The organism is Hamadaea sp. NPDC051192 (assembly GCF_040682475.1).
Classification (GTDB): domain Bacteria; phylum Actinomycetota; class Actinomycetes; order Mycobacteriales; family Micromonosporaceae; genus Hamadaea; species Hamadaea flava.
Genome location: NZ_JBFBAZ010000062.1, coordinates 1 through 46,067, shown reverse-complemented (window position 1 = coordinate 46,067; position 46,067 = coordinate 1). Strand labels below are relative to the sequence as shown.

The following is a 46,067-nucleotide window of genomic DNA, read 5'->3' as shown; positions in this document are numbered from 1 at the left end:
GGCTGTGCCCACGACGATCTCCACTGGCGCGCGTACGCCGGAGGTGGCCGCGACGGAGAGCCGGTTCAGGTACTCGGGATCCTCCAGACGGGACAGTCCTGGCTGGGCGCCGACCGCTTCGTAGAGCCGGTCCCGGGCGACGATCCCGGCGCGCCGATCCAGCTCCAGCACCAGGTACGCACGTACGGGGGTGGCGGCCCAGGCGACGACTCCGGCGAGTGCGACTCCGGCGATCGGCCCCAGCGCCGCACGCCCGGCGGCGATCGCGTCGAGCGTGTCGCGCAGCAGGACGGCCGACACGACCGGCAGCCCGGCCGAACCGATCAGGACCAGCACGATTCCGGCCAGCTGCGCCGGTCCGGCCGACCACACCAGGGCGGCCGCCGAGCGCAGGTTCACGCGACCCGGGCCGGGCGGGGCACCCCGGCCAGATCGTGACCGGACATCACGACCGTGCCGTCCGCCGCGATCAGGAACACCGCCGGATACGCGTCCACCCCGAACGTGCCCGTCAGCTCGTCACCCGTACGCGCGACGACGACATGCGCCAGACCGTCGAAGGCGGCGACCTCCTCGGCCACCTTCGCCGGATCCTCGTTGTCGTCGACCACCACGGCCAGCACCCGGCGTGGACCCGCCTCCCGGGCGTACGCGAGCACCTCCGGCAGCAGCTCCTGGCAGGGCGGACAGCTGGGGGACAGGAACGCGACCAGCCCGGTGTCGTCGAAGCGGCCGCTGAACGACGCGACGCGGTCGCCGGGTCGGCGTTGCTGCCGGTCGACCGGCCCCGTCGCCGCTCGCACTGTGGTGAGGACGCCTGGCGTACGCAGCCGCCGTGCCATGGCCAGGATCAGCAGCAGGTTGAGCAGGCTGAGCAGCCCGACCAGAACAAGTCCCGCGATCAGAAAGCCCACCCGCGGCACGCTAGGCGGCGGCGGTACAGGGGCGGATACATATGGCGTACATGCTCCGTGTGCGTGCTTGAATGGGACGATGGCAGAGCCAGAGCACCGGTCTCCAGCAGACAACGAGCGGTCGCTCGCGGACCGTGTGCCGCCGTCGCTCGTGTTCCGGTGGGCGGTCGCCGCCACCGCTGGCGCGTTCGCCGTCGCTGCCGTGGTGCTGGGGCTCTACACCGTCCGCAAGATCCTCGTGCTGGTGCTGATCGCGTTGTTCGTCGCGGTCAGCCTCGACCCGGCCGTGCGCTGGATGGTACGCAAGGGGCTGCGCCGCAGCTGGGCGGTCAGCATCGTGATCCTGGTCCTGATCGCGCTGTTCGGCCTGTTCGTCTGGTCGATCGTGCCGCCGGTCGTCGACCAGAGCGGAACCTTGCTGAAGAATCTGCCCAACTACGTGCAGACCTGGTCGGACAAGTCGAAGGCGATCAAGGAGGTCACCGATCGATACAACTTGACCGACCGGTTGACCTCGCTCGCGGGCGAGCTGCCCGGAAAGGTGGCCAACGGCGCGCTCGGCTTCGTCCAGGCGCTGTTCGGCACGGTGGCCGCCGGGCTGACCGTGCTCGTGCTGTCGATCTACTTCATGGCCGACATGCCCCGCCTCCAGCGCGGGATCGTGCGTCTGTTCCCAGTCGCGCATCGCAGGCACGGCGCGCACATCGTCACCGTCGTCGTGGACAAGGTCGGCGGCTACATGATCGGCAACATCGTCATCTCGCTGATCGCCGGCGTGGCCGCCTTCATCTGCCTGCAAGCCGTCGGCGTCCCGTACGCCGTCCCGCTGGCCGTCACGGTCGCCATCACCGACCTCATCCCGATGATCGGCGCGACCCTCGGCGCGGTGATCGGCGTCGGGGTGTCGCTGCTGACCGTCGGGATCTGGCCGCGCTCGATCATCGTGCTGATCTTCTTCATCGCGTACCAGCAGTTCGAGAACTATGTGATCCAGCCCCGGGTGATGCGCAACGCCGTCGACCTGTCGGCGGTGGCCGTGCTGGTCGTGGCGCTCATCGGCGGAGCCGTGCTCGGCCTGGTCGGCGCGCTCATGGCGATCCCGATCGCGGCCGCCGTCAAAGTCGTCCTGACCCCGATGGTCCCCGCCGACGACGTGGAAGATACCGGGGGCGGCGACGCCGACGACCCCGGGGACGCCGACGGGGAGCAGCCCGCGGCCGCCTAGCCGTTCCGCGTCACTGACCGATGCGGCCGTCGATGCGTTCGCGGAGCAGGTCGACGTGGCCCATGTGGCGGGCGTACTCCTCGACCATGCCGACCACGACGTCGCGCAGCGACAGCGAACCGCCGCCGCTGCCGTGCTTGTTATCAGGATCGTCGGCGACGATGTCGAGGCTCGGCGCCTCGGCGAGGAATCGGGTGGAGAACTCGACCTCCGCTCGCCAGGCCGCCCACGCCTCGGCGACGACCTGCGGGTCGGCGACCGCGCCGTCGAAGTCCCCGTCCCGGTTCGTTTCCGAGCAATACAGCTTGGGCACGTCCTGGCGGGCCATCAGCACGCGGAAGGTCGCGCGCTCGACCTCGGCCAGATGGCGTACGAGGCCCAGCAGCGACATCGTCGACGGTTCGACCGAGCGCCGGGCCATCTGCTCCGCGTCCAGGCCTTCGCACTTCATCTCCAGTGTGAGACGTTGGCAGCGCAGCGCTTCCGCGAGGGTGGCGCGTTCGTCGCCCATCGTGGGGCTGTGCTCGCGGGGATCGTCGTCGGAGGGGCGGCCGTCCTCGGTGAACATGTCGGCTCGCCGGGTTGTGGTGGTCATGTCGCCATCCTGGTCACGGCTTTGTGCGTATAACAAGGGAATTAACCGAGACGCAGCGCGGCATTGACCAGGCCGACGTGACTGAAGGCCTGGGGCGTGTTGCCGAGGTGGCGGCCCACGACGGGGTCGTACTCCTCGGCGAGGATGCCCAGGTCGTTGCGGAGCGTGAGCAGCCGTTCGAACAGGTCCACCGCCTCGCGGCCGCGGCCGATCCCGGACAGCGCCTCGGCGAGCCAGAACGTGCAGGCGATGAACGCGCCTTCGGAGCCGGGCAGGCCGTCCACGCCGCCGTCGGCGCGTGGGTCGTAGCGCAGCAGGAAGCCGTCGTGGCTCAGCTCGCGCTGCAGCGCCTCGACGGTGCCCGCGATCCGGGGGTCGTCCCAGGGCAGGAAGCCGACGCGGGGCAGGAGCAGCAGCGCGGCGTCCAGCCCGCGCGAGCCGTAGAACTGGGTGAACGTGTTGCGGTCGGCGTCGAAGCCGCGCTCGCAGACCTCGGCGTGCACGTCCTCGCGCGCGGCCCGCCAGCGGTCGGCGTCGCCGGGCAGCCCGAATTTCTCCACGGCCTGCACCGCGCGGTCGAAGCCGGTCCAGGCCATCACCTTCGAGTGCACGAAGTGCCGCCGGTCGCCCCGGACCTCCCAGAGCCCGTTGTCGGGCTCGTCCCAGTGGCTCTCGAGGTAGTCCAGCAACGCCCGCTGCAGGTCCCAGGCCTCGTCGGTCGCGCCCATGCCGACCGCGCGCGACTGGTGCAGCCCGTCGAGGACCTCGCCCCACACGTCGAGCTGGAACTGGCCGGAGGCCGCGTTGCCGACCCGGACGGGGGACGACTGCTCGTAGCCGGGCAGCCAGTCCAAGGTGTACTCGGTGAGCCGCCGCGTGCCGTCGATGCCGTACATGATCTGCAGATCGGCCGGGTCGCCGGCGGCCGCCCGCAGCAGCCACTCGCGCCAGGCCTTGGCCTCGGCCACGAAACCCGTGCCGAGCAACGCCTGCAGGGTGAACGTGGCGTCCCGCAGCCAGCAGTAGCGGTAGTCCCAGTTGCGGGGACCGCCGGGCTGCTCGGGCAGCGACGTCGTGGCCGCCGCCAGAATGCCGCCCGTGGGCGCGTAGGTGAGCGCCTTGAGCAGGATCAGCGACCGGCGTACCGGCTCCGGCCAGCGGCCCTCGTAGCGGAACCTGGTCATCCAGTCCGCCCAGAACTGCTCGGTGTCGGCCAGCGCCTGATCCGGGTCGACGTGCTTGGGCTTCGGCTCGTGCGACGGCCGATAGGTCAGCACGAACGGCACCCGCTGACCGGCCGACACCGTGAACTCGGCGTAGCTGGTGAACTCCTCGCCGTAGACCTCGATGGGGGTGCTCAGCCAGGCCGCGTCCGGTCCGGCGACCGCCGCCAGCTGGCCGCCGATGTGGCGTACCCAGGGCACGATGCGGCCGTAGTCGAACCGCAGCCGCAGCGCCATCCGCATCGGGACGCTGCCGCTGAGGCCTTCGACGACGCGCACGATGTCGGCGGCCTCACCCCGGGGCGGCATGAAGTCGACGACCCGGACGGTGCCCTGGGCGGACTCCCACTCCGACTCCAGGATCAACGAGTCGCCGCGGTAGCGCCGTCGCGTCGCCGGACCGCCATCGGCGGGCGCCAGCTGCCAGAACCCGGCCTCCGGACCGCCGAGCAGCGCGGCGAAGCACGCGGGAGCGTCGAACCGGGGCAGGCACAGCCAGTCGACCGAACCGTCGCGCCCGACGAGCGCGCCGGTGTGCAGGTCCCCGATGAGCCCGTAATCCTCGATACGCTGCGGCATGCTCCCCTGATCCCGGTTCTCCGGCCGGATGCCGCGGCATCCGGCATGTCCTAGTGTCACGGCCTATCATGCCGGACGCCTCGTGTCTGCATGTTTCGGGCATAAAGGGCAACGCAGGTTAGCGCGGCGGCGTGGCAGGGTAGCAGTCGACCGGACAGCCCCCCGGCGACTGGAAGGACCGCATGCCCGACTCGCCCGACCGCCCCCTCGTGGACCGGCGTCGCCTGCTGATCGACGGCCCGTTCGGCTCGGCGGACCTGGAGCCGATCCGGCGGCAGCTCGACGACGAATGCGCCCGTTGGGGCGTACCGCCGCGCACCCGGTCGGTGCTCGCCCTCGTCGCGACCGAACTCGTCGCGAACATCGTCGTGCACTGCGACGGCGACGGCCGCCTGCAGGTCGCGATGTACCGCGGGCGGCTGGTCTGTCAGGCGTTCGACCGGGGACCGGGCATTCCGCGCAGCCACCGGGCCGGCTGGCGGCCGCCCTCGCCGTCGGCTCCGAGCGGCCGCGGGCTGTGGCTCGCCCGCGTCTTCTCCGACCGGTTCGCGGTCGACTCCAGCCCGCTCGGCACGACCGTCACCGCCATGATCGAGGTACGCCCGCCCGGCCCGCCCGACGACCCGCTCGACGAGACCCTGGACGCGTACGACGACCGGTGAAACATTGATCAGACCACGTTAGGGTGAAGCGATGTTGAGCGTCGAGATCTCCGGCGATGCCGCCATCACCAGGGTCGCCCTGGCCGGCGAGCTCGACCTGGAATCGAAGGCGCTGCTCGCGCAGGCCGTGCGCGAAGCGCCCGCCGAGGTCGTGGAACTCGACCTGGCCGCACTGACCTACTGCGACTCAGCCGGCATCGGCGCGCTGGTCTCGGCGCAACGCCAAGCGGGCGAGGACGGCCGGGCCCTCTACGTCGTCAACGTACGCGGCATGGTCCAGACGATCCTGCAGGTGTCCGGCGTGCTCACCGAGCTGACCCGGCGCGCCTGAGTCAGACCTGCTCGACCGGGCACCACCAGGTCGTCCGTGTGCCCACCACGCCGACCTGCAACGCCGCTCCGCAGCGCGGACAGACGCCCCCGGCCCGCCGAGCGGGAAAGAACGACAGCGTATGCACACCGCCGTCGGCCAGGCTGTCGGCGACCGATTCGCGTACGCCGTCGTAGAGCCGGTCGACGTCGTCGTCGGTCAACTCGTCGACCGGCCGGGACGGGCGGATCCGGGCAGCCCACAGCGCCTGATCGGCCAGCAGATTGCCGACTCCGGCCAGCGCCTCCTGATCCAGCAGGCGGGCCTTGACCGCGATCGTCCCCCGGCTCATCGCCGACTGGAACTCCGGGCGGGTGACGACGGCGGCGTCCGGGCCGAGTTTCTCGACCGGCGGATCGAGGCGTACGCGGCCCAGCCGGCGCGGGTCGATCAGCGCCAGGTAACCGCCGTCGGCGAAGGTCAGCCGAAACCGGGCGAACCGCAGATCACCAGGTTTGCGACCGCGTTCCCAGTAGTCGCCGCCGTCCACCTCGGACCCCCGCCGGTCGGCGACCACGATCTTGCCCGACATCCCCAGATGGAAGCCCAGCAGTGGACCCGGCTTACGCGTACGCCCGACGCCCGTGGTCTCGCACCACATGCTCTTGCCGCGCCGATGGACCGCCGACAGCCGCCGGCCCAGCAACGCCGACCGGATCTCCCCCGGCGTATGCGGCCGGCACACGTAGGTGTCGGAGTCGTCGACCTCGGCGATCACCCGGCCGAGCGCGTACCGGTCGATGACCTGGCGGGCGGACTCGACCTCCGGCAATTCCGGCATGCCGACCAAACTAGTGGATGCCGCGCTGGTTCCGTGCTGGATCAGGGATCCAAGTCGAATCTTGACCCAAGATTCGACCCGGATCCCTGATCCAGCGCCAACGCCTAACCGGCGGACAACGTCAGTTGCGGCCGGGTTCGAACCGTCGTAGCGCGAACCGCGCCGCCACCAGCAACACCGCGATCTGCAGGACCAGCACCAGCACCGCGCGCCACCAGTTGAACGCGGTCGGGGCCCAGATCGCCTCCGGGAACGGGAACCCGACCAGGTTGGTCGTGGCGGCCCCGGCGGCGAACCCCCACCGGGACGGGTCGATCGTCGAGATGATCTCCAGCGCCTTCTGGCCGGTGATCTCGAACAGACCACCCGACAGAACCAGCTGGAACATGACGCTGACGACCAGGATCGGCGTCGTCTGCTCCGTCGTGCGTACCAACGCGCTGGCCAGCAGGCCGATCGAGGTCGACGCGACCGCGACCAGCGTGGCCGCCAGGGTGATCTCGATCATCGGATCGCCGAACACCAACGCCGCAGGAGGCTTGGGCCGGCCGAACATCGCCAGGTAGACGAAGATCGCGCACTGGATCGCGTCGATGACCAGGAAGACGACGACCTTCGACAGCAGGTAGGCGGTGGGGGACAGGCCGATCGCCCGTTCGCGGCGGTAGATCGACTGTTCGTTGACGATCTCCCGGATCGCGACCGCCACGCCCATGAACGCCGCGCCGATCACGAACACGACGATGAGCCGCTGCCCCTCCAGCGCGAACCCCTCCGGGTCCGCGCTCAGCCCCTTGTCACCCGGCACCGCCCGGCTCAGCACCGCCAGCGCCAACGGCAATCCCAGCAAGAACGCGGCGTACCCCCGGTCCGAGGCGATCACCGCCAGCATCCGCCAGCACAGCGTCACGAAAGCCCGCAGCGGCGCGCGCGGATGCCGCGCACGATCCTTCATGGACAGATCTTGTACGCCGGTAGGACTGGCCTGCGCCGGTTTGCTGGCATCGGCGAACCGGGTCGTCTCGGCCTCCGGCGCGCCCGCCTGCCGGGGCACCGGCGGATCGGCCACGACGGCGACGGGTTCCACTTCGGCGGGCTCGGCCTCGACGGGCTCCTCCACCGCGGCAGCGGCCACTGTCACCAGTTCCTTGCGCGCGTCGCCGACGCGGGCCAGTTCCTCCGCCACCTCACCGATGTAGCGGCGGTAGATCTCGGAGTTGCGGAACTCCTGCGCCCAGCGCCGCGGCTCGTTGGTGACCTTGTGGAAGACGTCGGCGTAGTCCTCGGCGCCGAAGAACGGCAGCACCTCGTCCGGCGGGCCGAAGAAGCCCATGTGGCCGCCCATGCACATGACCATGACGCGGTCGCAGATGTCCAGATGCAGCACGCTGTGCGTGACCACGACGACGGTACGCCCACGGTCGGCCAGCAGCCGCAGCTCCCGCATGACCTCCTTGTCCAGGGCCGGGTCCAGGCCCGAGGTCGGCTCGTCGAGGGCCAGCAGCGACGGCTCGGTCAGCAGCTCCAGCGCGACCGAGGTGCGCTTGCGCTGGCCGCCGGACAGCGTGTCGATGCGCTGCTTGGCCCGCTCGCTCAGGCCCAGCAGCTCCAGCACCTCGCCGACGCGCTCCTTGCGCTGCTTGCGCGGCACGTCGTCGGCGAACCGCAGGGAGGCGGAGAAGCGCAGCGCCCGCTGCACGGACAGCTGCCGGTGCAGCACGTCGTCCTGCGGCACCATGCCGATGCGGTGGCGCAGCTCGGAATAGTGCTCGTACAGGTCACGCCCGTCGTAGAGCAGCCCGCCGCGCGACGGCTTCTGGAAGCCGGTCATCGCCTTGACCAGAGTGGACTTGCCGCAGCCGCTCGGCCCGATGATGCCGAGCAGAGTGCCCTGCTGCAACGCGAAGCTGACATCGTCCAGCAATGTCGCCTTGCCGACATCCACCGTGATGTCGTCCGCCACGAAGGAGGTCGGTCCCTGGTCGTCGTGCTGGTACAGCCGGGACCCGTCGTACAGGAACTCGTGCCGGCCGACGGTGAACCGGTCGCCCGGCTTGAGATCGCCCTTCTGCACGCGCCGTCCATTGTGGTGGACACCGTTGGTGCTCCCCAGGTCCACCAGCTGATGACCAGCGCCGACGCGTCTGATCTCCGCGTGCGAGCCGGAGACCCACAGGTCCGGCAGCACGATGTCGTTACCCGGATCGCGACCGATCCGGATTCTGCCCTTGTCGTCTAGCACTGCCACCGGTGTGAGGGCGTCGGTGCCGTCCTGGCCGCTCGAAGTCACCGGCCTATCATGCCGAAGCCGTCAAGTCGGCGTGCTGCCCGGTCGGTCCGGCTCGACGCGGCGTCAGCCGCAAGGACCGGGCTCGACCGGAACAATAGGCACAGTCGGTCGGCTCGAAGCGGCGTCGGGGCTCGACCGGAACGGTGTGCGCGACCGGCCCGGCTCCCCGCGGCGTGGCACGCCGTGAGAACCGGGCTCGATCGGAGATGGACGACTCCGTCAGGCGTCGCGCCGCGTCCGCGTACGCAGGAAGAAGCCGATCAGGACCGCCGCGATCAGGCACAAGGCGGCGTTGACCGCGATGGCGGTCGTGACCGCGCCCAGCATCGCGCCGGAACCGGTGCGACTGCCCAGCGAACCGGCGACGACCGCGGACATGACCGGGATGCCGAGCGTGATGCCGACCTGCTGGCTCATCGTCGTCAGACCGGTGGCCAGACCCTGCTCGGCGTTCGGCAGTCCGGACGTGGCGGTGACCATGAAGCCGACGATGGCGACCAGGTTGGCGACGCCGCCGAGGAAGGTCGCCGGCAGCAGCAGGCCGATCCAGCTGGGCTCCGAACCCAGGAACACCAGCGGGATCGTGGCGGCGGCCTGCACCAGCAACGCGGCCACGATGCCGGTCTTGGCGCCGACCCGGCCGATGATCCGCGGGCCGAGCAGTCCGCCGGTGACGGTGCCCGCGCCGAGCACCGAGAACGCCAGCCCGGCGGCCAGCGGCGAGTAGCCGAGCACATCCTGCAGGTACAGGGTCAGCAGGAAGACCAGCGACGTCTCGGTGGCGAAGGCCAGCAGCCCGGCGACGTTGCCCCAGGCCACTGTCGGCCGCCGCAGCACCGCGACCGGCACGAGCGGCTGGCGGTGCCGGCGTTCGATCGCCCAGAACGCGGCCAGCAAGGCGACCGCGGCCGCGAGCGAGCCGACCACCTGCGGATCACCCCAGGACGTCTGCCCGGCGGTGGTCAACCCGTACACCAAGGCCAGCAGTCCGAGCGTGACCGTCACCGCGCCGGACAAGTCGAGCGACGGCCGCACCGCCGGGCGGCTCTCCGGCAGGACGCGCAGGGCGATCGGCAGCACCACGACGGCCACGACCACGTTGATGAAGAACGCCCACCGCCAGCTGAGCAGGTCGGTCACGACCCCGCCGAGGATCGCGCCGGTGGTGAACCCGGCGGCGGTGAGCGCGCCGTTGAGACCCAGCGCCTTGTCCCGGCGCGGCCCTTCGCCGAACGACGTCGTCAGCAGCGACAACGCGGCCGGGGTGACGGCGGCGGTCGCCAGGCCCTGCAACGCCCGCGCTGTCAGCAGTACGCCCGGCGTGGTGGCCAGCCCCCCGGCCAGCGACGAGAGGCCCAGCAGCGCCATCCCGCCCAGGAACAGCCGACGCCGCCCGAACAGGTCGGCGATGCGCCCGAACAGCAGCGTGAACCCGGCGGCGCACAGTGCGAAGGCGGTCGCGATCCACTGCAAGGCGTGCAGCGGCAGGCCGACGTCCGCGCCGATCACCGGCAGCGCGACGTTGAGGATCGAGAAGTCGACGGCGAGGGTGAATCCGGCCGTCAGCAGGACGAGCAGGGTGAGCCGGTCTCGCCGGCCCAGCGCCGCCGTGCCGGTCTGCGCGGCCGGGGCCGCCGTGTCCGCTTGCGCGGCTGGGGCCGCGGTGTCCGCTGGCACGGCCGGGGCCGTCGTGTGGATCTGGTCGATGACCGCCATGGCGATCGTGTCCTTCCGCAGTGATGATCGGGATGCGCTTCACTCTGCGGCGGACCAAAGAGCCCGTGCCAGACCGCGGTCTGGCTGGTCAGCGGCTGCCTATCACTGACAGGGACAGGCAGCGCCCGCCATCGCGAGGCACACTGTGATCATGAGCAGCGAAACGACCGGCACCGACCTCGGCGAGTTCCTCCGCAGCCGCCGCGCCCGGCTGTCCCCGCAGGACGTCGGCCTGGCCTCGTACGGCGCTCGCCGGGTGCCGGGCCTGCGCCGCGAGGAACTCGCCCAGCTCGCCGGGGTCAGCCTCACCTACTACACGCGGCTGGAGCAGGGGCAGAGCGCCAACGCCTCGGAGTCGGTGATCGACGCGATCGGCCGGGCGCTCAACCTGTCCGACGACGAACGCGCTCACCTGCACAATCTGGCCCGCCCGCGGCCCGGCCGGCGTCCCCGGCCGCCGCGCCCGCAGACCGCCCGGTCTGGCGTACGCCAGTTGGTGGCCGCGATGACCGGCGTCCCGGCCGTCGTCATGGACCGGCGCAGCGACGTGCTCGCCTGGAACCGGCTCGGCCATCTGCTGCTGGCCGGGCACTACGACTTCGACGCGCCCGACCGGATCGCCGATCGGCCCAACCTGACCCGCATGCTGTTCTGCGACCCGCACACCGCCGACCTCTATCCACGATGGAAGGAGGAGGCCGCCCGCGCGGTCGCCTCGCTGCGGCTGGTCACCGGCACCTATCCCGACGACCGGGAGCTGGCCGAACTGGTCGGCGAGCTGTCGGTGAAGAGCCGGGAATTCGCCGGGCTGTGGTCCCGGCAGTCGGTGCAGAACTGCATGACCGGCACCAAGCAGTTCCGGCATCCCGAGGTCGGCCCGCTCGAGCTGGACTTCGAACTGCTGCACCTGCCCGACGGCAACGGCAGCCGCATCATCACCTACACCGCCGCCCCCGGTACGCCGTCGGACGCCGCACTGCGCCTGCTGGCGGCCACGGCGCCCGCTCAGCCCGCCCCGGGTTCCCAGAGCCCGTCGGTGTCCCCGGCGTCGACCCGGTCCCGGTAGACGTCGATCTTGTGATCGATGGCGGCGAGGTTCTGCCGCAGCTCGTCCAGCTGAGCGGCGACCTCGGCGCGGTGCGACTCCAGCAGCGCCAGCCGTTCCTTCTCGTTGCCCCGCCCGGCGGCCACGAGCTCGGCGTACCGGCGGATGGTGCGGATGGGCATGCCGGTGGCGCGCAACCGGGTGCAGATCGTGATCCAGTCCAGGTCGATCTGCTGGTAGCGCCGCCGCCCGGTGGCGGTTCGCCCGACCGTGACGACCAGCCCGGCGCGTTCGTAGTACCGCAGCGTGTGCACGCTGACCCCGGTACGCCGCGCCGCCTCGGCGATGGTCAGGCCCTTGACTTCGAGCACGCTCGCAATTCTAGCCTCGTGATCATGACAACCACCCTGATCACGGGCGGGACCAAGGGCCTCGGCCACGAGACCGCCCGCCGCCTGAAGGACGCCGGCCACACCGTCTACATCGGAAGCCGCGACGCCGCGCGCGGTGACCTGACGGCTCGGCGGCTCGGCGTACGCGCCGTCCAGCTCGACGTCACCGACGACGCCTCCGTCGCGGCCGCCGCCCAGCGCATCGCCGCCGACGGGGGACTGGACGTGCTGGTCAACAACGCCGGAACCCAGGTCGAGATGCACGACGGCGGCATCGTCGGCGCGGACGGCCTCACCGCCGAGATGATGCGCCAGACGTTCGAGACCAACGTCTTCGGCCCGGTACGCGTCCTGCACGCGTTCCTGCCGCTGCTGCTGCGTTCGGCCGCCCCCGTCGTCGTCAACGTCAGCAGCGGCCTGGCCTCGTTGACCCGCGTCACCGCGCCCGGCACTCCGGCGTACGCCTATCCCGGGGTGGCGTATCCGGCGTCGAAGACCGCCCTGAACATGGTCACCGTGCAGTACGCCAAGGCGTACCCGGGGATCCGGATCAACGCCGTCGAACCGGGCTTCACCAAGACCGACCTCAACGGCAACACCGGCCATCAGACGGTGGCGCAGGGCGCCGAGATCATCGTGCGGATGGCCTGCCTGGGACCGGACGGCCCCACCGGCGGCTACGTCGACGTCAACGGCACCCTGCCCTGGTGAACCGGCACGGTGACGGAACGGGCCGCGATCGCCTTCGCCACGCGCTCGGCGTCGCGGCCCGCGCCCTGGACCATGCCGGAGGAGAACGCGTACTGGAAGTGCAGGCCGGTGAAATAGAGCCCGGGGACCTCCGGCACGACGCCACGCTCGTGCCGGGGTTCGTCGCCGTCGAGCACCGGCAGGTTCACCCACGAGAAGCCCGGCTCGTAGCCGGTGCACCACACGACGTTGTCGGCGGCGATCACCTGTCCGTCGGCGAGCACGGGCAGGCCGTCCTGCACGCCGGTCATCTTCGGCGCCCGGATCACCTCGGCCGCCGCCAGCTCGGACGGCCGGGTCCTGATCAGCGGCCCGCCGCCGGCGCGGGCGGCGGCCCGAGCCTTGCGGCCGATCGGCGTCGCCACCGTCAGCAGCCGGTGGAAGACCAGCCGGAGCACGATCCGGCTCAGCAGCAGCCGGCTCGGCAGCCCGGCGATCCGGAACGGCAGGTGCCCGGTGTCGCGGCCGGCGAGCACGACCTCGTGCGTACGCGCGAGTTCGATCCCGATCTCGGCGCCGGAGTTGCCCGCCCCGACGACCAGGACGGTGCCGGGCTGGAGCTGCCCCGGGTTGCGGTACGCGATCGAGTGCAGCTGGGTGATGCCCGGATGCAGCTCGGCGGCGTACGCGGGCAGCTTCGGCCGCTGCTGGTTGCCCATGGCGACGACGACGTTGTCGGCGGCGAACTGGCGTGCGCCCGCGTCGACGAGGAAGCCGTCGCCGTTACGCGACAAAGCGTCGACCCGTACGCCGGTCTGCACGTCCAGCTGGAATCGTTCGGCGTACGCCTGAAGGTAGTCGGCCATCTGATCCTTGGTCGGGAAGGCGAATCCGGGGCCAGGGAAGGCCATGCCCGGCAGCCCGTCGTAGCGGGCCGGGGTGAACAGCCGCAGTGAGTCCCAGCGCCGCCGCCAGACTTCGCCGACCTCGTCGTGCTCGTCCAGGATGAGGCACGATCGGCCCAGTTTCCGCAGGTGGTAACCGGTAGCCAGACCCGCCTGGCCGGCTCCGATGATCAGCGTCTCGACATGGTTCGTACTCATGCCTCGACGCTATGAGCGACCCCGGTACGCGCGCTTCGGCAGAATCCCGCACTCACTGCGGGAATCGTATGGGGGATTTCCCGCACCCTATGGGTCGATCAACCGCTGCTGGAAGGCGTACGCCGTGGCAGCCGCCCGCGACGACACGCCGATCTTGGTGAAGACGTTGCTGAGGTGCCGTTCGACCGTCTTCTCGGACAACGACAGCTCCCGGGCGATGGCGCTGTTGGTCCGCCCGGTCGCCACCAGCCGCAGCACCTGCAGCTCACGGGCGGTCAAGCCGTGCGACGGCGGGACGGGGACCCGCCCGAGGCCGGCCACCCGCGCCCGGTCCGGGCGTGCGCCGAGCTGGGCGAAGACCGCGTCCGCCGCCGCCAGTTCCAGGGCGGCCGTGTCCTCGTCGCCCAACGCCCGGCAGGCCAGCGCGATCAGGACCCGCGCGCGGGCCCCCTCGTAGGGCACGTCGAGGTCGCGCCAGAGCCGGGCGGCCGAGCGCAGCTCGGAGAGCGCGGCCGCCGGGTTCTCCTCGGCGAGCAGCACCGCTCCGCGCGCGTGATGGGCCTGGGCGCGCAGCGCCGGAGCCGCGAACTGATCAGCGATCGCCGCCAGCTCGGTCGCCGCCGCCACGGCGCTCGCCACGTCGTCGGCGGCCAGTTCGACCTCGACCTGGGCCGGCAGCAGGCGTATGCGGCGCAGGCGGTCCGTGGTCTCGCCGAGGGCCCGCCGCAGCGCCGACCGTGCGGCGGCCGGGTCGCCCTGGGCGAGCCGCAGCAACGCCAGCCCCGGGCACAGCTCGTGGCCCCATTCACCGGCCGCCCGGTACGCCTGCTCGGCCGCCGCGTAGTTGCCCCACCGGCGCAGCACCTCCGCCTGCTGATAGCGCGCGCCGCCGCTGGAGGCCACCTCGGGCGACCGGGACAGGCGATCACAGGCGCGCTCGGCCTCCTCGACCGCCCCTGGCCAGTCGCCGTGCAGCTGGCGCAGCTCCGCGCGGTGCACCAGGCATCGTCCGGAGAACACGATCAGGTTGTGCTGCTGGTCCAGCCAGCCGGTCAGCGCGTCGGTCCACTCCTGCGCCCGGCGGATCTCGGCCATCTCGCTGAAGATCGAGATGACGACGCAGTAGACGGTCCCGGCGGCGATCGGCGAGATCTCGCGGCTCACGACGGCGAGCATCGCCTCGTCGAGGACCGGCACCGCCTCCGCCGCCTGGCCGAGTTTGACCAGGGCGCCGCCGCACTGGGTCAGCGCCAGACCGTGCACGTCCGGATCACCCGTGCGGCGGCCGATCTCCATCGCCTGCCGGGCGAAGGCAGCCCCCTGCTCGAAGTCACCCGCCGTGTTGCTGCGGAAGGCGTACGCCGCCAGCACCAGCCCACGTTCGGCACAGTCGGCCGGCTCGGCGGCCAGTAGCGACTCGGCTCGCGCCAGCCAGCCGCTCGCCTGGCCGATCTCACGCTGGTTGCCCAGCGCGAACGACGCCCAGAACGCGGCGCGGGCCGCCTGGCGCGGGTGCTGCTCCCGGACTTCCCACTCGTACGCCTGCCGCAGCGCGTCCACGCAGACGGGCAGCTCACCCCGCAGGTACGCGGCCGTGGCGAGCAGGGACAGGTCGTCGGGGCGCAGCGGACCCGCTTCGGCGGCCCGGGACAGCAGCGCGTAGCAGTCGGCCCAGGCATGCTCCTGTGCGGCAGTCCGGCCCGCGGCGAGGTCGGGGCTCGGATCGGCCTGCTCGATCGCCGCCACGCAGCCTCCACACCCGACGCCGGAAAAGAGTCCTCGCAGCTGAAGGATACGTCCGGCGGCCGCCGTGCGGAGGCTGCGACGGCCGCCGGAGGTGCTATTCGGCGACCGGCGGCACCGTGATCTCGCGCTTGAGGATCTTGCCCGTCGCCGTCTTCGGCAGCTCGTCGACGATCCAGACATGCCGCGGATACTTGTACGCAGCCAGCTGCCCCTTGACGTGTTCGCGCAGCTCGTCCGGGGTGGCCGTGGCGCCTGGCCGCAGCACGACGACCGCCACGACCTCTTCGCCGTGCGTACGGTGCGGCATGCCCAGCACCGCCGCCTCGGCGACGGCCGGATGCTCGTAGAGGACTTCCTCGACCTCCCGGGGGTAGACGTTGAAGCCACCCCGGATGACCATGTCCTTGGCCCGGTCGACGATCGAGTAGTAGCCGTCGGCGTCGCGGCGGCCCAGGTCGCCGGAGAGGAACCAGCCGTCCACGATGGCCTCGGCGGTCTCCTCCGGACGCTGCCAGTAGCCCTTCATGATGTTGTGGCCGCGGATGGCGATCTCGCCGACCTCCCCGTCGCCGAGGTCATGGCGTACGCCGTCCTCCCCGGGCGGGCCGACCACCTTCATCTCGACCCCGGCGATCGGGGTGCCGATCGTGCCGGCCTTGCGGGGCCGGTCCGGGTGGTTGAAGCAGGCCACCGGCGAGGTCTCCGACAGGCCGTAGCCCTCCAGGATCGCCACGCCGAACCGGGCCTCGAACCGGTGCAGCAGCTCGACCGGCAGCGCCGCCCCGCCGGAGACGCAGATCCGCAGGTCCGGCAGCTCGACGCCGCTGTCCGCGGCGGCCTGCAACAGCGCGCCGTACATGGTCGGCACGCCCGCGAAGACGGTGGCGTGCTCGGTCGCGAGCAGACCCAGCGCGGCCTTCGGTTCGAACCGGGCGATGAGCACCAGGGTCGCGCCGACGGCCACGGCCGTGTTGAGCGCGACGGTCTGGCCGAACGAGTGGAACAGCGGCAGCCCGCCGAAAACGACGTCGGCAGGGCCGAGGCCGAGCAGCGTACGCGCGGTGACGTCGACGTTGCGGCTCAGGTTGTCGTGGGTCAGCTCGGCGCCCTTGGGCCGCCCCGTCGTCCCCGAGGTGTACAGGATGACGGCCGTGTCGTCCCCGGCGCGCTCGGCGACCTCCGCCACCGGGTCGTAGGTGGACAGTTCGCGGGCGAACCGCTCCGGCTCGATGATCAGGCTGACGCTGTCGGCCCGGTGCGCGCCCTGGGCCGCCTCGTCGGCGAAGGTGTGCCAGGTGAACATCCCGGAAGCGCCCGAGTCATCGAGGTAGTAGTCGATCTCGCGGGCCTTGAGCAGCGGGTTCATCGGCACGACGACCGCGCCGGCGCGCAGGATGCCGTAGTACAGCACCGCGAACTCGGGCACGTTCGGCAGCATCAGGCCGACCCGGTCGCCCGGCTGGACGCCGGTGAGGCGCAGGTAGCCGGCGACCCGGGCGGCGGCGTCGTCCAGCTCGGCGAAGGTGAGCGTGCGGTCGGCGAGCTTCACGGCGATCTGGTCGGGGACCTTCGCGGCCGACGCGGTCAGGTTCTCGGCGAGGTTGGTCATGCGGGCTCCTCCTTCACTCGCCGCCGGTGATCGCGCGCGCGATCGTCTCGGCCGGCTTCGGATCGGTCAGGATCGTGTAGTGGTTGCAGTCGGGGATCAGCTGCGACGTCAGCGAGGTCGCCGCCGTCCAATGATCGACCACCGGCTGGGGGAGCAGTCCCGGTTCCTGGCCGAACATGCCGCGCGGCGCGTACAGCAGGGTCGCCGGGATCGTCAGGGCGGCCAGGTCGTCGCCGAACGACGCCGCGTGCACCACCAGGTCGCGGCCGTCGGTGTAGACCGCCTCCGGGTTGACCCGCGAGCGGATCGCGCCGGGCTCGCCCACGGCGTCATAGCGCACGTACGCGGTCAGGTCGTCGTTCCAGGCCGCGCTGAGCGCCGGGTGCTGCTGGAAGAACTCGAGGTACGCCTGCTCGGACGGGTACGTCGTCTTCAGCCGGGCGATGGCCGGCCCGACGGTCGCCTCCAGCACGGCGTCCGGGTCGACGCCCACCGGGACCGGCAACGGCAGCCCGCCGTCGACCAGCACCAATCTGGTGAACAGCTCTGGGGTGCGCACCGCCGCCCGGAGCGCCGCGTACGCGCCCAGCGATTGACCGGCCAGCACCATCGGCGTACCGAAATGGGAAGCGACGACGGCCAGATCCGCCGCGTGCTGGTCGATGCCGAACGGACCGGGGGCGTGGTCGCTGCCCCCGCGGCCCCGCAGGTCGACCGCGAGCAGGCTCCAGCCGGCGGGCAGCGCGCGGGCGACCGCGGCGAACGACATGGCCGAAGCGGTGATGCCGTGCGCGGCCACGACGACGTTGTCGCCGCCGCCGAAGCGCAGTACGCGCAACGCCCCGGCCGAGCCGGGCAGTGCGATGTCGAGAGGCTGCATATCAGCGTTCCTTTTCTGCAGGAGTGGAGTCTGCCGGGGAGGCGTCTGCGGAGGTCGCGCCGACGACGCGCAGCGCGAAGTCGGCGTAGGACTGGGCGATCTGTTCGCGGCGGTACGGCTGATCCGGCCCGAACCAGCTGGCCACCCGGACGCCCATGGCGCTGACAGCCGCCGTGGCCAGGTACGCGTCGGGCACCTGGAACACCCCGGCGTCGATGCCGCGCTGGACGACGCCGAGGGCGAGCTGCTGGGTCTGTTCGCGTAGCGCCAGCGACGGGGCGGCCTGCGCGGGGGACAGCGCGTGCAGCTCGGCGTTGGCCACCAGGGCCAGCAGCGGAAAGTCGGTGTGCACGTAGACGTGCGCGGTCACGAGTGCGCGCAGTTGCTCGGCCGGTCCGGCCGGGGCGTCGAGGACGGCCTGCTGGAGACGCTCGTGCATGGCCTGGTGGCCGAGCAGCACCAGCTCGGCCAGGATGTGCTCCTTGGACGGGTAGTGCGCGTAGAGCGTCGCCGAGTTGATCCCGGCGGCCGACCCGAGGTCGCGGATCGACGTGCCGTGGAAGCCCAGCTCGGCGAACAGCTGCAGGCCGCCCAGCAGGATGCGGCCGCGCGTGCCGCCGGGCGTCACGCCCTCGGGCAGCTCGACCTTGACGGCGCTGAGCCGACGCGGCTCCCAGCGCGGGGTGGTGGCCATCTCTGCGCTCCCAAACTCCGTACCGATCGATTGGTTGACATCTTGCCAAACCTGGGGCCATAGTGCTGCCAACCAATCGATTGGTAGATGGTAATCGAGAGGAAGGCGCCCATGTCAACCCCGTCCCTGGCCGCGCCCACCCGGTCCCGGCTCAGCTCCCGCACCCTCCGCCTGACCCTTGCCCTGCTGCTGAGCCTGCTCGGCGTCGTGGTCGTGTCCCCGGCCGCGCACGCGGCGAGCGGCTCCTACTTCGCCGGCGCGTACGTCAGCTTGTTCGGCTCTCGCGACTACCACGGCTACGTGCCGTCGGCGTACCGGGCGGGCACTCCCATGCCGCTGCTGGTCGCGCTGCACGGCTGCACCGAGAACGACGTCGGCTTCGACCTGCTGTCCGGCTGGAGCGCCGAAGCCGAACGACGCGGCTTCATCGTGGTGTTCCCCGACCAGAACAACCTGGCCAACCCGGCCGGCTGCTGGAACTGGACGCTGCCCACCAACCAGCATCGTGGCTGGGGCGAACCGGCCATCATCGCCGGGATCACCAACCGGATGAAGTCGGCCTACACCGTCGACCCCAAGCGGATCTTCGTCACCGGTGTCTCGGCGGGCGGCGTGATGGCCAACATCATGGCCGTCACCTATCCCGACTTGTACGCCTCCGCGGCGATCCTCGCCGGCTGCGAATACGAGTGCGACATCCTGCAACTGCGTACGCCGGAACAGGCCGGTCTCGACGCGCTGGCCGAGATGGGCAGCCGGGCCCGGCCGGTACCCGTCGTCATCTGGCAGGGCACGGCCGACATCGTCGTCCCGCCGTCGACGGCGTACCGGATCGCCGGGCAGTGGACCACCGTGGGACACACCGACAACGTGGCCGACGCCGTCCAGTACGCCCAGGTGCCCGGCGGCCGCACCTACACGCATCTGACCTACCGCACCGCGTCCGGCCAGTCCCTCGTCGAGCAGTACATGATCGACGGCGCCGGGCACGCGTACCCGGGCGGATGCGCGTGCAGCCTCTACGGCGACCCCGCCGGACCAGACGCCACCGGGATCAGCTGGGACTTCTTCCTGGCCCACCCCAAGCCCTGACGATCACCCGTCGGCCGGACACCGATCGGCGGCGGCCCGGCTCACCCGGTCGGGCCGCCGCCACACCGCACGGCTGGTTCGCGGCGTCCGATGTGTAAACAATGTGGCCAGTGCGGGTGACCGTGTCCGGCTGACCGCCGGACGCGCTCCCACCCACCGCCGACGAGGAGAACCCGGACGGCGAGCCGATCGAGCCGATTCCATGCCGGACAGTGGCGGCCACCGCTGTTAGAAACCGGTCATGGACGGCTTTCGTGACCCGGTCCGCATCGACACCGGTAACCAGCGGATCGACGCCATGGACTTCTTGCGGCACCCTGACCTGGGTGAACTGCTCGCAGTGCTCGGTCCGTCGCAGGGCATCCGGCTCTACAGCCCGGACGGGCGGCAGGCCGGGATCCTCGGCGCGGACGGCGCGGACGCCTTCTATGACCTGGCCCATGTGCCCCGGCACGGGGACTGGCCGCTCATCGCCGCGGTCGGCGGCGGCGGGACCGTGTCGGTCTTCGACCCGCTGACCGGCGACCGGGTCCAGCTGCCCGTGCCGGGCCAGGCGCGGCTGCACTCCGTCGACGCGCTGCTCGGCAAGGACGGCCCGATCATCGCCGCCGGGAGCACCTCGGGACAGCTCTACCTCTGGCACCTCGGGCTCGACGGCCAGTGGACGGTCAGCAAACCCCTCTCGCATCCGCGTCCGGTGCGGGCGATCAAGGTCCTGCGTCAAGAGGGCCGACTGGCGGTCGCCCACGGCGGCGGCATCACCGTCTGGGACCTGCATGATCCGGCCCAGCTCGAACACTCGCTGTTCGGCGAGGGCGAGGACAAGCAGCTCGCCGTCATCTACGACGGCCACCTGCGTCCCCGCATCGCCAGCGCGTCCCAGCGCGGCATCCAGCTGTGGGACCCGTCCACCGAAACCGGCTCCGCCGAACCGCCGGCGCCCGGCGCGGCCGGGCCGGACGACCGCCGGGTCCGAGCGGGCCGCCAGCTCGGCCGCCGGTTCGCGATCCGGCAGACGAACGCGGCCATCACCGCCGTGGTCGGCCCCGACGGGGAGGCGGCGCTGGCCACCACCGACGGCCGTAATGTCGTCATCTGGGACCCGGCCGCCGCGCAGCCCAGCGCCGAACTGCCCGGACAACGCGGGTCCATCACCACGCTGGCCAAGATGCTGGCGCGGGACGGCTCGATGATGCTCGCGGCGGGGGACGACGAAGGCGAGATCGTCATCTGGCGGCAGGACCCCGTCAGCTTCACCGCCCGCGAATGGCTGCAAGGCAACTGGGTCAACGCCATCATTCCGACCAAGGGCGAGCAGACCCCGGGCGGCGCCCGGCCGCGCGTGGCGGTGGCCTCCGACGACGGCAAGGTCGGCCTATGGCTGCTGTCGTCCCAGGACTCCGATCCCTCGTTCACGCTGTGGCACCGCACCAACGGGCACACGACCCAGGTACAGGCCATCGCCGAGGCCGGGCCCTACGAGTTCGTCTCCGGTGACGAGGACGGCTTCCTGCGCTACTTCTCCGTCGAGGAAGGCAAGCCCGCGCCGACGGAGGACACCGTGCTGCCCGTGCCCAGCGGACTCGGCCGCATCCGCGCCATGACGCAGTTCGACCACCAAGGCGTACGCCACGTCGTCGCGGCCGGCGACGGCGGCGAGCCGACCATCTGGCAGGTGCCGTCCGGTGTGCTCACCAAGGTCGCGACGTTGACCGGGGCCACCGAGGCGCTCGTGCGGTCCGCCGTCATGGTGCACGCACCCGGCCAGCCCGGTACCCCACCGGACGCCTCGCCGCTGCTGGCGCTCAGCCACTCCGACCGCCGCGTCAGCCTGTGGAACCTCAGCCAGCTGCCCGAGCCGAGGAAGCTCGGCGAGCTGCCCCTGCCCGTCCAGGCCCGAGCATTGACCGCGCTGCCGTCGCCGGACGGCGTCATCCTCGTCGCGGGCTGCGACGACGGCACCATCCACTACTGGAGGACGACGACCCGCCGTAACGGCGTGGCCGCCGCGTTGTCGCCCGGCCAATGGGTCCACCGGGTCCTGCCCGGCGACAGCCGCCCGCACAACGGGCCGATCGCCGCCCTCGCCGCGATCCCGCCGACCGGGCAGGACAACGAGACCTGGCTGCTGGCCAGCGGCGGCGCCGATCACCGCATCCGGCTCTGGAACCTGGGCGGCGACAAGGTCGCCCTCTCCGACGTCCCGGCCCACACCAACTGGGTACGCACCCTGCAGGCGCTGCCTGGCGGCGAACTGGTCAGCGGCGGCGACGACGGGTTCATCCGGCTCTGGAGCATCGACGACAGTGAGCTGATTCCGACCCGCAACAATCTGCTGATCCGGGGGTTCGCCGACCGGCCCGCCGAGGCCGACCTGCTGGACCGCACCGACATGGTCGCCGTGCTCGCCGACCTGTTGCAGCCCAACGTCAAACCGAGCGGCGCCCACGACACCCACGGACCTCAGGTCGTCACGATCGAAGGCAACTGGGGGTCGGGGAAGACCTCGTTCATGCGGCTGCTGCGGGAACAGCTCGAAGCCGGCCCGCCACCGGGTCAGCCGCCTGCGGCGGACACTGTGGAGGAACCCGTGGCCGCCGCCCAGCGGCAGCGGCCAGAGGTCCCGCAGCGCGACGGGGACGCCCCGAAGGCCGAGCGCGAGATGTCGCCGTGGGAGGCGTACCGGATTCTGCGGGCCGAACCCGCGCCGTTGCCCGCCGACCGGCCGGACCGCCAGATCGGGGAGCGGACCGAGCGCCGCAATCCCACCAAGACCGTCACCGCCTGGTTCAACCCGTGGATCTCGCAGTCGGCCAACCAGGTGTGGTCGGGCCTCGTCTGGGAGATCGTCGCGGTCGCCGGGCCCCTGCTGGCCGAGGGCCGCCAAGCTCAGCAGGCGTACTGGCTGCGGCACAACCTCGACCGCGTCGACCAGTCGGCGCTGCGTACGCGGCTGGTCACCGCCATCCTGCGACCCGCCGCGCTGCTGCTGACCGCGTACCTGCTGCCGGTGTTGTCGATGGCGACCATCGCCCGGCTCAACGGGACGCCGATCAAACCCGCCTACCAGGCCGCGATCCTGATCGTCTTCGGGCTGTTCGTGCTGATCGGCCTCGGCACGGTCGGCTGGCGCGCGAGATACGGGCGAGCGTCGGCGTACCTGCCCGCCCAGCTGCTGGACAGCCCGGTCCCACGGACCGCTGTCGGCGTCGACCGGCTGGCCACCGACCTCACCTATCCGACCGAGGCCGGCGAACTCTACTGGGCGCAACGCGACGTCCAGCACCTGTCGGCCCACCTCGCCTCCCGCGACTATCAGCTCGTGGTCTTCATCGACGACCTCGACCGGTGCAACGGCCGGCTCACCGCCGAGATCTTCGAAGCCGTCAGCGGCTTCCTCGCCACCCGCGACCCCGGCCCCTGGGGCGTGCCGAAGTTCGTCCTCGGCCTCGACCCCGTCCTGGTCGCCCGCGATCTGGCGGCGCTCAAACAAGAACAGAACCACGGAGTCGGGCCGGGCCGGCTGGGGTCGATGGAAGGGGACGCCGGCTGGGGAATGCTCTACAAGATCTCCCAGCTGCCGGTCGTCCTGCCGATCACCCGGGACTTCCACGTCTTCCGGTTGCTACGGCGGCACACCCCGCCGGTCGCGCCGAGCGCCCAGACCCCACAGCCGGCGAGCGACGTCGTCGTCGGACGTACCAGCGGCGAGAGCACCGACGGTGCGGTGGGCGTACCAGTGAAAGAGCTGTTGCCCGCGTCGCGGCCGGCGACCCTCCCGGCCCGCGCCCAGCAGGCCCGCGACCGGTTCCTGGAGGGCGACCCGGCGATCCAGACACACCTGCAGGAACTGATGCGCCTGCGCCCGCGCCAGACGATGCGGGAGACCAAACGCCTGCTCACGCTGTGGGGCTTCTATGTACGCGTGCTGCAGAGGCGACTCGGCAGCGAGGCGCTGGCGACCACCCAGGCGGCCTGCGACGTGATGACCCTGGCCGAGATCGTCGCGCGCTGGCCGGCGTTCGTGCCTGCCCTGACCCGGGTCTTCGACAAGGACCGGACCGGCCTGTCGCGGGCCTTCCACGCGGCCGGGACCGCCGAGTGGACGACCGTGGAGACCGATTTGCGGCTGACCGAGTTTCCCGACGCCGAGCTGCACGGTCTCCGCCAGCTGCTGCGCGAGAAGGCCAACCACCGGGTCATCGAGTACGCCTACTACTTGCTGTAAGCGTGCGCATAGTCGATCAGTTTCGGAGAAGCCACCGCACCGGCACCCTCCCTAGCCTTAGGTTCGACAGGAGCGAGATGCACAGGGAGGAAGCCGAACGATGGCCACTGCGAAGAAGGCGACCAAGGCCGACAAGTCCTACGACGGCTTCAACGCCGAAGAACGCGCGGCGATGAAGGAACACGCCAAGGAGATGAAGGCGGCCAAGGCCGGCGCCGACGCCGAGGCCGAGGTGCTGGCGAAGATCGCCGAGATGGAGGGCACCGACCGCGCGATGGCGGAGAAGATCCACGCGATCGTCAAGAAGCACGCCCCGGAACTGGCCCCGCAGACCTGGTACGGGCAGCCCGCGTACAAGAAGGACGGCAAGGTCGTCTGCTTCTTCCAGGCCAAGGCCAAGTTCAAGACGCGGTACGCCACCTTCGGCTTCCAGGAGGCCGCCCAGCTCGACGAGGGCGGCATGTGGCCGACCTCCTACGCCCTGACCAAACTCACCGCCGCCGACGAGAAGCGGATCGCCGAGCTGGTCAAGAAGGCGGCGGGCATCGCTTAGCCCGGAGGTCAGTGATCGCCGAGCCAGCCGGCGATGGTGGCCGCCAGCCAGCGCCCGTGTGACAGGTGCAGGTCGTGCCCGCCGTCGACCTCCACGAAACGACCGCGCGGCAGGGCGTCGGCCATCTGACGAACCAGGTCCGGCGGGCAGAACGGATCGCCGGTCCCGGCGATCAGCAGCGCTGGACAGGTGATCTGAGCTGCCCGGGACCGGCTGACGTCACCGCCCGCCTCGATGATGGCGGTCATCGCCGCCGCCCAGCTGCTCGCCATGATCCGGGCTTCGGCCACACCGTAGCTCTCGGCCAGGTACGCGGCCAGCGGCTTGAGGTCGTCGGGCGGATCGTCCAGCAGGTGCGCCAGTCCTCGAAGCGACTCCGGCGACGCCACGATCTGACCGGCGGCGCCCCAGGTCAGCACCGACAACGCCCGAGCGGGTCGCAGCGCCGCGATGAGCAGCGCCTCCTCCCCGCCGTCGCTGAAGCCGACCAGATGGGCGACCTCGACGCCCAGCTCGTCGAGCAGCCCGAGCAGCAGCCGGGCGTCGTCCAGGTAGTAGGTCGGCGGGTAACGCCGGGGCTGCGGCTGCGACCGTCCGGAACCCGGCAGGTCGACGGCGATGACCCGGAACCCGGCGGCGAGTTCGGCGTGCAACCGGCGAAGGTCCACCACGCTGCCGCCCCAACCCGGCATCAGCACGACGGCGTCGCCGCGACCGGCGTCCTCGTAGTAGATCCGCTGGCCGTCCGGCTCGTACCAGGTCATCGCGTCCTTTCGCGCCCGCCGGGTCGCCGCGGCTAAGGGGCGACCCCGTTGGAGAGGGGGAAATCGTCGCGGCCGACGTGCGCCGGCCCGGGGAGCTTCTCCTTCGGCAGCTGCCGGGCGCCACTGTAGCCGGAGACCACGCCGGACCAGATCCGGAACGACGTCGCCGCGGTGATCGAACGCTGTGTCTTCGGGTCGATCACCGGATACGTGCCCGCCGCGTTGCCGGCCCACACCGCGACCGTGATCTGCTTGGTGAACCCGACGAGCCAGGCGTCGGAGTTGTCGGCGGTCGGGACGGGCTGGCCGGAGGCGTCCAGCCTCGTTCCCTCCCACGCGCCGCCGACGGTGGCGATCTCCCGGCCGCCCACGGCGGCGCCCCAGTTCCGGTCGGCGGCCGCCCGGGTCATGGCGTACGTGACGTCGTCGGCGACCGCCCGGCGCATCACCTGCTGCGGTTCGAGCTTCGCGCCCACTTCCCGCACGACGATGTACTTGCCGGTGGCGGGGTCCTTCTTCTCGACCTTCGCCACGAAGTGCGGCTTGTTGTAGATCCCGCCGTTGGCGATCGTCGCGACGCCGGCCGCGTTGTCCAGCACCGTGATCGGGTACTTTCCGTAGCCGACCTGCCGGTCGAACGGGCTTCGATCGGTGGGGTCCTGGAACCGGCCGCCGGAGATCATCTCCTTGCCGTCGACGTTCCACATGCACTTGACGCCCGCCAGGTACGCCATCTTGACGACCGACCCGGGACCGATCTGCCGGGCGATCCAGTAGAACGGCACGTTGAAGGACTTCACGAAGCTGTACTCCAGCGTGCAGTAGTCCCTGCAAGTGGTGTTGGGTACGCCGCTGTTGCCGACCTTGATCTTGTCGTCGGTCGTGAACGGCATCGCCTTCCAGTGCGACTGCAACGACGCGCCCGCCTCCAGCGCCGCCGCCAGCGTGTACACCTTCATGGTGCCGCCCGGCGGATGCCCGCCGATGAGCGCCCGATCGGCCGTGTTGACGCCCGCCTGGTCCAGCTCCCTGGCGTCGAGGCCGCCGTAGTACGCCAGCACCGCGCCGGTGGTGTGGTCGAGGACGACTCCGGCCGACTCCAGATCCTGCTGGACCTTGCCGTTCGTGTCGCGTACGACGGTGCGGCCGTAGAGCTCCGAGCCCTTCAGGTCCGGCCGCGCCGCCTGCTCCAGCAGCCGCTGCGCCTCGGGATCGATCGTCGTGGTGACCCGATAGCCGCCGGACTTGAGGGCGACCGGCTCGATGCCCTGCGCCTTCAGCTCCTCGTACACGTGGTTCACGACGTTGCCGGTCGCCTGGCCCGCGCCCTCGCCGGGCTTGACGCGCAGACCCCACTCGGCGGACGGGGTCACCGTCGCGTACGCCCGGAACGCGGGAAACTCCAGTGTGGACTTCTCCTCGGCGGTGATCCACTGCCCGACCATGGTGGCGAGCACGTAGCCCCACCGGTCCTTGGCCTCAGCCGGATGCGCCTCCGGATCGAACGGGCTCAGCCCGCCGCCGCTGTCGTAGGGCTGCTTGAGCACCGAGCCGAGCACGGCGGCCTCCGCCAGGGTCAGATCCTTGGCGGACTTGCCGAAGTACGCCTGCGCGGCGGTCTCCACCCCGACCGCGCCCCGGCCGAAGTCGGCGCTGTTCAGGTAGAACCCCATGATGGAGAGCTTGTCGTACCGCTCCTCCAGCTTGCGGGCGAGCACCATCTCCCGGGTCGAACCCATCTCGGCGGCGACGGCGATCCGCACATACAGGTGGGTCAGCTCCGAGCCCCGGAACGAATCCTCGAAGAAGTCCTTGTCCTGCCCGGCGATCAGCGCGTTACGAACCTTCTCGGGGAGGACGGCCATCGGCACGTCCACCCGGTTCACCGTGCCGAGCTGCGCGAGCTGCGTCTTGCCGTCGGCGGCCATGATCGCGGTGGCCTGGGCGGGGTGGAAGTTCTCGGGAACTAGGACGTCCACACTGTCCACGTAGTACGAGACGCCGATCAGCCCGCCGCCGACCAGGACGACCAGCGTCGCGACCGACGCGGCGAGCACCTTGAGCCCTCGCCTGCGCCGCCGGCCGCGGCTCTTCGAGTCGGTCTGCTCCGCGCCGTCCTGTGCCTGCTCGTTCGAGGTCATCCCACATCCCGTTCCGCCGTGACAGTTCACGCGCCGAGATGCCAGACGCGCGAACGGGTGTCGATGGTTGCCGGTCGGCGTCAGCGTACGGAAGACGACGGTGTCGCGAGGCCCCGTCGGGATCGGCTCGCGTGTGCGCCGTCGCCGGTGGCACCGGCGACGGCGGTCAAGCGGTACTGGGATGATCTCGTGGGGCTCAGCCCTGCTGCTGCGCCGCCCACTCGGCGACGCGGCGGGCGCTCTCCTCCGGCGAGAGGTCCTCGACCCGAGTCATGATCGTCCAGCGTACGCCGAACGGGTCGCGGATCGAGGCGTACCGGTCGCCGGAGGCGAACGTCGACAGCGGCTCGCGCACGGTCGCCCCGGCGGCCTCGGCCCGCGCGACGACGGTGTCGGCGTCGACGCAATAGAACCCCATCGAATAACTGTCCTCGTCGCCCTCCGGCGCGGCGATCAGGTGGTACGCCGGGTCCGGCTCGCCGAGTTGCAGGTGACCCTGGCCGAAGTCCAGGTCGGCATGCGCGACGGCCTCGCCGAACTTCGTGACGTCGACGACCTTCGCGCCGAAGACCTCCTCGTAGAACTTGATCGCCTCGGCAGCGCGCGGAATCGTGAGGAAAGGCGTGACGCTGGTGTAGCCGGTGGGAATTCCATTGGTGGTGTGCTGTCCGTTCATGCCCTTGACGCTAGGTGTGGGCTGGGCTGGGCGACTTGGAGATTCGCGCCAGCTTGGCTCACCTGACCTGCTTCGTCTGCGACCTGCTTCGTCTGCGGCCTGCTCCGGCTGCCGGGCGACGGCACCCGATCCCGGTAGGCTCGGCGGGTGACCAGCAAGGACCGCGGCATCCTCTATCCGGCGCGACTGCCGGACTTCCATCGGCTGCCCGCGCCGGAGCCGGTCGCCGAACTGGTCCGCTGGTTCTGGATTCCCGAGTGGGACATCGCGCCCGGCCGCACCTCCCGGCAGCACCTGATGTCGTTCCCGACGAGCAATCTCGTCGTGCAGACGAACCTGGTCATGCTGTCCGGCCCGACGACCCGGGCGTCCTACCGTGACCTGTCCGGTCGGGGCTGGGCGGTCGGCGCGCTGCTACGCCCGGCGGCGATGCCCACCTTCACGGCGGCGCCCGTCGATCTGCGCGACACCGTGGCCCCGTTCGAAGCGCCCGACCTGCACGAGGCGGTCGTCGAAGCCATGACGATCGTCGACCGGGACGAACGGCACGCCGCCGCGGTCGAGGTGTTCTCGACCTGGTTCGCCAAGAACGCGCTCAGCGTCACCGACCAGGGCCGCCAGGCCAACGAGCTGGCCGAACTGCTGGACGGCGACGCCGAGGTGCGTACACTCGACGACGCCGCCGCGCGGATGCACGTCGCCCCGCGTACGCTGCATCGCCTCGCCACCCGGTATGTCGGCCTGAGCCCCGCCGAGATGATCCGCCGCCGTCGCCTGCAGGAGGCCGCCGAGCGGGTCCGGACGGAACCGGGCGTGAGCCTCGCCGAGATCGCCACCGAACTCGGGTACGCCGACCACGGCCACCTCACCCGCGAGTTCCGGGAGCGGCTCGGGTTCACCCCGAGCGGTTACCGCGCCGAGATCGACGAAAGCTGACCGGCCGGACTGTTCAGCCGCCGGACTGCTCAGTCGCCGGACTGGTCAGCCGACGGGCTGGTCAGACGACGAGGCGGTGGTGGTAGTTCCAGTCGGCGCCGCCGTAGCCGCGGGGCGTCTCATGATCCGGCCGCCCCTCGGGACCGAAGTCACGGTCGGCCACGGACAAGTGGCTGTGTTCCGACGCGAAGTCCGGTTCCAGCTCCAAATCGAGCAGATCCTCGGCGTTCGTACGGCCGGCTTCCCCGAACCAACGGTCGACCATGATCAGCACCCCGTCTCCCATTGTCCCTCCTCGGCCGGTCACCGCGCCGGAGAAGCGGCCGATCGCCGGGTTCACCGAGCCGTGCCATGATCGGGATCATGACCGACAAGACGACTGTCGCAGTGCTGGGCACTGGGATCATGGGCGCGGCGATGGCCCGCAACCTCGCACGCGCCGGGCACGCCGTGCGGGCCTGGAACCGAAGCCGCGACAAGGCGGAGCCGTTGGCGGCCGACGGCGTACTGGTGGCCGAGTCGCCCGCCGAAGCCGTGCAGGACGCCGACGTCGTGCTGACCATGCTCTTCGACGACTCCGCCGTCGCGGCAGTGATGCGCCAGGCGGCCACGGCACTGCGGCCAGGGACCGTCTGGATCCAGTCGACCACCGTGGCCCTCGACGCCGTCGCCGAACTAGCCGAGTTCGCCACCGAGCACGGGCTCGTGTTCTATGACGCCCCCGTCCTGGGTACGCGCCAGCCGGCCGAGGCCGGCAAACTGCTGATCCTCGCGGCCGGTCCGACCGGCGCCCGGGACCTCGTCGCCCCGATCTTCGACGCCGTCGGCGTGCGTACGATGTGGACCGGTGAGGACGGCGCAGCCGGCGCCTCCACCCGGCTGAAGCTCGTGGTCAACAGCTGGGTTCTGGCCGCCACCAACGCCATCGGCGAAGTGCTGGCCCTGGCCGGGGCGCTCGGCGTCGACCCCGACGGGTTCTTCGAGGCGATCGACGGCGGGCCGCTCGACATGGGGTACGCGCACGTCAAGGCCGATCTCATCCGCACCGAACGGCTCAGCCCCGCCTCGTTCGCCGTCGCCACCGCCGCCAAGGACGCCGGGCTCATCGTGCGCGCCGGCGAGCAGAACGGCGTACGCCTCGACGTGGCGGCCGCGAGCGCGGAACGGCTGCGGCGCGCCGCCGAGTCGGGCCACGCCGACGAGGACATGGCCGCGGCCTACTACGCCAGCTTCGATTGAGGTTCTCCCGCTGGTCAGTCGAGGGCGGCGGCGAAGCGGGCCGCGACCGCCGCCACCGCCGCGCGCAGTTCCGGCCCGCCCTCCACCCGGAACGCGAACGGCACGGCGGCCAGCCACTCCTGGGCGTACATCGCCGGGTTGTTCGTCGTGCCGATCACGCGGCAGCCGTCGCCCCACGGCTCCAGGCGGCCCATCGTCGACCGGATCCACGGCGCGACCTCGGCCAGGGGCGCGTCGAACACCACGCGGGTCTCCATCGGCCAGCCCGAGCCCAGGTTCTCCTCCAGGGCGAGCACCGGATCGAGGCCCTCAGGCGGCTGGAACTCCTCACCCGTCGGTTCGACTCCGCGGATGCGGTCCACGCGATAGGTGCGTACGGCGTCGGCGCGCAGCGAGTGGCACAACAGGTACCAGCGTCCATATCGGACGACCACGGCCCACGGTTCGACCTCGCCCTGCCACTCGCCGGAATCCCCCCGGGGACTGCGATACGTCAGCCGTACGCGTTTGTGCTCCGCGACGGCGGCGATCAGCGCGCTGGTGGTGGCCGGGTCGGGCCGGGACGCGTTCCGGTCCGGCGTGGCCGCAATGTTCTCCCGCAACGCCGCCGCCTCCCGCCCGATCCTCTCCGGCAGCGCCCGGATGACCTTCACCAGGGCCGAGCCGACCGTGTCCTCGGCGTCGGTCGCGCCGGGCTGGCCGTCCAGCACCGCCATCACCAGGGCGAGCGCCTCACCCTGCGAGAAGACGATCGGCGGGAGGCGTACGCCTCGGCCCAGCCGGTAACCGCCGTGCGGACCGCGCACCGCCTCCACCGGTACGCCCGCCTCCCGCAGGATCTCCACGTAGCGGCGGGCGGCGCGCTCGGTGACGCCCAGCCGATCGCCCAGCTCGTCGGCGGTGACGCCGGGCCGGGTCTGCAGGATCTCCAACGCGCGCAGCGCACGGGCGGTCGGGCTCGATTCGGACGGCACCCGGCCAGCCTAGACTCGTCCGAATATGAACCGGAAGTAGATCGTCCGGAATAGGGTCTACGGTGACCGGGTAAGTGATCACCGACCCGTCAGAAAGCGACTTCGACATGGACATCCTGCTCATCGGCGGACTCTGGCTCACTGGTGCGGCCTGGGACGAGGTGGTCCCCGAGCTGACCGCGCTCGGGCATCGGCCGGTCGCCGTCACGTTGCCCGGCCAGGGCGCCGAACCGTCCGACGCGACGCTCGCCGACCAGCTCGCCACGGTGCTCGCCGCCGTCGACGCGGCCTCGGGCAAGCCGCTGGTCGTCGGCCACTCCGGCGCCTGCACGCTGGCTTGGCTCGCCGCCGACGGGCGCCCGGATCAGGTCGCGAAGGTGGCGCTGATCGGCGGGTTCCCGTCCGCCGACGGCGAGAAGTACGCCGCCTTCTTCGAGGTCGCCGACGGCGTCATGCGGTTCCCCGGCTGGGGCCCGTTCGAGGGGGCCGACTCCGCCGATCTCGACGAGGAGACCCGGAAGCGGTTCGCCGATGCGGCGGTCCCGGTGCCGGAAGGCGTCGCCCACGGCGTGGTACGCCTGACCGACGACCGTCGCTATGACGTCCCGGTGGCCCTCGTGTGCCCGGAGTTCAGCCCGGCCCAGGCCCGCGAGTGGATCGACGGGGGCGAGGTGCCCGAACTGGCCAAGGCCAAGCACGTCGAGTACGTCGACATCGACTCCGGGCACTGGCCGATGTTCAGCAAGCCCGCCGAGCTGGCCCGCGTCCTCGCCGGGCTCGCCGACGCAGCCTGAGCTGCCTGTCGATCCGGCGGAACTCCGTGATCATGGTCATTTCCATGTCGCTATGGCAACGTGGAAATGACCATGATCATGAGCAGCGCATGCGCGGCCGCAAAAGCTCGGCCGCATGAGCGGCTGCCAAAGCGGAGCCGCCGCGAGTTGCCCTCACCGTGTCGAGGGCAGCCCGAACCACGACAGCGCCTCGGCGTCGAACCGGACCATCCGCCGGATCCGGTCGCCGCTCAACGTCACCGCCATCAGGCCGAACGCGGTCTGCGTACCGTCTGGTTCCGGCCGGTAGATCGCGAACGCGGGGGAGCCGTTGGCGCGCGTCGGCACGAGGGCGTACCGGCGGCCGGAGCTGAACACGACCTGGCAGAACGCGGTCACCGCCGCCAATCCCTCGTACTCGAACGGCACCGGCGGCATCGCGATGAACACGTCGTCGGTCAGCAACGCCACCAGCGCGTCGACATCGGCCGACTCGTACGCGCTGACGAACTTCGCGACGATCGCGTCCTCGGCGGCCGACGCGGTCGCCGGTCCCGGCGTGTGGTCGGCACTGGCCGGCAGCCGCGTCTGTAGTCCGGCCCGTGCCCGCCGCAGCGCGCTGGTGACCGACTCGACCGTCGAGTCCAGCATCTCGGCGACCTCGGTGGCGTGGAACCCCAGCACGTCCCGCAGCACCAACACGGCGAGCTGACGCGGCGGCAGGATCTGCAACGCGGTCACGAAGGCGAGCGAGATCGACTCGGTCTGCTCATACCGCGCCTCCGGCCCCACCGGTACGCCTGAAGCCCCCGCCAGCAGCGCGTCCGGATACGGCTCCAGCCACGGCACCTCGCCGAGTCGGGTCGGCTCCGGTGGGGCCGTCCCCGTCCAGCCCCACTCCCGGGCCGGGCGGCGACGAGCCGAGCGCAGCGTGTTGAGGCACCGGTTCGTGGCGATCCGGTAGAGCCAGGTCCGGATCGAGGCGCGCTCGCCGAATCCGGCCAGCCCCTGCCAGGCGGCCAGCATCGTGTCCTGGAGCGCGTCCTCGGCGTCCTGGACCGAGCCCAGCATCCGGTAGCAGTGCACATGCAGCTCCCGGCGATGCGGCTCGGTCAGCGCCCGGAACGCGTCGCCGTCGCCGGCGCGCGCCCGGGAGATCAGATCCGTCGTCACTGCTGACCAGTCCTTCCGCTGTCGTACTTCCATCCTGACGGCATCCCTAGCGACCCGTGCGAGCACTCTCCGTCGGCGCCGAGAACGGCGGGGCAGCCACTGGAGGCGCAGACACCGCTGGGACGTCGACCCGAGCGGCTGTGACGAGCTTCCGGCCGGGCGTACCCGTGCCGGCGACGACCGCCCCCATCGCGAGCGCTGCGCAGCCGATCAGCGCCGGGGTGAACCCGTCGACGAACACCTGAGCCGAGGCGTACCCGCCGGCCGCGGCGAAGACGGCGACCACCGCGGCCACCCCGAAGGCCCCGCCGAGCTGCCGCAACGCGCTGTACGCACCGGACGCCTTCCCCAGGTCCGGGGGAGTGACCGCGCCCAGCACCGCGCTCTGCGTGGCCGGGATCGCCGCGGCCACCCCGATGCCGGACAGGATCAGCGGCGCGACCAGCTGCCAGTACGCCACGTCTGGAGCGGCCAGGACGGCGATCCACACCAGCGACGCTCCGTGCAGCACCATGCCGCCGACGATGAACGGGCGCTCGCCGTGCTTGGGGATCAGGGCGCCGACCGTTCGCGGGACCAGGACGGTCATCGCGCCCCAGGGCATCAGCCGCAGCCCGGCCTCGAACGGCCCCGTCGACTGTCCGACCTGGAAGAACTGGGCCATGAAGTAGACCGAGCCGAAGGTCGACGCCCACAGGAAGAAGATCGCCCCGTTGCCCGCCGCGAAGGCGCGTACGCCGAACAGCCGCAGCGGCAGCATGGGCTGCTCGGTCCGGCGTTCCACGAGGATGAACGCCACCGTGAGCACCACCCCGGCCCCCAGCGTCAGCAGCGTCTCCGGGCCGGTCCACCCGGCCGTGTTGGCGCGGACGAGTCCCCAGACCAGGCCCAGCGCGGCTCCGGCCGACAGCAGCAGGCCGGGCAGGTCCAGGCGTACGCGGGGACCGCGGCTCGGCGCGATCCGGGTCAGCACCAGCGGAATGAGGAGGGCGAGGAGCGGCACGTTGAGCCAGAAGATCCACCGCCACGATGTGCCGTCGGCGATCGCGCCGCCGAGCAGCGGCCCGGCCGGCACGGACGCGCCGACGACCGCGGAGAACATGCCCAGCGCCCGCGCCCGGGTCGACGGTGACACCACCTCGCCCAGCAGCGTCAACGCCAGCGGCATCACGGCGGCCGCTCCCGCGCCCTGCACCGCGCGGGCGGCGATGAGCCAGCCCACGCCGGGGGCGACCGCGCAGGCGGCCGAGGCCAGCACGAACACGCTCAGGCCGGCGACGAAGATCCGCCGCCGCCCGAACCGGTCGCCGAGCGCCGCCGCCGTCAGCAACAGCACGGCGAAACTCAGCGTGTACGCGTTGACCGTCCACTCGAGTTGTTCGGCGGACGCGCCCAGATCCAGGCGCAGCGTGGTCAGCGCGGTCGCCACCACGGTGGTGTCGAGCCCGACGAGCAACGCGGCGAGCGCGGTGAGCCCGAGCACCCAGCGTTGCGGAGAGGTCAGTCTGTCGTGAGTCATGGCCGTGCTGACACCGACATCGGGCAGAACTGGGCGGTCGCGCCGACGAAATGAGACGGCCGTCACGGGAGCGCTCTCACTGTGCGCGCTCCCATTAGGGTACGCGTGTGCGAACGGTCAAGGTCGACACCCCCGGCGGCCAGACGTGGGGCGTACGCGTGGTGTGGCAGCCACGGTGGAGCGCGTTGGTGCGGCGGTTCGGGGCGTGGCGCCGCAAACGCAAGGGCGAGACGGGGTCCGGCAACGATCTGAGCGGCTGCGGCGACGTGGGCGGCTGCGGTTCCGGCGACGGCGATCTGGCCGCGATCATGTTCGGCATCGTGCTGTTCATCGTCGGCGTGCTGCTGTTCTGGTTCGTGCTGCTGCCGTTGCTGCTGCTGGCCGTCGACCTCATCGTCGTCGCGCTGCTGCTGCTCATCGCGATTCCGGCCCGGGTGTTGTTCCGTCGGCCGTGGACGGTCGAGGCGGCGTACGACGACGGGCGGACCGAGCAGATCTTCTCGACGGACGTGGTCGGCTGGCGGCGGGCGCTGGAGACGCGCGACGACATCGCGGCGAAGCTTCAGCAGGGCTTTCCCGTGCCGATCGTGGGCACCCTGCGGTCCCGGCTCAGCGGCCCGCCGGTGGAGTCATGACCGCCTCCGGCGGGCGGCTCGGCCGCGCGATGCTGCCGTTCGCCCTGGTGTTCTTCAGCGTCGGCGTGTCCACCGCGCTGGTCTACCCGTTCCTGGCGTTGTTCCTCGACTCCGCGGTGCACGCCAGCCCGCTGCAGATCACCATGTTCCTGATCGTCGGCCCGCTGGCGAGCGTCTTCGTGGCCAGCGCCCTCGGGCGGCTGTCCGACCGGCGGGCGATCCGGCGGACGCTCATGCTGCTCGCCGCGTTCGGCGGGTTCACCGCGGCCGGGCTGACCGCCGTGGTGCGGGACTACTGGCTGCTACTCGTCATCAACGTGACCGGCTGGGCGCTGGCCGGTGCGTTGTTCCCGCAGACCCTCGCGTACGCCCGGCAGGTGCTCGACCGCGATCGGCCGGAGCGGGCGGCGATGGGGATGAGCGCGCTGCGTACGGTCTTCTCGGTCGCCTGGGTGGTCGGGCCGTCCCTGGCCGCGTTCGTCATGAAGGCGGGCGGCTTCACCTGGCTGTACGCCTTGTCGGCCGCGATGTACGGCATCGCCGGGCTGCTGGTGCTGCTCCGGTTCGACAAGGACCGCCCGCCCGAAGCCGACCCGGCCCAGACCGCCGACGCCGACGCGGCCGGGCCGCTGGAGGTGTCCTGGTGGACGCTGATGGCGACGGCCGCCGGGTTCACCCTGCTGCAGGCGCCGCTGACGCTGGTCTCGCAGGTGCTGCCCATCTACATCGGACGGTACTTGGGCGGCGACGTCAGCGACACCGGCGTGATCCTCGGGGTGTGCGCCTTCCTGGAGATCCCGTTCATGCTGACCCTCGGCGCGATCACCAACCGGATCAGCGTCCGGACCGTAGTGCTCGCGGGCAGCTGTTGCGGGGTGGCGTACTTCGCCCTCGCCTCCGCGGCCACCGCCGTCTGGCAGCTCGTCGCGGCGCAGGTCCTCAACGCGTTGTTCATCTCGGCCGTGGCCGGCGTCGGCATCTCCTACATGCAGGGCATGCTGCCCCGGCATCCCGGCCGGGCCACCGCGCTGTTCACGAACTCGTTCCCGATCGGTGCGATGCTCGCCGGGCCGCTGTTCGGCCTGACCCAGCACTTCGGCTACCGCACGGTGTGGCCGATCGCGACGGGCGTGTGCGCCGTCGGCCTGGTGCTGCTCTGGACGACCCGCCCGACGTGCACCGCCGCTGAGCCCGCAGTGACGGAGCCGGCCGTCACGTAGCCCGCTGCACTCTGGGGCTGGCCAGGCCGTAGCGTCTGCGGCATGTCGCAGGCCCTAACAGAGGTCCCCGCAGTCGCCGTGATCGGCGTCGGCGGCACCATCGCCATGGTCCCGACCAGCGCCGGCGGGGTGAGCCCGCAACTCACCGCCACCGATCTCGTCCAGGCGGTGCCGGGCCTCGCCGAGCACCGGTTGAGCGTCGTGGACTTCCGGCGCGTACCGGGGGCGTGGCTGAGCTTCGCCGACCTCGACGAGCTCCTGACGGCGATCGACGAGGCGATGTCCGCGGGTGCTGCCGGTGTCGTCGTCACGACCGGCACCGACAGCATCGAGGAGATGGCCTACTACCTGGATCTGCGCCACACCCGGCCGGAACCGGTCGTGGTCACCGGCGCGATGCGCAATCCGGCGACGGCCGGTGCGGACGGACCGGCCAACCTGCTGGCCGCGGTGGTCACGGCCGCCGACCCCGCGGCGCGTGACCGTGGCGTTCTCGTCGTGCTCCAGGACGAGATCCACCTCGCGGCGCGCGTCCAGAAGACACACACCACGTCACCCTCCGCGTTCGCGTCGCCCAACGCCGGTCCCGCCGGTCGTCTGGTGGAGGGTACGCCACGGTGGCTGACCGGTCCGGTGATCCGGCGCTCGGTGCCCACGGCGTACCCGGGCTCGGCGGCGACGGCACCTCGCGTGCTGCTGCACACGGTCACCCTCGACGACGACCCGGCCTTCCTGGCCGACGCCGAGTCCAGGATGGACGGGCTGATCGTCGCGGGCATGGGCGTCGGGCACGTCCCGGCCGTGCTCGTGGAACCGCTGACGAAGGCGGCGGCGGCCATCCCGGTCGTGCTCGCCTCCCGGATCGGCCGTGGACCGGTGCTGACCTGGGCGTACGGGTTCCCGGGGTCGGAACGCGACCTGATCGGCCGAGGGCTGATCCCGGCCGGGTTCCTGGACCCGCTCAAGGCTCGGGTGCTGCTGCGTACGCTGCTGGCGTCGGGTGCGAGCCGGGAGCAGATCCGTCAGGTGTTCACCGACGACATCAGCTAGCGCGATCGAGCCGGGCGCGGACCTCGTCGGCGCCGACGTGCGCGCCGAACATCTCGGTCCCCGGCTGCAGGCGTACGCCCGCCGCCAAGGGACCGGCGATCACCGGATCGAAGCCGAGCGCGTCGACGAGGTGTGCCACGGTCGCCAGATCGGCCGGGTCGTCCCCGGCGATCGCGATGGCGGTGCGAGCAGGGTCCCCAGTCGGCAGCGCGCCGTCCTCGAGGTCGTGATAACCCATGTGGTTGAACGCCTTCACCACGCGCGACCCGCTCAGGTACGCCTGCACGATCTCGCTCGACGACGTCTGCGGATCGGTGAGATCCTCGCGGATGCCGTCGATCTCCCACCAGTAGTTCATGGCGTCCACGACGAGCTTGCCGCGCAACGCCTCGACGGGTACGCGCTGGTATTTGCCCAGCGGCAGGGCCAGGATCACGACGTCGGCCTGGGTGGCCGCGTCCTCGGCGGTCGTCGCGGTCGCGCCCGGCGTGAGCACCTCGATCGTCAGTGCGATCTTGGCCGGATCGCCGGAGCCGGCGACGAGGACGCGGTAGCCCGCGGCGAGGGCCAGCCGGGCCAGCACGGTGCCCAGCTTGCCCGCGCCGAGGATCCCGATCGTCTTGACGGTCGTGCTCTCGGCAGTGGTTGCCGACTCAGCCATCGTCAGCCGGCCAACAGGTCGCGGACCATCGGGATCACCTTCGTGCCGTACAGCTCGACGGCGCGCAGGCGAGCGCTGACCGGCTGAGCGCCGGCCGTGTAGATGAGGTCGAACCGGCTGACGCCGAGATCCTGGATCGATTTCGCCATCTTGCGCGCCACCGTCTCCGGCGATCCGATGTAGAGCGAGCCGTGCTCGATCTCCCCTTCGAACTCGGCCTGGGTGATCGCCGGCCAGCCACGCAGCCGGCCGAGGCGGTTGCGCATGACCCGATAGTGCGGCCAGAAGATCTGCTTGGCCTCGGCGTCGGTCTCGGCGATGAAGCCGGGGGAGTGCATGCCCACCGGGTACGCCGTCGTGCCGAGCTGTTCGGCCGCGCGCCGATAGAGGTCGACGTACGGGGCGAACCGCTTCGCCTGGCCGCCGATGATCGCCAGCATGAGCGGCAGCCCGTGCTGCGCGGTGCGGACGACGGACTGGGGCGAGCCGCCGACGCCGACCCAGGTGTCGAGCCGGCCCGATTCGGTCTTCGGGAACACGTCGGCGTCGTCGAGCGCGGCGCGTACGGTGCCGTTCCAGGTCACCGGCTTCTCGTCCAGCAGCTTGACGAACAGCTCGATCTTCTCCTCGAACAGCACGTCGTAGTCGGTCAGGTCGTAGCCGAACAGCGGGAAGGACTCGGTGAACGAGCCGCGCCCGAGGATGACCTGTGCCCGCCCGTTGGACAGCGCGTCGACGGTCGCGAACCGCTGATAGACCCGGACGGGGTCGTCGGAGCTGAGCACCGTGACGCCGGAGGCGAGCCTGATCCGCTCGGTACGCGTCGCGATCCCGGCCAGCACCGTCTCCGGCGTCGAAATCGAGTACTCCGGGCGGTGGTGCTCGCCGAGGGCGATGACGTCGACGCCGATCTGGTCGGCGAGGACCGCCTCGGCCACGACCTGCCGGATCGCGGCGGCCTGCGAGGTCGGGTTGCCGGAGTCGTCCTGTGGCACGTCCCCGAACGTGTCGAGGCCGAAGACCAGCTCAGACATGTGTGACAGCTCCTTCGTCGGCGGTGGGCCGTGCCCAGTGTGAGCACGTCTTGTTGAACCGTCAACAACATGGCCCGGCCGGATGTTCCACGCCACTTTCGCGCTAGCTCGCCGGGCCCTTCCTGGATCGGGCCGTCGAGCGCGTCCAGCCCGAACAGCGCCAGCGCCGCCCCGATCAGACCGGCAGGACGACGAGCGGGACGATCGCGTCGAGGAGCGACGGATCCCGCGGTTATTTCGTCATGAAAGACCCCTGGCCGAGACTACGGAGTGACCCAGATGGTTCGGGCGGTTTCACAGCGTTTCCTGGCGACATCGGGCTTTCGCCGTTTCGCGGTCGCGGCCGGGTCCGCCGGGGAACGATGGCGGTATGACCGACATGCCGCAGACCGGCGACAAGGCGCCCGACTTCACCCTGCCCGCCGCGCCCGGTGAGACCGTCAGCCTCAGCTCGCTGCGCGGCCGCCCCGTCGTGCTCGCCTTCTATCCGGCCGACTTCAGCCCCGTGTGCAGCGACCAGATGGCGCTCTATGAGGCCGTCAAACCGGAGTTCGACCGCTACGACACACAGCTGTTCGGGCTGTCCGTCGACGGCGTCTGGTGCCACCGCGCCTTCGCCGACAGCCGCAACCTGCGGTTCCCGCTGCTGTCGGACTTCGAGCCGAAGGGCGAGGTGTCGCGCGCGTACGGCTCGTACGACGCGGCCCGCGGCGAGTCGCGGCGCAATCTGTTCGTCATCGATCCGTTCGGCACGGTGTTCTGGAGCTTCGCCTCGCCGAACGGCGTCAACCCGGGTGCGGACGGCATCCTGGCCGCGCTCGAGGCCATGTCCGCCGGAGTGATCGACGGGGGTGCGCTGTGACCACGCCGTTCGAGATCCAGACCGGGCGGCTGACCGTGCCGGTCGGCGCGGGCGACCACATCCGCGGTGAGCGTACGGCGCCCGTGACGCTGGTCGAGTACGGCGACTACCAGTGCCCGTACTGCGGGGCGGCGCACCCGATCGTGCAGGAGCTGTTGCGGGAACGCCCCGGCGTCGTACGCCTGGTGTTCCGCAACTTCCCGCTCAGCGACATCCATCCGGACGCCGAAGCCGCGGCCGAGTTCGCCGAGTCCGCGCCGCCCGACCGGTTCTGGGACGCGCACGACTGGCTGTTCGCCCACCAGGACCGGCTGGACGCGCCGCATCTGACAGCGGCCGCCACCGAACTGGACCCGTCCGGGAGCATGGTGAAGGCGATGGTCGGGCGCGTGTTCGCCGACCGGATCCGGCACGACTTCCTCAGCGGCGTACGCAGTGGGGTCAACGGGACGCCGACGTTCTTCATCAACGGCGTACGCCACGACGGCGGGTATCAGCTGCCCGAACTGATCCGGGCGATCGACGACGCCCGTCCCCTCTAGCGGTCAGCGGAGGACGGAGTCCACGATGGAGCGGACGGCCTCCGGCGACGGCGGCCCGGCGGCCCGGTCCGCGAACTGTAGATGAGCGGTGCCGATCAACATCGCGCCGAGCGTCTGCGGGTCGGCGGCCGCGTCGACCCGGCCCAATCGCTGTTCGGCCGCCAGATACTCGCCGAGCGTGATGGCGCCCTCGGTCAGCACCGGCACCCCGGCCGGCCACGTACGCCGCAGCCGCACCCGGAGCTGCGTCCGGAAGGTGACCAGCGGAACGATGGCCAGTGCGACCGAGCTGAACAGCGCGGTCAGCGCCTCGGTGACGTTTCCGGCGACGGTCCCGGTCCCGGCCGAGTCGAGCAGCGCGTGCGTCGCGGACTGCCCGGCACGATCGAGCACGAAGTCGGCGAGGAACTCGTCGAAGTCGGCGAAGTGCTTGTGTAGTACGCCTTTGGCCACCCCTGCCTCGTCGGTGACCGCCCGGCTCGTCAGCGCGCTCGGCCCGTCCCGCAACAGGATCCGCTCGGCGGCGTCGAACAGCTGCTGGCGTACGTCGCGTAGGGCCACGCCGGTGGGCACTAGACCTCCAGAGTCGGTCGCACAGTGGACCTGTTGCAGAGTGGGCAAGCGCCCACTAGTGTGGGCACATGCCCATTCTAGAGCCTCACCAGCATCGGAAGATGGCGGAGTCGTTCGGCGTCGACGCGGCCCGCTACGACCGCACCCGGCCGGCGTACCCGGCTGAGGTGATCGAGCGGATCGTCGCGCTGAGCCCCGGCCGCGAGCTGCTCGACGTCGGCTGCGGCACCGGCATCGCCGCCCGGCAGTTCCAGGCCGCCGGATGCACCGTGCTCGGCGTCGAACCCGATCCCCGGATGGCCCAGTACGCCCAGGCCACAGGCGTCGACACCGAGGTGGCGACCTTCGAGGACTGGGGCGCCCGGCAGCGCCGGTTCGACGCCGTGATCGCTGGGACGGCGTGGCACTGGGTCGAACCGGTCGCCGGCGCGGTCAAGGCGGCCGAGGTGCTGCGGCCGGGCGGGGTGCTGGCCCCGTTCGGGCACGCCTTCGAACCGCCCGCCGAGATCGGGCAAGCGAGCGTGGAGGTGCTCCGCCGGGTGTTCCCGCAGGCGCCGGTGCCACCGCCGGGAGTCTCCGCCCTCGACGGATACCAGGGCATGTACGCGAAGTTCGCCGCGGCCGCGCTGGAGACCGGCCGATTCGCCGAACCCCAGCCGTTCCGCGTCGACTGGGAGCGGCAGTACGCCCGCGACGAATGGCTGGAGCAGCTGCCGACCTCCGGCGGCCTGACCCGGCTCGCCCCCGAGCAGCTGGCCGAGGTGCTGGCGGCGGTCGGAGCGGCGATCGACGAACAGGGCGGCGTCTTCACGATGCGGTACGCGACCGTCGGTTTCACCGCCGTGCGGAACTAACCGCCGATCCCCGTCAGGACCCGTTCCAGGCCGTACTGGAAGAGCCGGTCGAAACGGTCGTCCGCGTGCGGCGTGGCCGCCTCCAGCATGATCCGGCTGAGCTGCGGATATCTTCCGCTGCCGATGATGGACTCGCCGTACGCGCTCTGGGTGTCCAGCCAGCCGCGCAGATCTTGGCCGGAGCGCCGGGCGGCCTCCCGTTCGGCGAGTTCCTCGATGACCTGGCCGCGGACGAAGGTCAGCACGGTCTGTACGCGCAGCAGCGTCTCGTCGGCGGACAGCCCGAGCCCGGTCAAGGTGGCGTACGTGGCCTCCTGCCAGGCCAGACCGTTCGGGCCGAGGGACGGCCGGGTGGCCGGCAGACCTGCCAGCCACGGATGGCGCAACGCCAGCTCGCGTTGGGCGACCGCCACCGCCGACACGTCCGCCCGCCAGTCGCCGCTCGGCTCGGGTGGCTGGGCTTCGCCGAGGACGGCGTCCACCATCAGGTCGAACAGCTCGTCCTTGTTCGTGATGTATCGATAGAGCGTGGCCGGGCCGGTGCCCAGCTCGGCGGCGACGCGGCGCAGCGACACGCCGTCCAGGCCCTCCGCGTCGGCCAGCCGGACCGCCGTCGCGGCGATGTCCGTACGCCGGTGGGTGGGCCGCGGGCCCCGGGCGCCCCGCTCGGGACGCAGCCAGATCGGTTCGGTCACGCTCATCACCTCATTATTGCGATCACTGTACGCGGTAAGCTAGCCTCGGCATTATGCGAACAGCGTTCTCAGTTTCTCGCGAGTCGACCATCTCCGCCGACGGCACCGTCATCGGGTACCGCCGTCTCGGCTCCGGACCGCCCGTTCTGGTGCTGCACGGCAGCATGCAAGCGGCGCAGCACATGATGCGGCTGGCGTACGCGCTCGCCGACGACTTCACGGTGGACGTCGTCGACCGGCGCGGACGCGGCGACAGCGGACCGCACGGCAACACGTACCAGTTGGCCCGCGAGATCGAGGACGTCGCAGCCGTCGCCGAGGCGACCGGCGCGACCCGGATCTTCGGCCTGAGTTCTGGTGGCCTGGTCACCCTGTATGCCGCGCGTAACCTTCCGCAGCTGGACCGGGTGGCCGTCTACGAGCCGCCGCTGTCGGTGAACGGTTCCGCGCCCACCGCGTGGCTCGACCGGTTCGACCGGGAGATCGCCGCCGCCGAACCCGCCAAGGCGATGATCACCGCGCTCAAGTCGCTGGGCGTCGACCCGCTGTTCACGCGGCTGCCTCGCCCGATGCTGGACCTGGTCATGCCGTTGGCGGTCCGCATGCAGCGCGACGTCCCCGACGGCGACGTGCCGATCATGAACCTGATCCCGACCATGCACTACGACATCAGCCTGATCAACGAGACTGCCGACACCGTGCACGAACTCGCCCGGCTCGACGCCCGCGTGCTGCTGCTCGGCGGCACCCGCAGCCCGCAGTACCTCGCGACCGCGCTCGACGCGCTGGCGGCGACCATCCCCGGCGCCGAGCAGCGGATGCTGCCGGGCCTCGGCCACTCCGGGCCGGACGAGGACGGAAAGCCCGAAGTGGTGGCCGAGGTGCTGCGCACGTTCTTCCGCTAAGCCGTTTCAGCGCGGAAGTTGTGCCCTAGTCGGTCACCCAGCGCGAAGTAATGCCGGAAGTTGTAGATCAGCGGACTCCACTTCCGCGGATCGACGTGGTCGGTGCCGGGCACGACGATATCCGGATCGGCGTGCACGGCCACCACGCTCGCCTGCGCGATGAGGAAGTCGTCGGCGGCGTTGTAGCTGGTCGCCTCGACCAGCGCCTCCAACTGCAACGGGCACTCCGCCACTCGCGGCGGGCGTACCTTGACCGACGGGACCGCGGTCAACCCGGCCGCGCCGAACTTGTCGCGCTCGTGCCGGTAGGCCGCCTGCTTGTGGTCCGGCACCGGCCACGCGCCGGTCAGGTCCGCGAGCCGCTCCACGGCGGCCCACTGCCGCGGCCCGGGCACGTTGATCACCACTTCCGGCCGCTTCGCCAAGTTGTACGCCGTATGCCCGGCCGGTCCCAGGCCCAGGACGAGGGTGTGCCCGAGTGCCCAGGCCGACGAGTTCGGGGCGAGATTGGCGCTGCCGTCGTCGTTCTCGCTGGACAACAGCACGACCGGAGTGCCGAAATACAGAATCTTCGGGGCGATGATCATGCCGGCGACGCTAACCCCGGTACGCTTCGGCGCCGGCCGAACCGTCGCCGCGGCATCATTGCCCTATGACCACGCCTGACCTGGCCGGATTCGCCGCCCTGCTGGCCGACCGCACGCGGGCCGGCTTCTGCCTGGCGCTGCTGGACGGCCGGGCCTGGACCGTCTCCGAACTGGCCCGCCACACCGGGGTGGCCGCGTCGACCGCCACCGAACACGTGCACCGGCTCGTCGGCGGGGGCATCCTCGTCGAGCAGCGCCAGGGGCGGCACCGCTACGTCCGGATCCGCGACGAACAGACCGCCGCCCTGATCGAAGCGATGGCGCAGGCCGCCCCGAAGATCCGCGTACCGGTCCGGGGGCTGGCCGACGACCGGCGCGGCAAAGCCCTGGCGTACGCGCGCACCTGCTACGACCACCTTGCCGGCACGCTCGGCGTCACCATCGCCCGGGCCATGACCGAACACGGCTTCGTCACCTGGACCGACGGCCCCCAACTCACCGAACCGGGCACCGCCTGGCTCACCGACCTCGGCGTCGTCCTCCCCGCACCCTCCCGCCGGCCACCACTGCGCGGCTGTCTGGATTGGACAGAACGCGTCGAGCACCTCGGCGGCGCGATCGGCGCCGCGATCTGCGCGTACGCCAAATCCGACGGCTGGGTCGTCCCGATCGGCACCGGCCGTGCGCTCGCGGTGACCGATCGCGGCCGAGCCGTCCTCGCTCCCTGGGGCGCCCTGCCCTGATTCCCGCTTGCCTTTGCGTCCGTTGATGAGTCGGGTCAATCGCCGTCACCCGTGACTCGGCAGCATGGCTCGTACTGTGGATCGCGCCCTACGGTGAGGATCGCTGACTCCGGCCGGGGGAGACGTTCGTCGTACGCACCGACTACTCGGGCGACGAGCCGCCCTTTTCCATTCGGTATTGGGTGAACGCCGACTATGGTGCTGCCGGTATCGAGAACGTCACCGTGGATGTCAACGAGGGCTTCTACCAGGGGGTCGTCGACAGCGAAGGCCGTACCGTCGAATGCGGTCATCAGCGGCCCGCCGAGATCGAAGCGAAGTGGCGGGCGAGGTAGGCGGACTCTTCCGGTCTTGGCGCTCAGACCGCTGCCTGTCGCGCCCCCGTGGTGTGCGATTCATGACCGATCCACAAGATCATGCGCCGAGGGTGCGTGCTCAGAGGCCGTTTCGCGCGTACGGCGGGCGCATGATCGGCGGGCGCATGATCACGGAATCGGACCCGAAATCGCAGATGTAGGGCGCAGTACGGCGCTTGTCCCTTGTGGACTCTCGGGCGGTTGGATCGTGGCACATTTTCGTGACCTTGACCCCCTGGAAGGTGTCGGACGGTTGTTCTAACGTTGACCCTGTGAACGGAGTGTTGGCGCAGGTGGAGGCGGATGTCGCCGAGTTGGCGACCAGTCCCCTGTGGACACTTTCGGACGCCGAGATCACCGACGAGGTCCGCCGAGTCCATACGGCGATCCAGCAGTTGTCCGGCCGGTTCCTGACGTTGATCGGCGCGGCCGACAGTCGCGAGATACCGTACAACGCGGGTGCGACCGGGACGGCGAACTGGCTGACCTATCTGCTGTCCATGCGGCACAAGGATGCTGTCGGTTGGACGAAGCTGGCCAAGCTCTTGCCGGAGACACCGGTTGTCGAGGAAGCATTGGCAGCGGGGCGGGTCACCGTCGACCAGGCGCGCGTCATCGCCAAAACCGTGCACGATCTGCCGTCGGCGGTCGGCGAGGCGGGTAAGGCGAAAGCCGCCGACGTGTTGACGAAGCTGGCTGCCGACGACCGGCTGCGGCCGGAGACGCTGGAGAATCACCGGTCGCAGATCCTGGAGCTGGTCGCACCCG

The 46,067-nt window shown here is 71.1% G+C and carries 45 protein-coding genes and 1 pseudogene; 21 read left to right on the top strand and 25 right to left on the bottom strand.

Translation table 11 applies throughout. The annotated features are described in order from the left end of the window. Together AB0M47_RS24665 and AB0M47_RS24660 are read right to left on the bottom strand one after the other, a co-directional pair. Positions 1 to 399: pseudogene (locus tag AB0M47_RS24665) on the bottom strand (hypothetical protein); the annotation flags it as partial. Then, positions 396 to 914 (bottom strand): TlpA disulfide reductase family protein, encoded by a 519-nt coding sequence (locus AB0M47_RS24660; protein ID WP_363418080.1) that lies wholly within the window; start codon positions 912 to 914, stop codon positions 396 to 398. The gene AB0M47_RS24660 and the pseudogene AB0M47_RS24665, both read right to left, overlap by 4 nt. Positions 915 to 993: 79 nt before the next feature. Here AB0M47_RS24660 and AB0M47_RS24655 point away from each other — a divergent pair, with 79 nt between their 5' ends. Next, a complete protein-coding gene (locus tag AB0M47_RS24655; RefSeq protein WP_363418078.1) occupies positions 994 to 2,139 on the top strand; it encodes an AI-2E family transporter in 1,146 nt (381 codons plus the stop codon). 10 nt (positions 2,140 to 2,149) lie between these two features. Here the strand turns inward: AB0M47_RS24655 and AB0M47_RS24650 are convergent, their stop codons facing one another. Together AB0M47_RS24650 and AB0M47_RS24645 are read right to left on the bottom strand one after the other, a co-directional pair. Then, positions 2,150 to 2,734, bottom strand: coding sequence for a DinB family protein (locus AB0M47_RS24650; protein WP_363418076.1), 585 nt, complete (start codon positions 2,732 to 2,734; stop codon positions 2,150 to 2,152). A 41-nt stretch (positions 2,735 to 2,775) separates the two neighbouring features. Further along, positions 2,776 to 4,536 (bottom strand): glycoside hydrolase family 15 protein, encoded by a 1,761-nt coding sequence (locus AB0M47_RS24645; RefSeq protein ID WP_363418074.1) that lies wholly within the window; start codon positions 4,534 to 4,536, stop codon positions 2,776 to 2,778. Between the two features lie 182 nt (positions 4,537 to 4,718). On the opposite strand from AB0M47_RS24645, the gene AB0M47_RS24640 reads away from it, so the two are divergent. Continuing rightward, complete coding sequence (locus tag AB0M47_RS24640; protein ID WP_363418072.1) at positions 4,719 to 5,198, top strand: ATP-binding protein; 480 nt, start codon at positions 4,719 to 4,721, stop codon at positions 5,196 to 5,198. A 31-nt stretch (positions 5,199 to 5,229) separates the two neighbouring features. Further along, the gene (locus AB0M47_RS24635) at positions 5,230 to 5,529 is read left to right on the top strand and encodes an STAS domain-containing protein (RefSeq protein ID WP_363418070.1); all 300 of its coding nucleotides are present in this window, start codon (positions 5,230 to 5,232) and stop codon (positions 5,527 to 5,529) included. 1 nt (position 5,530) lies between these two features. Here the strand turns inward: AB0M47_RS24635 and AB0M47_RS24630 are convergent, their stop codons facing one another. From AB0M47_RS24630 to AB0M47_RS24620, 3 genes are all read right to left on the bottom strand, one after another. Continuing rightward, complete coding sequence (locus AB0M47_RS24630) at positions 5,531 to 6,349, bottom strand: DNA-formamidopyrimidine glycosylase family protein (protein ID WP_363418068.1); 819 nt, start codon at positions 6,347 to 6,349, stop codon at positions 5,531 to 5,533. A gap of 121 nt (positions 6,350 to 6,470) precedes the next feature. Further along, the gene (locus tag AB0M47_RS24625) at positions 6,471 to 8,639 is read right to left on the bottom strand and encodes an ATP-binding cassette domain-containing protein (RefSeq protein WP_363418065.1); all 2,169 of its coding nucleotides are present in this window, start codon (positions 8,637 to 8,639) and stop codon (positions 6,471 to 6,473) included. Positions 8,640 to 8,858: 219 nt separating this feature from the next. Beyond that, entirely contained in the window at positions 8,859 to 10,355 is a 1,497-nt protein-coding gene (locus AB0M47_RS24620; RefSeq protein ID WP_363418062.1) for an MFS transporter, read from the bottom strand. 151 nt (positions 10,356 to 10,506) lie between these two features. Between AB0M47_RS24620 and AB0M47_RS24615 the strand changes: the two genes are divergently transcribed. Further along, positions 10,507 to 11,421 (top strand): helix-turn-helix transcriptional regulator, encoded by a 915-nt coding sequence (locus AB0M47_RS24615; protein ID WP_363418059.1) that lies wholly within the window; start codon positions 10,507 to 10,509, stop codon positions 11,419 to 11,421. Here AB0M47_RS24615 and AB0M47_RS24610 read toward each other — a convergent pair. After that, positions 11,361 to 11,771 carry a MerR family transcriptional regulator gene (locus tag AB0M47_RS24610; RefSeq protein ID WP_363418056.1) on the bottom strand — a complete coding sequence of 137 codons (411 nt, stop codon included), beginning with the start codon at positions 11,769 to 11,771 and terminating at the stop codon, positions 11,361 to 11,363. The two genes, AB0M47_RS24615 and AB0M47_RS24610, sit on opposite strands and share 61 nt — an antisense overlap. A 24-nt stretch (positions 11,772 to 11,795) precedes the next feature. On the opposite strand from AB0M47_RS24610, the gene AB0M47_RS24605 reads away from it, so the two are divergent. After that, entirely contained in the window at positions 11,796 to 12,503 is a 708-nt protein-coding gene (locus tag AB0M47_RS24605; protein ID WP_363418053.1) for an SDR family NAD(P)-dependent oxidoreductase, read from the top strand. On the opposite strand, the gene AB0M47_RS24600 is transcribed toward AB0M47_RS24605, so the two are convergent. From AB0M47_RS24600 to AB0M47_RS24580, 5 genes are all read right to left on the bottom strand, one after another. Further along, a complete protein-coding gene (locus AB0M47_RS24600; RefSeq protein WP_363418051.1) occupies positions 12,470 to 13,585 on the bottom strand; it encodes an NAD(P)/FAD-dependent oxidoreductase in 1,116 nt (371 codons plus the stop codon). The genes AB0M47_RS24605 and AB0M47_RS24600 overlap by 34 nt on opposite strands. Before the next feature lie 87 nt (positions 13,586 to 13,672). Continuing rightward, positions 13,673 to 15,331: a response regulator transcription factor gene (locus AB0M47_RS24595; RefSeq protein WP_363418048.1), complete on the bottom strand. Its 1,659-nt coding sequence runs from the start codon at positions 15,329 to 15,331 to the stop codon at positions 13,673 to 13,675. Positions 15,332 to 15,425: 94 nt separating this feature from the next. Continuing rightward, on the bottom strand, positions 15,426 to 16,940 hold the full coding sequence (locus tag AB0M47_RS24590; RefSeq protein WP_363418045.1) for a long-chain fatty acid--CoA ligase: 1,515 nt from the start codon (positions 16,938 to 16,940) through the stop codon (positions 15,426 to 15,428). Positions 16,941 to 16,953: 13 nt separating this feature from the next. Next, positions 16,954 to 17,820, bottom strand: a complete 867-nt coding sequence (locus tag AB0M47_RS24585; protein WP_363418042.1) for an alpha/beta hydrolase — start codon at positions 17,818 to 17,820, stop codon at positions 16,954 to 16,956. 1 nt (position 17,821) lies between these two features. Continuing rightward, complete coding sequence (locus AB0M47_RS24580) at positions 17,822 to 18,514, bottom strand: TetR/AcrR family transcriptional regulator (protein WP_363418039.1); 693 nt, start codon at positions 18,512 to 18,514, stop codon at positions 17,822 to 17,824. A gap of 111 nt (positions 18,515 to 18,625) precedes the next feature. On the opposite strand from AB0M47_RS24580, the gene AB0M47_RS24575 reads away from it, so the two are divergent. From AB0M47_RS24575 to AB0M47_RS24565, 3 genes are all read left to right on the top strand, one after another. Further along, complete coding sequence (locus tag AB0M47_RS24575) at positions 18,626 to 19,606, top strand: PHB depolymerase family esterase (RefSeq protein WP_363418036.1); 981 nt, start codon at positions 18,626 to 18,628, stop codon at positions 19,604 to 19,606. 241 nt (positions 19,607 to 19,847) lie between these two features. Next, complete coding sequence (locus AB0M47_RS24570; protein ID WP_363418033.1) at positions 19,848 to 23,834, top strand: P-loop NTPase fold protein; 3,987 nt, start codon at positions 19,848 to 19,850, stop codon at positions 23,832 to 23,834. A 100-nt stretch (positions 23,835 to 23,934) separates the two neighbouring features. Continuing rightward, positions 23,935 to 24,387 carry a DUF1801 domain-containing protein gene (locus tag AB0M47_RS24565; RefSeq protein ID WP_363418030.1) on the top strand — a complete coding sequence of 151 codons (453 nt, stop codon included), beginning with the start codon at positions 23,935 to 23,937 and terminating at the stop codon, positions 24,385 to 24,387. An 8-nt stretch (positions 24,388 to 24,395) separates the two neighbouring features. Here AB0M47_RS24565 and AB0M47_RS24560 read toward each other — a convergent pair whose 3' ends face one another. From AB0M47_RS24560 to AB0M47_RS24550, 3 genes are all read right to left on the bottom strand, one after another. Continuing rightward, complete coding sequence (locus AB0M47_RS24560) at positions 24,396 to 25,151, bottom strand: alpha/beta hydrolase (RefSeq protein ID WP_363418027.1); 756 nt, start codon at positions 25,149 to 25,151, stop codon at positions 24,396 to 24,398. A 32-nt stretch (positions 25,152 to 25,183) separates the two neighbouring features. Continuing rightward, complete coding sequence (locus AB0M47_RS24555; protein WP_363418024.1) at positions 25,184 to 27,292, bottom strand: transglycosylase domain-containing protein; 2,109 nt, start codon at positions 27,290 to 27,292, stop codon at positions 25,184 to 25,186. 196 nt (positions 27,293 to 27,488) lie between these two features. Further along, positions 27,489 to 27,968, bottom strand: a complete 480-nt coding sequence (locus tag AB0M47_RS24550; RefSeq protein WP_363418021.1) for a VOC family protein — start codon at positions 27,966 to 27,968, stop codon at positions 27,489 to 27,491. Positions 27,969 to 28,115: 147 nt separating this feature from the next. Here AB0M47_RS24550 and AB0M47_RS24545 point away from each other — a divergent pair, with 147 nt between their 5' ends. Then, positions 28,116 to 28,904: a helix-turn-helix transcriptional regulator gene (locus tag AB0M47_RS24545; protein WP_363418018.1), complete on the top strand. Its 789-nt coding sequence runs from the start codon at positions 28,116 to 28,118 to the stop codon at positions 28,902 to 28,904. A gap of 61 nt (positions 28,905 to 28,965) precedes the next feature. Here the strand turns inward: AB0M47_RS24545 and AB0M47_RS24540 are convergent, their stop codons facing one another. Beyond that, entirely contained in the window at positions 28,966 to 29,190 is a 225-nt protein-coding gene (locus tag AB0M47_RS24540; RefSeq protein WP_363418015.1) for a hypothetical protein, read from the bottom strand. A 65-nt stretch (positions 29,191 to 29,255) separates the two neighbouring features. On the opposite strand from AB0M47_RS24540, the gene AB0M47_RS24535 reads away from it, so the two are divergent. After that, positions 29,256 to 30,143: an NAD(P)-dependent oxidoreductase gene (locus AB0M47_RS24535; protein ID WP_363418013.1), complete on the top strand. Its 888-nt coding sequence runs from the start codon at positions 29,256 to 29,258 to the stop codon at positions 30,141 to 30,143. 14 nt (positions 30,144 to 30,157) lie between these two features. Here the strand turns inward: AB0M47_RS24535 and AB0M47_RS24530 are convergent, their stop codons facing one another. Further along, on the bottom strand, positions 30,158 to 31,117 hold the full coding sequence (locus tag AB0M47_RS24530; RefSeq protein WP_363418010.1) for a WYL domain-containing protein: 960 nt from the start codon (positions 31,115 to 31,117) through the stop codon (positions 30,158 to 30,160). Positions 31,118 to 31,224: 107 nt separating this feature from the next. Here AB0M47_RS24530 and AB0M47_RS24525 point away from each other — a divergent pair, with 107 nt between their 5' ends. Then, the gene (locus tag AB0M47_RS24525; RefSeq protein WP_363418082.1) at positions 31,225 to 31,911 is read left to right on the top strand and encodes an alpha/beta hydrolase; all 687 of its coding nucleotides are present in this window, start codon (positions 31,225 to 31,227) and stop codon (positions 31,909 to 31,911) included. 153 nt (positions 31,912 to 32,064) lie between these two features. On the opposite strand, the gene AB0M47_RS24520 is transcribed toward AB0M47_RS24525, so the two are convergent. Together AB0M47_RS24520 and AB0M47_RS24515 are read right to left on the bottom strand one after the other, a co-directional pair. Then, entirely contained in the window at positions 32,065 to 33,063 is a 999-nt protein-coding gene (locus AB0M47_RS24520; protein WP_363418007.1) for a sigma-70 family RNA polymerase sigma factor, read from the bottom strand. A gap of 46 nt (positions 33,064 to 33,109) precedes the next feature. Next, a complete protein-coding gene (locus AB0M47_RS24515; RefSeq protein WP_363418004.1) occupies positions 33,110 to 34,582 on the bottom strand; it encodes an MFS transporter in 1,473 nt (490 codons plus the stop codon). A gap of 107 nt (positions 34,583 to 34,689) precedes the next feature. On the opposite strand from AB0M47_RS24515, the gene AB0M47_RS24510 reads away from it, so the two are divergent. Genes AB0M47_RS24510 through AB0M47_RS24500 form a run of 3 tightly spaced genes read left to right on the top strand, consistent with a single transcriptional unit; the run spans position 34,690 to position 37,487 of the window. Continuing rightward, positions 34,690 to 35,217 (top strand): hypothetical protein, encoded by a 528-nt coding sequence (locus tag AB0M47_RS24510; protein WP_363418001.1) that lies wholly within the window; start codon positions 34,690 to 34,692, stop codon positions 35,215 to 35,217. Next, positions 35,214 to 36,437, top strand: coding sequence for a sugar efflux transporter (locus AB0M47_RS24505; protein WP_363417999.1), 1,224 nt, complete (start codon positions 35,214 to 35,216; stop codon positions 36,435 to 36,437). The genes AB0M47_RS24510 and AB0M47_RS24505 overlap by 4 nt, the downstream gene beginning before the upstream one ends. 42 nt (positions 36,438 to 36,479) lie before the next feature. Then, the gene (locus AB0M47_RS24500) at positions 36,480 to 37,487 is read left to right on the top strand and encodes an asparaginase (RefSeq protein WP_363417996.1); all 1,008 of its coding nucleotides are present in this window, start codon (positions 36,480 to 36,482) and stop codon (positions 37,485 to 37,487) included. Here the strand turns inward: AB0M47_RS24500 and AB0M47_RS24495 are convergent. Together AB0M47_RS24495 and AB0M47_RS24490 are read right to left on the bottom strand one after the other, a co-directional pair. Beyond that, positions 37,480 to 38,148, bottom strand: a complete 669-nt coding sequence (locus AB0M47_RS24495) for an NAD(P)-binding domain-containing protein (RefSeq protein WP_363417993.1) — start codon at positions 38,146 to 38,148, stop codon at positions 37,480 to 37,482. The genes AB0M47_RS24500 and AB0M47_RS24495 overlap by 8 nt on opposite strands. Before the next feature lie 2 nt (positions 38,149 to 38,150). Beyond that, positions 38,151 to 39,182, bottom strand: a complete 1,032-nt coding sequence (locus AB0M47_RS24490; protein WP_363417990.1) for an LLM class flavin-dependent oxidoreductase — start codon at positions 39,180 to 39,182, stop codon at positions 38,151 to 38,153. Between the two features lie 370 nt (positions 39,183 to 39,552). Here AB0M47_RS24490 and AB0M47_RS24485 point away from each other — a divergent pair, with 370 nt between their 5' ends. Together AB0M47_RS24485 and AB0M47_RS24480 are read left to right on the top strand one after the other, a co-directional pair. After that, on the top strand, positions 39,553 to 40,044 hold the full coding sequence (locus AB0M47_RS24485) for a redoxin domain-containing protein (protein ID WP_363417987.1): 492 nt from the start codon (positions 39,553 to 39,555) through the stop codon (positions 40,042 to 40,044). Next, complete coding sequence (locus AB0M47_RS24480) at positions 40,041 to 40,586, top strand: thioredoxin domain-containing protein (RefSeq protein WP_363417984.1); 546 nt, start codon at positions 40,041 to 40,043, stop codon at positions 40,584 to 40,586. Before AB0M47_RS24485 ends, AB0M47_RS24480 begins: the two co-directional genes overlap by 4 nt. A gap of 3 nt (positions 40,587 to 40,589) precedes the next feature. On the opposite strand, the gene AB0M47_RS24475 is transcribed toward AB0M47_RS24480, so the two are convergent. Then, a complete protein-coding gene (locus tag AB0M47_RS24475; protein WP_363417981.1) occupies positions 40,590 to 41,159 on the bottom strand; it encodes a TetR/AcrR family transcriptional regulator in 570 nt (189 codons plus the stop codon). Between the two features lie 101 nt (positions 41,160 to 41,260). Here AB0M47_RS24475 and AB0M47_RS24470 point away from each other — a divergent pair, with 101 nt between their 5' ends. Then, positions 41,261 to 42,013 (top strand): class I SAM-dependent methyltransferase, encoded by a 753-nt coding sequence (locus AB0M47_RS24470; RefSeq protein WP_363417978.1) that lies wholly within the window; start codon positions 41,261 to 41,263, stop codon positions 42,011 to 42,013. On the opposite strand, the gene AB0M47_RS24465 is transcribed toward AB0M47_RS24470, so the two are convergent. Then, complete coding sequence (locus tag AB0M47_RS24465) at positions 42,010 to 42,708, bottom strand: TetR/AcrR family transcriptional regulator (RefSeq protein ID WP_253749717.1); 699 nt, start codon at positions 42,706 to 42,708, stop codon at positions 42,010 to 42,012. The genes AB0M47_RS24470 and AB0M47_RS24465 overlap by 4 nt on opposite strands. 53 nt (positions 42,709 to 42,761) lie before the next feature. Here AB0M47_RS24465 and AB0M47_RS24460 point away from each other — a divergent pair, with 53 nt between their 5' ends. Continuing rightward, positions 42,762 to 43,613: an alpha/beta hydrolase gene (locus tag AB0M47_RS24460; RefSeq protein ID WP_363417974.1), complete on the top strand. Its 852-nt coding sequence runs from the start codon at positions 42,762 to 42,764 to the stop codon at positions 43,611 to 43,613. On the opposite strand, the gene AB0M47_RS24455 is transcribed toward AB0M47_RS24460, so the two are convergent. Further along, positions 43,610 to 44,200, bottom strand: coding sequence for a flavin reductase family protein (locus AB0M47_RS24455; protein ID WP_363417971.1), 591 nt, complete (start codon positions 44,198 to 44,200; stop codon positions 43,610 to 43,612). The genes AB0M47_RS24460 and AB0M47_RS24455 overlap by 4 nt on opposite strands. Positions 44,201 to 44,265: 65 nt before the next feature. On the opposite strand from AB0M47_RS24455, the gene AB0M47_RS24450 reads away from it, so the two are divergent. The 3 genes from AB0M47_RS24450 to AB0M47_RS24440 all read left to right on the top strand — a co-directional run. Beyond that, entirely contained in the window at positions 44,266 to 44,943 is a 678-nt protein-coding gene (locus AB0M47_RS24450) for a winged helix-turn-helix domain-containing protein (protein WP_363417968.1), read from the top strand. Positions 44,944 to 45,125: 182 nt separating this feature from the next. Beyond that, positions 45,126 to 45,278: a hypothetical protein gene (locus AB0M47_RS24445; RefSeq protein WP_363417965.1), complete on the top strand. Its 153-nt coding sequence runs from the start codon at positions 45,126 to 45,128 to the stop codon at positions 45,276 to 45,278. A gap of 293 nt (positions 45,279 to 45,571) precedes the next feature. After that, positions 45,572 to 46,067 (top strand): DUF222 domain-containing protein (locus AB0M47_RS24440; protein ID WP_363417962.1); only part of this gene is annotated, 496 nt, incomplete at its 3' end.

What these genes read in the sequence shown, in the direction of transcription:
- AB0M47_RS24655 (WP_363418078.1), top strand. Translation starts at nt 994, where the DNA reads ATGGCAGAGCCAGAGCACCGGTCTCCAGCAGACAACGAGCGGTCGCTC.
- AB0M47_RS24650 (WP_363418076.1), bottom strand. Translation starts at nt 2,734, where the DNA reads ATGACCACCACAACCCGGCGAGCCGACATGTTCACCGAGGACGGCCGC.
- AB0M47_RS24645 (WP_363418074.1), bottom strand. Translation starts at nt 4,536, where the DNA reads ATGCCGCAGCGTATCGAGGATTACGGGCTCATCGGGGACCTGCACACC.
- AB0M47_RS24640 (WP_363418072.1), top strand. Translation starts at nt 4,719, where the DNA reads ATGCCCGACTCGCCCGACCGCCCCCTCGTGGACCGGCGTCGCCTGCTG.
- AB0M47_RS24635 (WP_363418070.1), top strand. Translation starts at nt 5,230, where the DNA reads ATGTTGAGCGTCGAGATCTCCGGCGATGCCGCCATCACCAGGGTCGCC.
- AB0M47_RS24630 (WP_363418068.1), bottom strand. Translation starts at nt 6,349, where the DNA reads ATGCCGGAATTGCCGGAGGTCGAGTCCGCCCGCCAGGTCATCGACCGG.
- AB0M47_RS24620 (WP_363418062.1), bottom strand. Translation starts at nt 10,355, where the DNA reads ATGGCGGTCATCGACCAGATCCACACGACGGCCCCGGCCGTGCCAGCG.
- AB0M47_RS24615 (WP_363418059.1), top strand. Translation starts at nt 10,507, where the DNA reads ATGAGCAGCGAAACGACCGGCACCGACCTCGGCGAGTTCCTCCGCAGC.
- AB0M47_RS24605 (WP_363418053.1), top strand. Translation starts at nt 11,796, where the DNA reads ATGACAACCACCCTGATCACGGGCGGGACCAAGGGCCTCGGCCACGAG.
- AB0M47_RS24600 (WP_363418051.1), bottom strand. Translation starts at nt 13,585, where the DNA reads ATGAGTACGAACCATGTCGAGACGCTGATCATCGGAGCCGGCCAGGCG.
- AB0M47_RS24590 (WP_363418045.1), bottom strand. Translation starts at nt 16,940, where the DNA reads ATGACCAACCTCGCCGAGAACCTGACCGCGTCGGCCGCGAAGGTCCCC.
- AB0M47_RS24585 (WP_363418042.1), bottom strand. Translation starts at nt 17,820, where the DNA reads ATGCAGCCTCTCGACATCGCACTGCCCGGCTCGGCCGGGGCGTTGCGC.
- AB0M47_RS24580 (WP_363418039.1), bottom strand. Translation starts at nt 18,514, where the DNA reads ATGGCCACCACCCCGCGCTGGGAGCCGCGTCGGCTCAGCGCCGTCAAG.
- AB0M47_RS24575 (WP_363418036.1), top strand. Translation starts at nt 18,626, where the DNA reads ATGTCAACCCCGTCCCTGGCCGCGCCCACCCGGTCCCGGCTCAGCTCC.
- AB0M47_RS24570 (WP_363418033.1), top strand. Translation starts at nt 19,848, where the DNA reads ATGGACGGCTTTCGTGACCCGGTCCGCATCGACACCGGTAACCAGCGG.
- AB0M47_RS24565 (WP_363418030.1), top strand. Translation starts at nt 23,935, where the DNA reads ATGGCCACTGCGAAGAAGGCGACCAAGGCCGACAAGTCCTACGACGGC.
- AB0M47_RS24560 (WP_363418027.1), bottom strand. Translation starts at nt 25,151, where the DNA reads ATGACCTGGTACGAGCCGGACGGCCAGCGGATCTACTACGAGGACGCC.
- AB0M47_RS24555 (WP_363418024.1), bottom strand. Translation starts at nt 27,292, where the DNA reads ATGACCTCGAACGAGCAGGCACAGGACGGCGCGGAGCAGACCGACTCG.
- AB0M47_RS24550 (WP_363418021.1), bottom strand. Translation starts at nt 27,968, where the DNA reads ATGAACGGACAGCACACCACCAATGGAATTCCCACCGGCTACACCAGC.
- AB0M47_RS24540 (WP_363418015.1), bottom strand. Translation starts at nt 29,190, where the DNA reads ATGGGAGACGGGGTGCTGATCATGGTCGACCGTTGGTTCGGGGAAGCC.
- AB0M47_RS24535 (WP_363418013.1), top strand. Translation starts at nt 29,256, where the DNA reads ATGATCGGGATCATGACCGACAAGACGACTGTCGCAGTGCTGGGCACT.
- AB0M47_RS24525 (WP_363418082.1), top strand. Translation starts at nt 31,225, where the DNA reads ATGGACATCCTGCTCATCGGCGGACTCTGGCTCACTGGTGCGGCCTGG.
- AB0M47_RS24515 (WP_363418004.1), bottom strand. Translation starts at nt 34,582, where the DNA reads ATGACTCACGACAGACTGACCTCTCCGCAACGCTGGGTGCTCGGGCTC.
- AB0M47_RS24505 (WP_363417999.1), top strand. Translation starts at nt 35,214, where the DNA reads ATGACCGCCTCCGGCGGGCGGCTCGGCCGCGCGATGCTGCCGTTCGCC.
- AB0M47_RS24500 (WP_363417996.1), top strand. Translation starts at nt 36,480, where the DNA reads ATGTCGCAGGCCCTAACAGAGGTCCCCGCAGTCGCCGTGATCGGCGTC.
- AB0M47_RS24495 (WP_363417993.1), bottom strand. Translation starts at nt 38,148, where the DNA reads ATGGCTGAGTCGGCAACCACTGCCGAGAGCACGACCGTCAAGACGATC.
- AB0M47_RS24490 (WP_363417990.1), bottom strand. Translation starts at nt 39,182, where the DNA reads ATGTCTGAGCTGGTCTTCGGCCTCGACACGTTCGGGGACGTGCCACAG.
- AB0M47_RS24485 (WP_363417987.1), top strand. Translation starts at nt 39,553, where the DNA reads ATGACCGACATGCCGCAGACCGGCGACAAGGCGCCCGACTTCACCCTG.
- AB0M47_RS24470 (WP_363417978.1), top strand. Translation starts at nt 41,261, where the DNA reads ATGGCGGAGTCGTTCGGCGTCGACGCGGCCCGCTACGACCGCACCCGG.
- AB0M47_RS24460 (WP_363417974.1), top strand. Translation starts at nt 42,762, where the DNA reads ATGCGAACAGCGTTCTCAGTTTCTCGCGAGTCGACCATCTCCGCCGAC.
- AB0M47_RS24455 (WP_363417971.1), bottom strand. Translation starts at nt 44,200, where the DNA reads ATGATCATCGCCCCGAAGATTCTGTATTTCGGCACTCCGGTCGTGCTG.
- AB0M47_RS24450 (WP_363417968.1), top strand. Translation starts at nt 44,266, where the DNA reads ATGACCACGCCTGACCTGGCCGGATTCGCCGCCCTGCTGGCCGACCGC.